Origin of the sequence: Rhizobium sp. T1470, from assembly GCF_042140505.1 — a bacterium.
GTDB lineage: Bacteria > Pseudomonadota > Alphaproteobacteria > Rhizobiales > Rhizobiaceae > Rhizobium > Rhizobium favelukesii.
On sequence record NZ_CP148091.1, the window covers coordinates 1,516,350 to 1,570,797 of the forward strand.

Genomic DNA, 54,448 nt, shown 5'->3' on the forward strand with positions numbered 1-54,448 from the left:
TGGCCGCTCGGTGATCGACATGACGCCGGAAACGATGGGAGCGCTTGCCAAGGCCCACTCGAACATTGTGGGCGTCAAGGATGCAACCGGCAAGATCGAGCGCGTGTCCGAGCAGCGCCTGACTTGCGGCAAGGAGTTCAGGCAGCTGTCTGGCGAGGATGCGACCGCGCTCGGCTTCAATGCCCATGGTGGTGTCGGCTGCGTCTCGGTGACGGCCAACGTGGCGCCGCGGCTTTGCGCGGAGTTCCAGGCTGCGACACTTGCCGGTGACTACGCGAAAGCGTTGGAATATCAGGATCGCCTGATGCCGCTGCACAAGGCAATCTTCCTGGAGCCCGGTCTCTGCGGGGCAAAGTATGGCCTGGCAAAGCTCGGGCGGATGAGCCGCAACTGCCGTTCGCCGCTGGTTTCGACACTGGAACCTGCCACGGAAACGGCAATCGATGCCGCGATGCGCCATGCCGGCTTGCTGAACTAGGACACGCCACGAGCCTGCCTTCACAGGCGGGCGATGTTCCCTTACATAGAAGGCAAGAGAAAAGGGCGCGGCAGTCGCGCCCTCAAGTATTTGGAATGTGTGTCATGGCCCCCAAAGGCAGCGAGCGCGTGGTCAAGAAGATCGTTGCGGAAAACCGCAAGGCGCGCTTCAACTATGAGATCATCGATACCTACGAAGCCGGATTGGTGCTCAAGGGCACCGAGGTCAAGTCGCTGCGCGAGGGTAAGGCCAATATCGCGGAATCCTATGCCTCTGATGAGGATGGCGAGATCTGGCTGATCAACTCCTACTTGCCCGAATATCTGCAGGCAAACCGCTTCAACCATGAGCCGCGCCGGCGCCGCAAGCTCCTCCTCTCGGGGCGCGAGATCAATCGCCTGCGGGCGGGGATCAATCGCGAAGGGATGACCTTGGTCCCGTTGAAGATCTATTTCAACGATCGCGGTCGCGCAAAGATAGAACTGGCGCTCGCCAAGGGTAAGAAGCTGCACGACAAGCGCGAGTCGGAGAAGGAGCGCGATTGGAATAGGCAGAAAAGCCGTCTTCTCAAGGACAACGGCTAGTCAACATCCGGGCCGGCATTTCTACCGGGACGTAATGGCACTCCATTGATCGGCTTAAGCTTCCAGATCGGTGGGCGTCGCGGTTTCGGTCGGCCGCGGTGGTCGCTCCGAGGGATCCCGCCCGATTTCGCTCTTCAAGGACAGAAGGTCTATGAAATGATCGGCCTGGCGACGCAGGTCGTCGGCAATCATCGGAGGTTGCGTTGCCATCGTTGAGATGACCGAGACCTTTCGGCCCTTGCGCTGGAGTGCCTCCACAAGCGTCGTGAAGTCTCCGTCGCCGGAGAATATGACGAGATGGTCGACGGTTTCCGATTGCTCCATGGCGTCGATCGCAAGCTCGATGTCCATGTTGCCCTTGATCTTTCGGCGGCCCATCGAATCCGTGAATTCCTTCGCCGGCTTCGTCACGACCTTGTAGCCGTTGTAGTCCAGCCAATCGATCAGCGGGCGAATGGAAGAGTACTCCTGATCTTCGATCAGCGCCGTGTAGTAGTAGGCGCGCAAGAGATAGCCGCGTTTCTGAAACGCCTTCAACAGCTTGCGGTAGTCGATATCGAAACCAAGACTTTTGGACGCAGCGTAGAGATTGGCGCCATCGATAAAAAGAGCAATTTTTTCGCGTGGATCAAACATCGCGTACCAATCCAATGTGAGCAATCTTGATGCTTCCGTCAAAATCCAAGAAAACAATGGGTTATGCGGTCGCTTGGAACAATTCTTACTTTATGAACTATTCATATAAGAAAGATTTAGGGCACGATTCGCGATATTCCAAGCAACTTTTGGTGGAAATCCGCTTTCCGTTCCAAAATTCGCCGTCTTCGCCGGTTGGGGCTTCGCGCAATGAAAACTTGAATTTGTCCGGTTTTAATTGTATCGGGCGTGTTAACCCCGAGATCACGACCGTAAAGGACAGGCAATGGCCCGTGTCACCGTAGAAGACTGCATTGATAAAGTTGAGAACCGCTTCGAGCTGGTTCTGCTTGCCAGCCACCGTGCCCGGCTGATTTCCCAGGGCGCCTCGATCACCATCGATCGTGACAACGACAAGAACCCGGTTGTGGCTCTTCGCGAGATCGCCGACGAGACGCTTTCTCCGGACGATCTCAAGGAAGATTTGATCCACTCGCTGCAGAAGCACGTCGAAATCGACGAGCCCGAGCCCGATCCGGCGAGCCTCATTGCAGCTGGCGGCGTCGCTGCGGCTGATAGCGAAGAGCAAGAGGATCTTCCCGAAACGATCACCTTCGACCAGATGTCGGAAGAAGAGCTTCTGGCTGGCATCGAAGGCCTCGTGCCGCCGGAAAAGAGCGACGATTACTAATCGTCAACCTTGCGCCGTTATTGCTTCGGCATATTATTGCATATCATGTGCGCCAATCCGTGATTGGCGCGCTTTTCTTTTTTAATGGAGTGGTTTCGGGATGATGCGGCAGTACGAGCTCGTGGAGCGGGTTCAGAAATATAAGCCCGACGCCAACGAAGCCCTGCTGAACAAAGCCTATGTCTATGCGATGCAAAAGCATGGACAACAAAAGCGTGCCAGCGGCGATCCCTACATCTCGCATCCGCTGGAAGTTGCCGCGATCCTGACCGACATGCACCTCGACGAGTCGACGATCGCCGTCGCGCTGCTTCACGACACCATTGAGGACACGACGGCGACGCGCGCCGAGATCGATGAACTCTTCGGCGAGGACATCGGTCGGCTGGTTGAGGGACTGACGAAGATCAAGAAGCTCGATCTCGTCACCAAGAAGGCCAAGCAGGCCGAAAACCTGCGCAAATTGCTGCTCGCCATCTCAGACGACGTGCGTGTGCTGCTCGTCAAGCTTGCAGACCGTCTGCACAACATGCGAACGCTGGATCACATGTCACCGGAAAAGCGTGCGCGCATTTCCGAGGAGACCATGGATATTTATGCGCCGCTTGCCGGACGCATGGGCATGCAGGACATGCGCGAGGAGCTGGAAGACCTCTCCTTCCGCCACATCAACCCGGAGGCCTACGAGACCGTCACCGGGCGGCTCGAGGAGCTTTCGAAGCGCAACGAAGGTCTGGTCAAGAAGATCGAGACCGAATTGGGCGATCTGCTCGTTGCGAACGGGCTGAATAGCGCGATCGTCAAGGGACGCCAGAAGAAGCCTTACTCCGTGTTCCGCAAGATGCAGTCGAAGTCGCTGTCCTTCGAGCAGCTTTCAGACGTCTACGGCTTCCGCATCATCGTCGATGATATTCCGGCTTGCTACCGGGCTCTCGGTATCGTTCACACCCGCTGGCGCGTGGTTCCCGGGCGCTTCAAGGACTATATCTCGACGCCGAAGCAGAATGACTACCGTTCGCTGCACACGACGATCGTCGGCCCGTCCAGCCAGCGCATCGAGCTTCAGATCCGCACCAAGCGGATGCACGAGATCGCTGAGTTCGGTATCGCCGCCCACACGCTCTATAAGGATGCCGCTTCGACCTCTGACAACGATATCCTGTCGCGTGAGTCCAACGCCTATTCATGGCTGCGACACACGATCGAGGCGCTTGCCGAAGGAGACAGCCCGGAGGAATTCCTGGAGCATACAAAGCTCGAGCTGTTCCAGGATCAGGTCTTCTGCTTCACGCCCAAGGGCAAACTGATCGCGCTTCCGCGAGGCGCGACCCCGATCGACTTTGCCTATGCGGTTCACACCAATATCGGCGACACGACAGTCGGTGCCAAGATCAACGGTCGTATCATGCCGCTCGTGACCCGGCTGGCAAATGGCGATGAGGTCGAGATCATTCGCTCCGGCGTGCAGGTGCCGCCTGCGGCCTGGGAAGAGATTGTCGTGACGGGCAAGGCGAGGGCCGCGATCCGCCGCGCCACCCGATTGGCCATCCGCAAGCAATATGCCGGCCTCGGCCATCGCATTCTGGAGCGCACCTTCGAGCGGGCCGGCAAGATCTTCTCGCGCGAAGCGATGAAGCCCGCGCTCCATCGGCTAGGGCAGAAGGATGTCGAAGACGCCATCGCCGCTGTCGGTCGTGGCGAAATGTCGTCGCTCGATGTGTTGCGCGCCGTTTATCCGGACCATCTGGAAGAACGCGTGACGGCCAAGCCGAGCGGTGACGACGGTTGGTTCAATGTTCGCAGTGCCTCCGGCATGATCTTCAAGATACCGGGCAAGGCGAAGTCGGGTGTCGACGGCGCGGCCGCAGACCTCAAAGCCGATATCGGTATGGATACGATGCCCATCCGCGGCATTTCGAGCAATGTCGATGTGCAGTTTGCGCCGACAGGCGCCGTCCCCGGTGACCGCATCGTCGGGATCATGAATACGACGGAGAAGGGCAACGGCATTACGATCTACCCGATCCAGTCGCCGACGCTGCAGCGTTTCGATGATCAGCCGGACCGATGGATCGATGTTCGCTGGGATCTCGATGAGGCCAACAAGTCGCGATTCATGGCGCGGATCATGGTCAATGCCTTGAACGAGCCCGGTACGTTGGCAAAACTCGCACAGACCGTTGCAGGTGTCGACGTCAATATCCGCGTGTTCAATACGGTGCGCGTCGCAACCGACTTCACCGAAATGACGCTTGATGTTGAGGTGTGGGACCTTCGGCAGTTGAATCAGCTGCTTGCTCAAATGAAGGATCTGGAATGCGTCGCGACGGTCCGCCGGCTCTACGAGTAGGCCGACAGAGCCGGTTGGCGAGCCATCTGCACATTTTGTGATCGTTTCGTGACGAAAATCGCACTGATATAAGGCTAGATATGCGTGCTGCGCATGGCTGCGCTTATGATAGAGCGTTGGTAATTGCTGCCGTGAGCGCCTATCTTCCAGTCATCAGGAAACGAACAGAAGATGAGGCAAAGAAATGTTTACACCGATCAAGAAGATCGCCCGCGCACTGCGCGCACCGACTGCTGAAGAACGCGAAATGGCTTACCTGAACGGCTCGTTTGACCGTATCGATCTTGAATATCGTCAGCGTCAGGTTGATCGCGGTCTGTTCCGCATTCGCTAATATCGGATCTATACTTGAAGAATAGAAGGGGCGTATTGCATATCACGCCCCTGGTGAGTGTTGCAGACTGCAGCAAGCAAATAGTGACTGAGATGGTTTGACGCTCTTGTCACGCCGGTGCGGGTTGCACTACATACGCGCCATGTTGTTCCGACGTCGAAAACCTGCTGGATTTCGTGAGAAAGTGCGTGAGGTGCTTTGGCCTCGCAAGGGATTCTTGCGGCCGCTCCGCTATTTCACGATGCGTGTTCTGCGCTTGACGGCGTCGCCGCACGCCGTCGCCATGGGCGTGGCCGCAGGGATTTTTGTGTCCTGGACGCCCTTTATCGGCGTTCATTTCGTTATGGCCTTCGTGCTCAGCTATCTCTTCTCCGGCAATATGGTCGCCGCCGCGCTTGGTTGCGCGGCTTTTGGCAATCCGCTGACCTATCCCTTTATCTGGGGGGCGACCTGGGAGATCGGTCACCTGCTGCTCGCTCGTCAGGATACGATGCAGGGGCACGCGATCGATCTTGGTGCTTTATTCCATGAGTTGCATTTCTCCGAACTCTGGCGCCCCGTTCTCGAGCCGATGCTTATCGGCTCCATCCCGCCGGCGCTTCTGACTTCCGTCATCGTCTACTTCGGAACCTTCTACGCCGTGAAGGGCTTCCAGACGCGCCGCCGCGAGCGTCTGATGGAGCGTGCCCGCATGCGGCTGCTAGACGCAGTACAGGAAACCGTATGATTATCGGCATCGGCAGCGATCTCATCGACATCAGGCGTGTCGAGAAATCCCTCGAACGCTTTGGCGAGCGCTTCACCAATCGCTGCTTCACCGAGGTCGAGCGGGCGAAGTCCGACCGGCGTGCCAACCGTGCGGCCTCCTATGCCAAACGCTTTGCGGCCAAGGAGGCCTGCTCCAAGGCCCTTGGGACAGGCATGGCGCAAGGTGTTTTCTGGAAGGATCTCGGCGTCGTGAACCTGCCGAGTGGCAAGCCGACGATGAAGCTGACGGGCGGGGCGGCCGAGATGCTGCAGTCGATGCTGCCGGCGGGCCACAGGGCTGCCATTCATTTGACGATAACCGATGATTACCCCTTGGCCCAAGCCTTCGTCATCATAGAGGCCATCCCGGAAAGTGCCTGATCAGCGACGTAGAGTCGCTTTTAATGTTGGCGCCATTGCCGCAATCGGCCGAAGCCGCTAGAGAGAAGCAAACAAGAGTTGCGCCCTTGACGGTGCATTGAAGGAATAAGACTGCGTGTCCGAAAAAGTCGAAACCAAGCCGAACGCCCTTTGGGAAAACATCAAGGTCATCGCCCAGGCGCTGATTTTGGCGATGGTTATCCGAACCGTGTTTTTTCAGCCGTTCACCATTCCCTCCGGCTCGATGATGCCGACTTTGCTTGTGGGCGACTACATCTTCGTCAACAAGTTCGCCTATGGCTATTCGAAGTACTCGCTGCCTTTCTCGCCGAACCTGTTCAGCGGCCGTATCTTCGCGAGTGAGCCGAAGCGCGGTGACATCGTTGTCTTCCGTTTCCCGCCGAATCCCGATGTCGATTACATCAAGCGGCTGGTCGGTCTTTCCGGCGACCACATTCAGGTCACGGAAGGCGTTCTCTACGTGAACGGCAAGCCGGTTCCGAAAGTGCCGGATGGCACGTTCAATTCCGACTACGCGCAGGATCCGGGCCAGGACGTGCCGGTTTTCCGCGAGACCCTGGATAGCGGCGTCAGCTACGATACACTGGACCAGTCCCCGGTTTCCCGTGGCGACAACACGCGCGAGTTCATCGTTCCCGAAGGTCACTACTTCATGATGGGCGATAATCGCGACAATTCGCTCGACAGCCGCTTCGATGTCGGCTTCGTGCCTGCGGAGAACCTGGTCGGCCGCGCCAGCGTCATCTTCTTCTCACTCGGCAACGACACCTCGTTCCGCGAGATCTGGAAGTGGCCGACGAACATGCGTTGGGATCGTCTTTTCAAGGGCGTTGAATGAGTAAGGCGCAGACGCTCTCGGCGGCGGATCGGACAAGGCTTGAAGCCCTGATCGGTCACGAGTTCGCCGAGAAAGAGCGGCTGGATCGGGCGTTGACGCATGCCAGTGCCCGCACGCAAAAAGGCGGCAACTACGAGCGGCTGGAGTTTCTTGGCGACAGGGTGCTTGGCCTCTGCGTCGCGGAACTGCTCTTCCGCACGTTCGGCGCGGCGACAGAGGGCGAACTTTCGGTGCGTCTCAATCAGCTCGTCAGCGCCGATACCTGTGCGGAAGTCGCCGATGAGCTCGGCCTGCACCTCTTCATTCGCACCGGCGCCGACGTCAAGAAGCTGACTGGCAAGCGCATGATGAATGTGCGCGCTGATGTGGTCGAAAGCCTCATCGCCGCGATCTACCTCGACGGCGGTCTGGAAGTTGCCCGCCGGTTTATCCTGAAATTCTGGGAGAAGCGGGCAGCACGCGCCGACGGCGCGAGGCGCGACGCGAAGACCGAGTTACAGGAATGGTCACATGCCAAATTCGGCATCACGCCGATCTACCGGGTTGAAGAACGCACCGGACCGGATCATGATCCGCGCTTCACGGTGACGGTGGAGGTCGCCGGTGTTCAGCCCGAAACGGGCATTGAGCGCTCAAAGCGGGCTGCCGAGCAGGTCGCAGCCACACGAATGCTGGAACGCGAAGGCATTTGGCAGAAATCCTCTGCCGGAAACTGACGGGATAAATGACGGAAGAACAAGATATGGCGGATGACGCCCCTGAAACTGCGGGCGCGACACGATCGGGCTTCGTCGCTCTGATCGGGGCGACCAACGCCGGCAAGTCGACGCTGGTCAACCGCCTGGTCGGCGCCAAGGTCTCCATCGTCAGCCATAAGGTGCAGACGACGCGCGCCATCGTGCGCGGCATCGCGATCCACGACAATGCGCAAGTCGTGTTCATGGATACGCCTGGTATTTTCAAGCCGCGTCGGCGGCTCGACCGCGCCATGGTCACATCGGCCTGGGGCGGCGCCAAGGATGCCGACCTGATCATGTTGCTGATCGACAGCGAACGCGGTCTGCGCGGTGATGCGGAAGCCATCCTTGAGGGCCTCAAGGAGGTGCATCAGCCGAAAATCCTCGTCTTGAACAAGATCGACCGCGTCAAACGCGAAGATCTGCTGGCGCTCTCGGCAGCCGCCAACGAGAAGATTGACTTCACTCATACCTTCATGATCTCGGCCGAGAATGGTTCCGGTTGCGACGACGTCATGGATTATCTGGCAAAGACGCTACCCGAGGGACCTTGGTACTATCCCGAAGATCAGATTTCCGATCTGCCGATGCGCCAGCTTGCGGCGGAGATTACCCGCGAGAAGCTGTTCCTGCGGCTGCATCAGGAGCTTCCCTATTCATCGCATGTCGAGACTGAGAAGTGGGAAGAGCGCAAGGACGGCTCGGTCCGGATCGAGCAGGTGATCTACGTCGAACGCGACAGCCAGAAGAAAATCGCGCTCGGCAAGGGCGGCGAAACCATCAAGGCGATCTCGTCGGCCTCCCGACGGGAGCTCTCCGAAATCCTCGAACAGCCGGTCCATCTTTTCCTGTTCGTGAAGGTTCGCGAAAACTGGGGCGATGACCCCGAGCGCTTCCGCGAAATGGGGCTGGATTTTCCGAAGTAGGGCCGACCCTTCTACAGCTTTGTTTCTATAGTAAAAATTGCCTCCGTGTGGAACAACCCTCGGGGTTCGGGTGTTCCTATGTGAAGCGCGCCAAATCCGGCGGCGCTCTTCCTTTGAGCACAAGGGCCTGTATGGTGACCCAGCGCCCCACTTCCTCGTTCAAAACGCCGTGCGAGCGCTGTCCGTTGCGTGCGATCGCGACGTTCAGGGAGTTCAGCAGCGAAGAGCTCGAATTCGTTTCGAAGTTCAAGAGAGGCGAGCTGGCCGTGGATGCCGGTGCCACGATCCTCGTCGAGGGCGCACATAGTGCGCACCTGTTCACCGTTCTTTCCGGCTGGGGCTTCCGCTACAAGGCACTGGAGGACGGGCGCCGGCAAATCCTGAACTATGTAATGCCCGGTGATCTAATCGGTCTTCAGGGAACGATCATGGGGGAAATGCAGCATTCCGTCGAAGCGTTGTCGCCTGTGTCTCTTTGCGTCTTCGAGCGCGACAAGCTGATGACCCTCTATAGCAAGCATGCGTCTCTGGCCTTCGACATCACCTGGATTGCTGCCCAAGAGGAACGCATCCTTGACGAACACCTGTTGAGCATTGGCCGTCGGACGGCGCTCGAACGGGCCGCCTACCTCATCGCCTTTCTATTTGAGCGCGGGAGGGTGTTGAAGCTCTTCAACGGCCATCCGTCGATTCCGATCACGCAGCAGCATGTGGCCGATACGTTGGGGCTTTCGATTGTTCATACCAACAAGACATTGAAAAAACTCGCCAATCGTAACCTCATCCGCTGGCAGGAGCGTGCCTGCGAGGTGCTCGATGGCGAAGGCCTGATGGCTGCTGCTGGCTGGGAGGGGCTCGGAGAGAAAGTCCGTCCCTTCATATGATACGCGTCGCCGGTATGTCTTTTCTAAATGCGCATCACGCGAAGGGGACCTAAGATCCTCCGTGCCACCTTTCTTCCTGCTTTGCTTTTTATCGACGCGAAACGAAAAAGCGGCTATGCAAGCTAAGCGGTAAATGGTTGTCGGCCAATGAGCCATGGGGCGTCAGAGGTAGAAATCCGGGAAATGCAATGCCGAGCGTCTTCGATGACACTCAGCGAGGGGCGTATTGGGTATGAAGGCAAACCGTGTTCTGGTCCTTGAGGACAGTTTGATCATCGCGATGGAAGCCGAGGATATCCTTCGCCAGGTAGGCGTGGAAACGATTGGTATTGTCAGCAGCCTCGACCAGGCAATGGAGGCGACCAAGACCGAAACCTTCGATTTCGCGTTGCTGGACGTCAACCTCGGCGAAGTCATGAGCTTCGATTTCGCCCGTCATTTGGCCAACATCAACATCCCGTTTGGGTTTGTGAGCGGCTATTCGGACACGAAGGATTTTCCCGAAGATCTCCAGAATGTGCCCCTGCTCGTCAAACCGTTTGGCGAATCGGCGATGCGCGACTTCCTTCAGAAGCTCTTCCCAGCCAGCGTCTAATGCCTTTTCATGACAGAGCACCGGTGTTGCGGTAGGATCGAATCGAAGGTTCAAGGTTCGCTTCCGATGCAGTGGCACGACCGGGCAATCATCTTGGGCGTCAAGCGCCACGGCGAGACGAGCGTTATCGCCGAGGTGATGACGCGTGAGCGCGGGCGCCATCTGGGTATGGTCCGTGCCGGCCGGTCGCGGGCAATGCAACCTGTCCTTCAGCCCGGCAATGAGGTCGAGGTCACATGGCGCGCGCGCCTTGATGAGCACCTTGGAGAGTTTCGCATCGAGCCGCTGACGTTGCGGGCCGCGCGCCTGATGGAAACGGCGACTGCCGTCTATGGTGTACAGGCCATGGGCGCGCTGCTGCGGTTTTTGCCGGAACGAGATCCGCACCCGCATCTCTTCGAAGCGCTTGAGGTCATCCTCGACAATCTCCACAATCCGGCCGATGCTGGTGAGCTTTTTGTCCGGTTCGAACTCGCAGTTCTGAACGACCTTGGTTTCGGCCTCGATCTGACCGAATGTGCCGCTACGGGCGCGCGTTCCGACCTTGCCTATGTGTCGCCGAAGTCGGGCAGGGCAGTCAGCCGGACTGCGGGGGCTCCATGGGCGGACAAGATGCTGCTCCTGCCGTCATTCCTGAGCAGCGAGGAAAACCGCGCAGCCGATATCGACAGCCTCAACGCTGCGTTCCGCTTAACGGCATTCTTTCTCCATCGCCATGTCTATGAGCCGCGCGGAGTGCAGGCGGCGGCTGCACGCGAGGGCTTCGTTCAGGCGGCGCTGAAAGCGCTGAAGGCAGCCGCCACGCAGGACGAACTGCCGGCCTGATCGACCGTTTTTCATTGGTGAAAAATATCATGCAGAGCAGGTGCTTTACGCGCCTCACGCGCCTGCCTATTTCGATCGCATGCAGCCCAGCGATCGGAGGAGTAGACGATGCTGACCAAGCCCAATGTGACGACCACGATAAACCACTGGAACAATTACGAAATACCCAGATTGGGTATGGGCTGCTGGGCGATCGGCGGGCCGTTCTATGCCGGCGATACGCCGCTCGGCTGGGGTGAGGTCGATGACGTGTCCGTCGCCGCCATTCATCGCGCAATCGAGCTCGGTATCCGTTTCTTTGATACAGCTTCAAACTATGGGGCGGGGCATTCAGAGGAAATCCTCGGGCGCGCGATCGGCAACCGCAGTGATATTGTCATCGCGACCAAGTTCGGTTTTGCCACCGACCCCGAGACAAAGCAGGCGACCGGGGCCTTCGCCGATCCAGTCTTCATTCGTCGCTCGGCCGAAACATCGCTCCGTCGGTTGAAGCGGGATCGCCTCGATCTGCTCCAGTTTCATCTGAACGATTTTCCGCTGGAGCAGTCAGACGCGGTCTTCGAAACGCTGGAGAAACTGCGCAGCGAGGGCAAGATCGACGCCTTCGGCTGGAGCACCGACTTTCCGGATCGTGCTGCACGACATGCCGAGCGTCGTGGTTTCGTTTCCATCCAGCACACGATGAACGTCTTCGAGCCGGTGCCGGATATGATCTCGGTGATCGAACGGCATGGACTGATCTCGATTAACCGCGGGCCGCTCGCGATGGGGTTGCTCAGCGGAAAATTCCGCGCCGACACGAAGGTCGGCGACAAGGATGTTCGCGGCGCGAGCCTCGATTGGATGGTCGGGGCGCATCGCGCCTGAGTTCGCGGCCCGACTGGAGGCGATTCGCGAGCTGTTGAGGTCCGACGGTCGAACTCTCACGCAAGGGGCTCTGGCGTGGCTCTGGGCGCGCTCGCCTCGAACCTTGCCGATCCCGGGCTTCCGCACCGTCGCCCAGGTTGAAGAAAACGCCGGCGCGCTGGCCAAAGGACCGCTATCGCCAGCGGTCATGACGGAAATAGACGAGACGCTTGCCAAGGTTCGGGCCTAATTTAGTCGCGGTTCCGGATCTTGAAAGCCCAGCCCGCGGGCCTCTCTTCGATGACTTTGACCGGGTCGCCGACCGTTATCCGGCCGACTCCACGAGGCGTGACATTCCAGCCAAAGAGCGGGCCGGGTACGCGCCGGTCCGCCGACATCCGAATGCGGCCCATGGCTGGCATCGGGTTGGGAACGTCGCGCGATCCGGTCGATTGGTCCTGCGTCGTCATGATGCAGCGCGCGCAGGGTTTGACAAGATCGAAACGAATGCCTCCGATTTCGATCGCTGCCCAACGATCTTCCTGCCAAGCTTCATCGGTATCGAGGACGATGTTGGGCCGGAACCGCTCCATGCCGACACCATCTTCGCCGTGCCTTTCGAGGTCGGCATTCAGTGCCCGTAGGGAGGCGGTCGTCGTCACCAGGATCTGGTAGCCATCGGTAAATGTAACCGGTGTGCCTTCGCCGGCCCATTCTGCGCTGGCGGAGCGCCTGGCATCCCCATCGAAAAACACCAGTCTTACGTCTCGCCCCAGCCAAGCGGAAAGTTGGTTATTCGCCACGTCATCGGCAACCGCAGCATCGACGATGGACTTCCAGATCGAAACGTCCATTCGCCTTGCGGCAATCGGGATCTGCGCAATCATCTGCTTGTCACCACCCATGGTGAGATGGAGCTGAGACGGCCCGGCCTGCACGGCAATGCGCGCAAGCTCGGGCAATTCGCGCTGTGTGATAAAGTGTCCGTCCCGATCGGTGATCATCGCACGCCGGTCGCCCGGCAGCCCGAATGCATCGATCTCGGAGGACGGCAGGGCAATACCTCGAGCACTCTTGAGCGGATAGATGAAAAGATCGGTGATACGCATCAAGTGCTCCTAGATTTCGTCCATGAATGCCGCGAGGAAGTCTCGCAGCCGTTCGTCGCGTGCGGCCGCAAGCGCCCGCCCTGCTTTCGTCTGAAAGCCATCCGCCAGTTTGAACAGCTTGGTCTGGAAGTGGTCGATGACATATCGTTTGTCGTCAAGCTCTCGATAGCTGCCAGCCGGATCGAACGGGTCGTAGAGCGCTGACGACATCCGCCCACCGATATAGAAGCAACGCCCGGCGCCGACCATGCCTATCGCGTCCAGCCGGTCGGCATCCTGCAGTATCTTGGCTTCCAGGGTCTCCGGCGCGACGTTGACGGAGAAGCTGTGCGCGACGATCGCGTGCGCGACTGATGCGATATCATTGCCGTCCCAGCCAAGCTCGGCGAGAATAGCCGATGCCTTTTCTGCCGCCAGTGCAGAGGCCCTCGATCGTATGGGGGAGTTCTTTTCCACGGCGACGCAGTCATGCAGAAGGACGGCAGCCGCAAGGATCCTTGCATCGCCACCCTCCAGAGCCTGGATTCGCATCGCGTTCTTGAAGACACGCAAGACATGCGCAAGGTCATGCGAGCCGTCGTCGCCTTCAGACGAATGCGGCACGAGCTCGGTCGCAAGATTTTCAAATGGAGCAAAGGCCTTCGCCTGGAACATGGGATCACCGCATTAGAAGGGGGTGTCCTTCCATAAACGCAGGAACCACGAGTCGCAACGAAGTGCGTGTCAGCTCGCCCTGGTGCTGGTGTGTTCCGGGTGGCTGCGACAACAGGTCGGGCACGTCGACGACAGGCCGCGGCGGACTGATGTGATAGCCCTGGATCTCATCGCAGGCTTCACGCTGCAGCAGCGCCAACTGCTCGGCCGTTTCCACACCTTCCACAGTTACGCGCATGCCGAGCGCATCGCCGAGAAGGATGATGGCGCGCATGATCGCAAAGGCTTCCCTGTCTTCGACGATACCGTTGACGAACGACTTGTCGATCTTGATCTTGTCGAACGGGAACCGCCGGAGATAGCTCAGCGATGAGTAGCCGGTGCCGAAATCGTCCATGGCGATGCGAATGCCGCTTTGTTTGAGCACGTGCAGGATGGGCAGGGCCTCATCGAGGTTTTCCATCAGCACTCTTTCGGTGATCTCGATTTCCAAACGGCAGGCCGCAAGCCGTGCTTCCGCCAGTGCTGCGGCGACATCGGCCGGCAGATCGCTGTTCGTGAATTGAATGGCTGAAACGTTGACTGCGACCTTGATATCTTCCGGCCAGTGCACCGCATCGCGGCAGGCGCGGCGCAGCACCCAGCGCCCGATGTCGACGACGAGCCCGACCTCTTCCGCAAGAGGGATGAATTCCAGCGGCGGCACCCGACCACGCGTCGGGTGGTTCCATCGCACGAGCGCCTCGAAACCGCAGATCCGCTGCTGGCCGAGATCATAGAGCGGTTGATAATGAAGCTCGAACTCCTCGCGTTCCACCGCTTTGCGCAAATCCGCTTCGAGCGCATGCCGCGCTTCGATTTCAGCTTCCATCTCGGCGGTGAAGAAACGCTCGCCGTTGCCGCCGCTGCTCTTGGCGTGCGACAGCGCGACGCCGGCATGTTTCAGCAGGACATCCGTCTCCGTTCCGTCTTGCGGACTGATGGCGATACCCATCGACACGCTGAGCTCGACGGCTTTGTCGCCGCGAAAGAACGGCTCGGAAAGTTCCCGCCGGATCTGGTCGACAAGAGCCGTGACATTCCAAGGCTGCTGCCGCCCGGATTGGAGAACCGCAAATTCGTCCGAGCCAAGGCGTGCCAGCACATTGCCAGCGCCGGCCGACATGCGGATGCGCTCGGCCACCTGCCGCAGGATCTTGTCCCCGGCCGAGACGCCGAGCGTGTTGTTGATCGATTTGAAGCGATCAAGATTGAGGTGCACGAGGGCGATGTGTTCGTCCGGCTTGCGGCCGGCCAGCGCGGCGTCGATGCTCTCCCTGAGGCGGATGCGGTTCGGCAGGCCTGTCAGCGGATCGTGATGAGCGAGATAGGCAATACGCTCGGCCGCTTTTCGGTCTTCGGTGATGTCGGCGTGGATGGAAATATTGCTCCCATCGGGCAGGACGGTGATAACGCTCTGGATCGTGCGGCCGTCTTCCATCACCCATTCGCGGTGACGGATGTGTCCGCCCTCCGAGGCGGCGTCACGCAAACGGGAAACCTTTTTCTCACCGCGCTCGTTGCCGCGGATCTTTGCGATCAGCGATCCCAACGAAGCGCTGGGAGAGGCCTCCTCGCTGCTGAACCCGAAGAGTTGCCGGAAGCGGATGTTGCAGACCATCAACCGCTGCTGTGAGTCGAAGACACTCAGGCCCTGAGGCAGGTTGTCGAGAACGTTCCCGAAGAGGCGCTTCTGCTCCGCAAGATCTTCCTTTGAGGCGACGAGGTTGCCCTTCAGCTCGCCGTTTTCCTTGACGAGCAGCCGAGAACGATCCTCGGCAGCGGGCTTCTTTCCTGCCTGCAGCCGATATGTCTCGACGACAAGAGCCATCAGACGCTCGGCGTTGGCAGACCCGTCCTCATTGATAGCGGTTGTGCACTGTTGCCGAAAAAGGGCTTCAGCGTCCATTTGCGGCAATCTCCACGTCGGGAGAGAAAGGAAGATATGCGGAGCCCAGTGAACCGCCTGCTAACCTGCAATTGCGACGCGGCGCGTCAAACATGAAAGGACTTTCTGAAACAATCGAAAAAACTATCGTCAATACAATCTTAAACTCAACCGGCAGGTGCCGCCGCGGCAAAGATAATCCGTTGGTCGCATTAAAATTCTATTGCGACGCAAACGAATATATCGTTGGGAGGATATTTGGCTGCTTCAGCCGAAATGCGCGCAAATGCAGGCGATCTGGGCCCGGACCACACGTCGCTGATGCGCCGAGATCACACTTTGTCAATCATGGTTAATGGCATGTTAACAGCTTATTGACGCAGTGCGCAAATCAGTTTAACGACCGATTAGTCTTTGATTTTCCCCATTTCGTATTGCGTACAAACATCACCGAAACGGCGGTGAATGGAGGTTTGTATGAGCCAAGTTTCATCGGCTGGTGATACGTCTTACGCGTATCTCGCGACGCTGTCGCGGCTGGACACAAATGGCGACGGCCTGCTGAGCAGGGGCGAGCGGGCGGCTGACGATAGGCCGGGCATTTTAAAGCAGTTGGGCGAAGAAGATACGATCCAGGAATTTGCGCCCAAGCTGTCTGATGGCGTGCTTACATTCATGATGGGCACGCGCGAGAGCGGAAGCGTCAACTTCTATCAGCAGCATAACGCTTCTAACGATCTGTATAAGAGCACCTACGGTCAGTACGATCTCGATCCCGTCGCCTGATCGCGCCGTGCGCCAAATTCGCAAGGCCGGCCCAGGGGCCGTCTTTTCTTTGCTGCCATTTCAGGAACAGGTTCACGCCTCGCACGTTGAAAGCAGCGATGCAAGAGAAGGAAGCTCCAATGAAAACAGTCCTCTCGATTGCCGCTCTGGCGTTCATTGCGGTCTCTTCGGCCACGTTGGCTCAGGACAAGCAAACGGCCACCGCGGACTTCGTCGGCGGTGACGGAAAGGCAAGCGGTCGAGCCACTCTGACGGCTGCAGCGAACGGCGGTGTACTGATCGAGGTCGAAGTCGCTGGATTGCCTGCGAACAAATGGGTCGCATTCCATGTCCACGAGACCGGCAATTGCGACGCGGCCGTGCATCACGAGTCGGCTGGAAAACACTTCAATCCGACCAATGCTGAACATGGTCTGTTGTCTGCAAAGGGACCCCACGCCGGTGATATGCCTAATCAGTATGTTGACCAGGATGGCGTTCTGCGGGCGCAAATCTTTGACAGCATGGTCACCCTCGACGGCAAGACCGATGGCATCCGCGGTCGAGCGCTGATCGTTCACGCCAATTCCGATGATTATCGCAGCCAACCTGCAGGGGATGCAGGCAAGCGCCTGGCGTGCGGCGTCATCAAGTAGCGTCGCTGCAACGTCAGCGATAGTAGTATCGCTCGGCGTACCACTCGCTTGATGCCATGGGCTTATCCGTCGCGACCCATTGCCCGGCACTGCTCGCTTCGAGCAGATCGGCGGTGGCGTGGTCCTCCAGCCCGACAAATATGATATTGGTGTTTTCGCGCAGCAGGGGATCGATGCCGAAGCCGATGCGGCCGTCTTCTCCCGAGTACAGCAGGTTCATCCTGACATAGAAGAACTCAGCCTGGTATTCAGCGCCTTCTTCGCTGAAGGCTTGCGCGACGTCGATGACAGACTTCTGCGGCCCATCATAGACGGTGATAGCCTCGTTCAGGCCGAATGTTGCCCCATAAAGCGTGATCGAGCGCGTCGGAACCGAGCTGGTGGCGCCGGTGGTCACGTCCATCTGCTGGCCGAAGAAGCTGGTTTTGACACCATCCAGATCTCCCCGGAAGAAATAGGAAAATCGGTCACGCGTGAGATAGATCGCTTGCCACCGAAACCGCGCATATTCGTCGGACGCGCTTGTCAGGCTCTTGAGTGTCGCCAAACAGCTCACAAACGTATCGCGATAGTTCTGCAGCGACATCGATCAACCTCCTCTAGAGGTTAACCGGTATCGACTGAAAACGTTCCGGCGGTCGGCTCTTCCACGTTCAGCGTAAACGGCGCGTTTCCGTCCGCATCGGCGCCTCTGCCGATAACGCGAACCGCATCGACCAGCCGTCCCCTGCGGCCGAGCATGTCGTCACCGATTTGAACGAGGCGCGCATTGGGTGTCGCATAGGGGGAGGCAGCGCGCAGCCGGCGGACGAGCCCCATGTCCTCTTGCTCCGGCGACACGGAAAGAGCCGCAATCAAGGCGGCGGCGGGCGACCGTGACACGCCCATCCAGCAGTGGATGAGAAGAGGCGCGCCCCGATCCCAATCGCGCGTAAAATCGATGATCTCCTGCACATGGGTTTCATCAGGCGCGACAAGGTTGCCGGTTCCCCTGAAGGCGATGTCATTCATATTCAGGAGAAGGTGCCGGTGCGCCTGGATCACGGCAGGCCGGTGAAAGGCTTGCTCCTTCGCCATCAGGCTGATCATCTCGCGCGCGCCATGCCTGACCGCCATCTCGGCGATCCGGGAAAGGGGCGCAACAACGATCCTGGTCATGCTTTGCCGCCTCGAATGGCCTCGATTGCCTCGAAGCGCGCGCAAAAGAGGCGTTGCGCCTCGACAGCAGGCAGCGGGGTCATTAGCAGCATGTCTTTGCTGATCCCACGTGGCTGGCCGAAGAACTTCTGCGCCTCCGCCGAGGTAAAGCCGGCAAGCTGCGTCGCCTCGAAATAAGCGGCGATGGTGTCGGCGTTCTTTATCCTGTCCTTGAGCTCGCGTGTTGGGTGAGGTGGCAGGCCGAAGCGAAGATGGATAGCAGCCTCCAGCCGCTTTTCGACGGCCTTGTATCCGCCGCCGACGACCGACTTGAATGGTGAAATCATGTCGCCGATCACATATTCCGGCGCATCGTGCAGCAGCGCCATCAGGCATTGTTCGGCGGTCGCTTCGTTGAGGCGGCGGAAAATGTCCTCAACGACAAGGCAATGCTGGGCGACGGAAAAGGCGTGATCCCCCGAGGTCTGTCCGTTCCAGCGGGCGACGCGCGCAAGTCCATGTGCGATATCGCTCACCTCGACGTCGACGGGAGAGGGGTCGAGGAGATCGAGCCGGCGGCCTGAAAGCATGCGTTGCCACGCGCGCGGCGCCTTTGCGGTCACGCGCTTGCCTCGTCCGCCGTCGACGGGAATGTCAGCCCCGTCCAGGCAGGCAATTCCAGGGTAACGGATGTGTCGCCTGCCAGCAGCGGCGTGTGTGATGCCATGGCTTCACCGGCACGGTCGATGCGAACGATCGCAAGCCCGCCTTTTCCCACGACCGAGCCGAGTGCGCCGACCGGCTTGCCCGCGGCCGTTATCTCCGTCCCCGATGACGGGAGTGCCACCTCGGCCTTCACCGTAACGACGCGGCGGCGCGCTGTTCCACGATGCTGCATGCGTGAGACGACCTCCTGGCCGACATAGCAGCCCTTCTTGAAGGAGAGGCTGCCGTTGAAATCCATCAGGACATCGTGCGGGAAGGCATCCTGCAGGGCATAATCCTGTCCGGACACGGCGATGCCGTTTGCAATGCGCAACGCATCGTAAGCCTCGAGATCGTCGGTGCCGTGCTGACCCGGTTGCCGGACAAGAGTGATGCCGGCCTTGGTAAAACGGCTGTCAGCAAGCCCATTGTTTGTATTTTCCCAGGAAACCGTCATGCCTTCGCCGGCAGGCGACAGGTCGATGGCAGCCCGGAGCTTATACATCGTCAGGCGCTTGAGCAGGGCATCCCGCTGATGATGATCCGTCTCGATGACGAACCGGTCGCCGTCCCGCCAGATCATGAAGTCGAAGAGGATTTTGCCCTGAGGGGTCAAGAGCGCGCCTGGCCGCGCTTCGTCGGCCGAAAGTGCGGCGATGTCTGTGGTGATCAGGTTCTGCAGGAAGGATTGAGCCTCTGAGCCGCTGACCCGGATGAGCGAGCGGTTCTTCAGAAATACGGCTGGCATGGCGGCACCTGTCGCGTTCGTTATCGCTCAGAAGTATGTCTTCGTTTAAGGGTTCGCAAGCCTCAGTCGCCGGCGGTGAAGTACTTCCACTTGCCGTCGGGGGTGATGCCCAGCCGATAGAAATTATAGCCGCCGAATTCCTGCATGTCGGACAGGTCACCTGCTGTAACGATGCGTAGCAATTCGACCCGCTCGGGGGGTGTCAGCGCCTTGAGATCCTTCTCGGCGAAGTAGGGCCAGACGTACATCTCGTCAGGCGTGCCTTGGCCAACATGAACGAACCCGGTGGAAATGATGTCGAGCATGATCGCCAGGATCTCATCGCCCTCGGGATCGCCCGAAAGGTCCTTGAGTGCGCTGATTGGATCGTCGGTCGGCTCGCCGACTGTTACCTGGGTCTGGCCGGAGCCTGTGCCGAGCAGAGGCCGCAGCCGCTCGAGATCGCCCGAAGCGGCAGCTTCGACGATCTGCTCGCGCATCTTGCGAACGGGCTCGGGGACCTTGCTGATATCGTAGATGACTTCGACAGGCTTCGTGCTGTCCTGGGCGCCGGGTGTCTTGTCGTTGCCCTGGCCGGCCTGCGAGTTGACCAGCGGGTCGGGCATCGGAACACCGGGCGCGGTTGGCGATGCTGCAGGCTTTTCGCTGCCTTGCCCCGGAGCGCTTTGTTCAGCTTGGCCCGGGGTCTTCTGCAGCTCGGAAAGTGCCAGGGCCGAGGTCCCGGTCAAAAAGCTGCTGGCGCTAAGGCCGATTGCAAGCAAAAGCGGCGCGATCGCGGGCCGCGAAGCATTGTCCCTAGCGGTATGCATGAAGCTCTCTGTGATCGTTATTGCAAGGTGCGGTTCGGAGAAAACTCGCCGGCAAGCATACGCTCGCGCAAAGAATCCAGCAGCGCTTCGGCACTGTTTTCGCCATGGAGGCGAATGGTTTCACGTAGCGCATGGATGATTGCTGTATCGGCGATGATCTCGGGTTCGATTCCGTCTGCCATGCCGTCGGCCCAGGCTTCGTTATGGTACTCCAAGGCCGCCTGAGTCTTCTCATGAACGATCATGTCGTCGATGTCATTGAGGCTTGGTTCCATTGTCATTTCCTCAAACTGCATGCCTTACTGCCTAGTTAACAACCTTATCAGCCTTTTCCCAAAACGACACGGCCGGGTGTGAAAAGAGGTTAATTAACCGTTAATTTCCGAACCGTGACGTAATTTCTGTGGCAAGTGTTGCACCTTCGGCACGGTATCGCTCTTCTGCCACGATGGCTGCCGACGTGCAATCCGTATAAACCGACGCGAAGGCGCGGTAGCCGCGATTGAAGGCCGCGGTCAACTGTTCCTTACGCTGTGGTTCGTCTTTGGCTTCTGAATCAAGCAATTGCTGCATGCGCCCTCGCCATTCGCCGCTGTTTTCCGCTTTGCACAGAGTCCTCAGGTAGTGAACTGAGCCCAGCACTTCGGCAAGCCGCGAGAGCTTGTCGTCATAGGGCACGATGACCGCTTTTGGCGCATTCTCCTCCGGCAGTGTTGGCGTCGGGCCCTGTGCCCATGCGGGGTCGGGTAGGGCGGCGCTTGCGCACAATGCAAGAGACAGGAGCGCGCATCGAACGGGAATCATGCTCATAGTTGATACGCTGACAGTGACGGGAACAAGGCGCATGCAGGAATTTCCACTTGCTTATTCACTGCCGGACGCCAGGCGTTCGGCGCATTCAAGCACGCTTTGAGGGGCGGGCAGTCGGCGGATCTCTTCGACGCTGAACCAGCCGAGGTCGGCTGCGTCGTCGGCGGCGATGGCGACAGTCTCGTCGTCCGCCTCGACTTGAAACACCGAAAGGAAGAAATGGCTCACGACAGTGCCGTCGGCGGAATGTGTCTTCAGATCGTATGTTGCGAAGAGCCGAGGGCCGCGGGCCTTTATGCCGGTCTCCTCCTCGAATTCCCGCAGCGCGGTTTCCGCGGGCGTCTCGCCGGGTTCGGCCCGTCCTCCCGGAAAGGCATACATGTCGGCCGACGGCGGATTGCGCCGGAGCACGAGGAGGAACCGGTCGCCGCGCTGCAGGATGGCGGAGGATGCCGCCTTCGGAGTGCAAGTCATAGACGGATCCGCGTCGATTGGTGGTGGCTGTGCTTGGCGCAACCGACGTTGCGCCGGATATTGAGTTCGGCGATTCGAAGGAGCCGTGACTTATATCATCTATGTCGCTGCAGCTGTTTTCGAGATTGCCGGTTGCTTTTTTATTCTGGGCATGGCTGAAAGATGGCAAAGCCTGAATGGTGGCTCGCGCCAGGCATGGTGTCTCTGGCGCTGTTCGCCTGGCTTCTCAGGCTTGTGCCGAGCGAGGCCGCCGGCCGCACATTTGCCGCCTATGGCGCATCTACATCGTCGCCTCGGGACATCGGCGGCGCGCTCTTTGGCCGCGGTGGGCACTCCAATCATACTGGTCGCCCCGCGTGGCTGAGTGAGCCTTGACCATAGCGGGTCTGAGTGCAAAGACATCCCCATGTGTGGACGTTATGCGCTGACGATTTCCCCCGAAGAACTCAAGGAAATCTTGGGGATCATGGATCTCGAGGATTTTCCCGCGCGTCTCAACGTTGCCCCGACCCAGCCCATTCTGGTCGTCGTCTGCGATGAAACAAGGGAGAAAGGCAGCAACCTTCCCGAGCGGCGCGCGGTGCTCGTACGCTGGGGCTTTACGCCCGGCTGGGTAAAGGATCCGAAGCAATTTCCGCTCCTGATCAATGCCCGCGCCGAAACGGCGATTGGCAAGGCATCGTTTCGCGCCGCCATGCGCCATCGGCGCGTGCTCGTGCCCGCTTCCGGATTCTATGAATGGCATCGCCCCAGCAAGGAGAGCGGCGAGAGGTCCCAGGCCTATTGGATCAAGCCGCGCGGCGGCGGTGTTGTCGCGTTCGCGGGCCTGATGGAAACGTGGTCCTCCGCCGATGGTTCGGAGGTCGATACCGGCGCGATCCTGACGACCGCGGCAAACGCTGGCATCGCACCGATCCACGACCGCATGCCCGTCGTTATCAAGCCGGAGAACTTTTCGCGCTGGCTGGATTGCAAGACACAGGAGCCGCGCGACGTGGCCGATCTGATGAAACCGGTGGAAGAGGATTTCTTCGAGGCAATCCCAGTTTCCGACAAGGTCAACAAGGTGACCAACATGGGGGCCGATCTGCAGGAAAGAGTGGCCGTCGAAAAGCCGCCGTCGCCTGAAAAGAAAAAGCCGGACGATGGCCAGCTGAGCTTCTTCTAGTCCGCTACTCCCACTGCATCATTTCCGGAAAATCGCATGATCTCCTTCTCGGCCGCGCTTGCAGGCTTCTTTCTCGGCGCCTCGCTCATCATCGCAATCGGTGCACAGAACGCGTTCATTCTGCGTCAGGGCTTGCTGCGGTCGCACGTCTTTATCCTGTGCCTGATCTGCGCTCTATCGGATGCCGTGCTGATTACCGCCGGCGTTGCCGGGCTTGGAACGCTCGTCGCCCAGTCGCCGACGCTCATCTCGGTCGTGACGCTGGGGGGCGCGATCTTCCTCGGCACATATGCCGTGATGGCATTTCGCCGGGCCCTCCATCCGGGCGCCATGCAGGCGGGTTCTCCACAAGCGCTGGGCCTGAAAGCCGCCGTGGCGACCTGCCTGGCCTTCACCTTCTTGAACCCGCATGTCTATCTGGACACGGTTGTTCTGCTCCGCAGCCTATAGCGGCCCGGACCGCTTGGCCTACGGCCTCGGCGCGGCGACCGCATCATTCGTCTGGTTCTTTGGATTGGGTTACGGCGCTCGCCTGCTGCAGCCAGTCTTCGCAAAACCCGCCGCCTGGCGGGTTCTCGATATCATCATCGGCGTTGTCATGGGACTGCTGGCGATCAGCCTGGTCGTCGGCTTTTTGGCAGGTTCTTAGGCAGGCTTCTTGATCAGAGTCGGCTTGCTCTTGAGCATCAGGGCCGCCGCAAGGACGGCCTTCAGGCCGAGCGGGCGGTAGTTAGCGCTGAGGTCGGACTTGGCCGGCTGTTCGACGCTTGTCTTCTTCGGGGTCACAATACTCTCCTTACGTGCTGTCCCTAGACTCTTATATTTATTGCTCTTTTGCCTGTAATAGCGACAAAATAGAGGCGCCGCATATCAGGAATTATGTATCTAATGCATAATTCGCGAGGCTTGAGTCAGGCATTCTTCCGCAACAAGAGTCGTAAAATGTCAGATGTGTCGGCCGATATCGTCTTCGCCGACGCCGGGTTCCTCGATCGTCAGCGTGCCGTACTTGCGCTTCCATTTGCGGGCGCCGAAGGGCAACGTGAGGAGGTAGAGAACCGCGGTCACGACCATGACTTCCCAGGTGAAACTCGATAGCAGCGCAACGTAGAGAACGACGCCGAGCATCACCGGCAGCACCAGATCACGCCGCAGTCTGCTGCCTTCGGACTTTCCGGACCAGACCGGAAGACGGCTGATGAGGAGGAACGCGATCAGAACCGTATAGGCCGAGGAGAGATAGGCGAAGGTGCGATCCGTCGTCAGGCCGAGAAAGCCGAGATAGACAGGCAGCAGCACCAGCATCGCGCCGGCTGGCGCGGGCACGCCGACGAAATACTCCGACTGCCACGTTGCCTTGTTCTCGCGCTCGGCCATGACGTTGAAGCGGGCTAGGCGAAGACCCGCCGCAATCGAATAGATCAGGGCGGCGATCCAGCCGATCGAGCGGGCCTGATCCAGTGCAAAGACGTAGACGACGAGTGCCGGCGCGACGCCGAAATTCACGATGTCCGCCAGCGAATCCATTTGCGCGCCGAACTTCGACGTCGCCTTCATCAGGCGGGCAACACGGCCGTCGATCCCGTCGAGGAATGCAGCCAGAAGCACCATGCCGACCGCCAGCTCGTACCGGTTCTCGAACGCGAGGCGAATGCCGGTGAGGCCGGCACAGATCGCCAGAATCGTGATGAGGTTGGGTATGATGAGGCGAAGCGGAATCTCGCGAAGCCGCGGTCCGCGGCCCGAATCATCAGGAGGGCCGTTGGGCTCGAAGGGCGGGAAGGGCGTTTCCATGTCGCTCTCCAGTACTGTTAGCTTCGGCGGCTGACGACCGGACCCTTGGCCGCGCCGAATTCGGCCAGCACGGTTTCTCCGGCAATGGCCGTCTGGCCGAGTGTCACCCGTGGCGCTGCGCTTGCCGGCAAAAACACGTCAAGGCGTGAGCCGAAACGAATGAGGCCAAAGCGCTCGCCAGCATCCAGCGGCTCGTTCGGGTTTGCCCAGCACAGGATACGTCGTGCAACAAGGCCGGCGATCTGAACGACGCCGATCTGGCCGTGCTTTGTTTCGATAACAAGGCCGTTGCGCTCGTTGTCCTCGCTTGCCTTATCGAGTTCGGCATTCACGAAGCTGCCCGACCGGTAGTTGACGCTGACGATCCGTCCGCGCACCGGGGAGCGGTTCACGTGGCAGTTGAAGACATTCATGAACACCGAGATACGCAGCAGCGGCTCGCTGCCAAGGCTCAGTTCGGCGGGCGGCACGACCATCTGGACCGATGACACCTTGCCATCGGCCGGGGAGATGACGAGATCGTCGTCCTGAGGCGTCATTCTCTCGGGATCGCGGAAGAAATAAGCGCACCAGAGCGTCAGGATCAGTCCGATCCAGAACAGCGGCTTGAAGATCCAACCGAGGACCAGCGAGGCGACGAAGAAGGCGGCGATGAAGGGATACCCTTCCTTGTGCACCGGAACGATCGTGTTGCGTACCGTATTGAACAAGCTCATTTATACCGCGCTCCTAAAGCATGTCTCCCGAAGGCGGGAACCGGCTTCGGGCCAAAGACATGCGTGAAAACAAAGAACTAAAGCGCGACAAGCGAATCTCAAAGATCGCGCCGTGCTTGGCGTTCTTTTCTCATCGCTGGTTACAGCGAAACCGCCGCCGGGGCAATGCTGCGGCTCCTTGACCCACATCTATGACGGGCCCCTGAACAGCAAAGCAGCCCGATTGCCGTCCATTCAGGTTAGCTCGCGGGCGCAAGCCTGTTCACGACGCCCATGTCGTCGCTCTCGCGCACCTGCTTCAGATGCTCTTCGGCCTGCGTTGCCTCGCGCTGGCGGTTCCACATCGAAGCATAAAGGCCATTCTTCTGGAGAAGCGCGGCATGGGTGCCGCGCTCTGCAATCTCACCGCTCTTCAGAACGATGATCTCGTGCGCGCCGATGACGGTGGACAGGCGGTGGGCAATGACCAGCGTCGTGCGGTTCTTGGATACGACATCGAGCGCGGTCTGGATGTCCCGCTCGGTGGTTGTGTCGAGGGCCGACGTCGCCTCGTCGAGGATCAGAATCGGTGGCGCCTTCAGGATCGTCCGCGCGATCGCAACGCGTTGTTTCTCGCCGCCCGAGAGCTTCAAGCCGCGCTCGCCGACCTTAGTCTCAAAGCCCTGTGGCAGCAGATCGATAAAGTGGGCGATCTGCGCGATCTCGGCCGCGGTTTTTACCTCGGCTTCGCTGGCGGAAGGGCGCCCATAGCGGATGTTGTAGGCGACCGTATCGTTGAAAAGGACGGTGTCTTGCGGAACCATCCCGATTACCGATCGCAAGCTTTTCTGGGTCACCGTCCTGATATCCTGACCGTCGACCGAGACCGAGCCGCTCTGAATGTCATAGAAACGGTAGAGCAGACGCGACAATGTCGATTTTCCAGCGCCCGACGGCCCGACGACGGCAACGGTCTTGCCGGCAGGCACCTCGAAGGAAATGCCTTTGAGGATCGGACGGGCAGGGTCATAGGAAAAATGCACGTCCTTGAACGAGATGGCGCCTTGCTTGATGTTCAGAGGTGCGGCATCGGGCGCATCCATCACTTCAGCCTTGACTTCGAGGAGATCGAACATCTGCTCGATATCGGTCAAGCCCTGGCGGATTTCACGGTAGACGAAGCCGATGAAGTTTAGCGGGACGGAAAGCTGCAGCAGCATGGCGTTGACGAAGACGAAGTCGCCGACCGTCTGCTCGCCGCGTTGGACCGCAAGGGCCGACAGGATCAACATCACCGTCGTGCCTAGCCCGAAGATCACCCCTTGGCCGAAGTTGAGCCAGCCGAGCGAGGTCCAGACATCGGTGGCCGCCTTCTCGTAGCGTTCCATCGACCTGTCGAAGCGCCGGGCCTCCATCTCCTCGTTGCCGAAGTACTTGACGGTCTCGAAGTTGAGGAGGGAGTCGATCGCCTTGGTGTTGGCGTCGGTATCGCTGTCGTTCATCGTGCGGCGGATGGCGATGCGCCAGTCGCTGGCGCGGATCGTGAACCAGATATAGGCCCAGACCGTGAACGCGGTGACGGCGAGATAGGAGAAGCCGTAGCCCCACCAGAAGATGATGGCGGTCAGCAGGAACTCGATCAGCGTCGGGACGGAGTTGAGGATCGTGAACCGCACGATGGTCTCGATCCCCTTCGTGCCGCGCTCGATCACACGCGAAAGCCCACCGGTCTTTCGTTCGAGGTGGAAGCGCAGCGACAGTTCGTGCATGTGCACGAAGGTCTTGTAGGCCAACTGCCGCACGGCATGCTGCCCGACACTGGCAAAGAGCGCGTCGCGCAACTGGTTCAGACCGAGTTGGAGCAGGCGGGTGAGATTGTAGGCGACGACCAATGCCGTTGCACCAACAAGCAGGTCCGGCACCTTGCCGGCCAGATCCATCCTCCCGTTCAGCGCATCCGTCGACCACTTGAAGAAATAGGGGACGAGCAGCAGCACGAACTTGGAAACGAGCAGGTAAACTGAGGCCCAGACGACGCGCATCTTGAGATCCGGGCGACCGGTCGGCCACATATAGGGCCAGAGATTGAACAGCGTCCGCAGAAGATTGGAATCCGAGACTGTTTTGTCGTTTGCCATGCGAATCTCCCGCCGAAAGGCGCTGATGGCGCTGCGTTGCCGACAAATTGGGAGCGGCGGAAATACCGAAAAGGCCTCGCCGGACATGATCGTCGTCACCGCCAGATAGGGGCTGGCGGGAGCAATACAACAAATGGACACTGCAGGAAAAGAGCGGCCGGGCATGATATGCGTCCGGCCGCTCTATTCAGAATATGATTGCCTAGAGATGCTCGCCCGAAAGCCGCTTGCGGTGAAGCTCTTCCGCGTTTGGCAAGGCGTCCTTGGGAAGGCCGAAGATCTGGCCCGGCAAGATCCGATCCGGGTTTGTGATCTTGTCCTCGTTGGCGACGTAGATTGTCGTATAGCGCACGCCCGCGCCGTAGATGCGCCGCGATATCTGCCAGAGCGTGTCGCCACGGCGGATGATGACCGTCTCGTTACTTGGAGCGAGCGGAGCCTGCTCGATCGTTGTCGGTCCGCCTTGGGCTCCTGCGACCTGGTTGGTTGCAGGTGCGTCCGGCGTGGCCGGCGCGCCCGCAGGGCCGGTCAACTGGGCGATGTCGCCGCCGAGCTTGCCCAGTGCCGTGCCGACCGATTCCGCATCCTTCGGCAGAGCCTGCAGTGTCTGCAGGGCGCCGGCGGCGGCCTGGGCCGCCGTCGAAGCCTGTTGTTTGAAGTCGGCTGTCGCATCGGCTGCCGCGCGGAATTCCATGATGGCACGCAGGGCGAACTCGTTGGCGGAGCGGGCTGCGGCGAGCTGTTCTGCTCCCGGCAATTTGCCGTCGGCGAAGAGCCCGCTGAGCAGAGAGAAGGCCTTGGCGGCATCGTTCTTCAGCTTTCCGAGCGCGCCTTCATCCAGTGGCACCAACCCTGCCGTGTTTCCGGTCTGGGGATTGGCCCCTTGCGCGGCAACCGTCACCTGATTTCCTTCCGGACGGTTGAAATTCACCGAGGCGCGCACGGCGACCTTGCCGGCGTCGTCGAGAACGTCGACGCGAATCTTGTGATCGCCGACGGAAAGCGGCATCACGCCATCGATCACGAAATGGCCATCGGGACCGGCTTTCGCCTTGCCGATCAGCTTGTCATCCGCATAGGCGACGACGTTTGCCGAAGGCTTCGCCGCGCCTGCGACAAAGATCTTGTCGCCTTCGATCTCGACGGCGCTGACCATAACGTCGGCAGCCGTAGCTGTGCCTGGCTGCGTGCCAGAGGCTGCGGGCACGTTCGCCACATCCGTCGAGCCCGGCGTGACTTGGGCTGCAGGCTGATCAGACGGAGCGATGCCGCCATTGGAGGCAACCTGGGCGTCCGGCTTGGGCGCCGTGATGATGCGACTTGCGGTGCCGGATTTGGAAACCATAGCCAGCAGTTCGGAGCTCTTGCCATCTTTGGGAACGGATACGGTCGCGACTTCTTCCGATGTCGAGGTCTTGCCATCCTTGCCGGTGGCGCGCAGGACGAGCTGGTGATTACCGGCGGCAAGCGGGTTTTCGAGCACGGCAGCAAAGTCGCCGGTCGGACCGACGTCGGTCGTGGTCACGACCTTATCGCCGTCCATGATTTCAAGCCTGCTGTTCGGCTCGGCCGAGCCGGCAATGACGGTGGACCCGTCCGGTTCGACGCGTAGCACATCGAATGTCGGGAGCTTGCTGGCGCTGTCTGCCGGGGCAACCGCGGACGGCTCGCTTGCGGGCGCGCCGGCTTCCCTGGAGCCTGTCAGCGCCGCTTCAGCCATCGCAATCGCCGCTGTCGCATCGGCAGTGGTTTCCGGCAGAGCCTTGATGATGGTCAGTGCCTTCGCTGCGCCATCCTTGGCTTTGGAGGCGGCGGCGGCCGTGACCGGGTTCGTGCCATCAGGGATCGCAAGGTCTGCAAGTGCCTGCAGCGAGGTCGTCGCCTTCGACTTGGCCGCTTCGAAAACTTCTTGGGTCGGGCCCTTGCCGTCGGCAAAGAGCGCCTTAAGTTGCGAAATGGATTGGCCTGCCTCCGAAGCAAGGCGCCCGACTGTCTGGGTCGTCGCGGCATCGTCCGGGGCTGCGGGGCGCGATGTCTTCGCGGATTCGGTGACCGTCTTCTTCACTTCGGAGCCGGCCTGGTTGATTGCGTCACCAACTTTCGCGGCGTCTCCGCCGATGCGGGGCATGACGAAAAAGACCATCAACAGAATTGCGACTACAAGCACTGCAAGGGCCAGCAAGCCGGCACGGTTTCTCATCATCACGTCTCCCCAGGCGGCAATCTTGCCGGACTTCCTAAAATTGCTAGCGATTCCCGCTGCTTTGCACAAGCAGTCAAAGTAGCCAGGCAAATGTAGGACGCAGGTTTTCCGTCATTTTTCTTGACTGGAGCCATAGAGAATAGTTGTTTGCCCTTATGACAGATCAATCTCATTCCATTCGCTCCATCTGTGTTTACTGTGGCTCGCGACCGGGCAGCGATCCTCGCCACATGGCGGCCGGTCGTGCGCTGGGTAAGGAAATCGCCGAATATGGCCTGCGCCTCATCTATGGTGGAGGCACCAAGGGCATCATGGGGGCTGTGGCGAGCGGCGTGCTTTCGAACGGTGGTCAGGTAACCGGCATCATCCCCGAGTTCCTGATCGACATGGAGGCTACGCGCCATTCCCTCGGCCAGCTCAATGAACTGATTGTAACGCCTGATATGCATACGCGCAAACATGCGATGTTCGAGCGCTCCGACGCCTTCGTAGCGCTGCCGGGCGGCATCGGTACGCTGGAGGAAATCGTCGAGATCATGACCTGGGCGCAGCTCGGCCGTCACGAGAAGCCGATGGTGTTTGCCAACGTCGGCGGCTTTTGGGATCCGATGATGGAGCTCATGCGCCACATGACAGACGAGGGTTTCGTCCATACGGCCCATCGCGTTCAGCCGCTCGTCATAGACGACATATCCGAAATCATCCCCGGCATCATGGCACAGGCGGCCGAGATCGCATCCCTGGACCGCGAGGGTGAGGATGAGGTGATCTCGAAGATGTAACGCGTTCCAAGATCAGGATGACTTTAGGCCCGATGGGCCTGAAATCTAAATGCTGCCCCGGCTCCTGCTCTAGCGCTCGCGGCTCCCCTTGAGCGTCGCCCAGCTGTAGAGGAACAAGCCCGCCCAGATCAGCGGGAAGGCGATCATGCGCGCCGTGCCGAGCGGCTCGTGGAACACGAAGATCGCGATGAGGAAGATCATCGTCGGCGCGATGTACTGCATGATGCCGATGGTCGAAAGCCTGAGCAGCTTGGCGCCATTGGCATAGATCATCAGCGGTACGGCGGTGACGATGCCGCAGCCGAGCAACAGGGCGGTATCGGCCCAGCCGGTGCGATAGAAGTGTCCTTCGCCGCTGCCGAGCTCCAGATAGAGAACGTAGAACAGGGCCGGGACGCTGAGGATCAGCACCTCCAGGAAGAAACCCTGGTTCGGACCGAGCGGCAGCGTCTTGCGAAACAGCGCATAAAGACCCCAGGAAATCGTCAGCGTCAGCGACACCCACGGCAAGCCGCCGCTATCAAGCGCCAGCACGACGACCGCGAGGCCAGCCAACGCAATCGCTGCGATTTGCACAGGTTGCAGTCGCTCTTTCAATACCACGGCGCCGAGGAAGATGCTGAACAGCGGATTGATGAAATAGCCGAGCGCCGCGTCGATCGCGTGGCCGCTGCCGATCGCCCAGACATAGGTGCCCCAATTGACAGTGATCAGGGCAGCGGTGAGTGCGGCCATGGCCAGCATCCGCGGTGATCTCAAGGCTGTGTGGATATCTTGCGTGCGGCCGAGGACGACGAGCACCAGCCCTGCCAAGGGCAAGGACCAGAGGATGCGATGAGCGATGACCTCCGCCGGCGAAATATGAGCGACGGCCTTCATGTAGATCGGCAAGAAGCCCCACAGAAGATACGCCGTCAGCGCAAAGGCGAAGCCACGTGGACTGTCTTCGTTCTTGACGATCGGAGCGCTTGCATTGGCGGACATCGAGTGTTTCCATATTTGTTCTTGTTATGGATCCGCTTAACGCAACGGACGTGAATAGGCCAATTCATTTCGGTGAATGGATGCCGGCCATCGCGACGGTGAAGACCATGGACGAAGAGGCTCTTGCGAACTGCCGAAGGGCGTTTGCCGCGCAGGTGCTTTCGAAGGAGGGCGTGCAAAGCGACGACGCGCTGTTGCGCGCCTTCGCGACGGTGCCGCGTGAGCGGTTCCTGGGGCCGCCGCCGTGGAAGATGGCGAGTTGGTGCGGCTATGTCGATGTTCCCTCGGGGGATCCCTCTGTCGTCTACCAGGATGCCCTGTTTGCGCTTCAGCATGAGCGGCATGTCAACAACGGTAGCCCGAGCTTGCATGCCAGGGGCATCCATAAGCTGGCGCTGCGCCGTGGGGAAACGGTCTGCCATATCGGCGCCGGCAGTGGCTACTACACGGCGATCATGTCTCTGCTGGTTGGCGGCGATGGCCACGTCACTGCCGTCGAATTCAATGAGGAGCTGGCGAGGCGCGCAGAGGATAATCTGCGGGCCTATCCGAACGTTCGTGTCGTCCGTGGCAACGGGGTCGAATGGCCGCGCGAGCTGACCGATGCCGTCTATGTGAATTTTGCCGTCCATTTTCCGGCCGAACCCTGGGTGGAGCGGTTGAGTGTCGGCGGTCGACTGATCATGCCGCTGGGCGTCCCTGACGTCGATGCGGCAGGCCCGACCGGGCTTGCTTCCTACGCTGGCTTCTTCCTGTTTTGCCGCGAAGAACATGGCTACGCAGCCGAGTATCTTGCCCCGGTCTCGTTTGTCTGGGCGGAGGCCGTGGCGGGTGGGTTCGACAGCTACAGGCGGCTCGAAGCCGCCTTCAGCAGAGGCGGTATGCAGCATGTCCGCGCCCTGCGCTGGAAGACCGCACGGCAGGGCAAGGAGTGGTATTCGGAGGCGGATTGGGGCCTCGTATTCGGTATGTGAAGCCTATTCGGCGGCGATCTTGCCGGCCAGTTGCCGGTTCTTCATCAGCTTGTAGATCACCGAGTCCATCAGTGCCTGGAACGATGCGTCGATGATGTTCTCGGACACGCCGACCGTCCACCAGCGAACCCCGTCGCTATCGGTGGATTCGATGAGAACGCGAGTAATGGCCTCGGTGCCGCCATTGAGGATACGGACCTTGAAGTCGGCCAGAACCAGATCATCGATCTCGTGCTGATATTTGCCGAAGTCCTTGCGCAGCGCAAGGTCGAGCGCGTTGACCGGACCGTCGCCTTCCGCGACGGACATGATCGTCTGCCCGTCGATGACGATCTTCACGACGGCTTCCGAGACGATTTTCACGCGGCCATGGGAATCGAAGCGGCGCTCGACCATGATGCGGAAGCCCTCGACAGAGAAGAATTCCGGGATCGTGCCGAGGGTCCGCCGAGCAAGCAGCTCGAAGCTGGCATCGGCGCCCTCATAGGCATAGCCCGACGCTTCACGCTCCTTGACCAGCGCGATCAAGCGGTCGAGCTTCGGGTCGTCCTTGCCGACCTCGATGCCGCGGCGCTTTAGCGCGTTGATGAAGTTCGCCTTGCCACCCTGGTCTGAGACCATGACCTTGCGGAAATTACCGACGCTTTCAGGCGTCACATGCTCGTAAGTGCGCGGATCCTTGAGCAAAGCCGAAGCATGAATGCCAGCCTTTGTCGCAAAGGCAGACGTGCCGACATAAGGCATCTGATGATCGGGCGAGCGGTTCAACAGCTCGTCGAAAGCGTGCGAGAGTCGTGTGAGATTCAACAATCGCTCGGTGTCGATCGAGGTTTCGAACCGGGATGAATATGTTTCCTTCAGCGCCAGCGTCGGGATGAGGGTCACGAGGTTGGCATTGCCGCAGCGCTCGCCGATGCCGTTCAGCGTGCCCTGGATCTGTCGCACACCCGCTTCCACGGCGGCAAGCGAATTGGCGACCGCCTGACCGGTGTCGTTGTGCGCGTGGATGCCAAGCCAGTGACCGGGAACGCCCGCCGCAATAACCGCGTTGACGATATTGCGGATTTCTGGCGGTTGCGTGCCGCCATTGGTGTCGCAGAGCACGACCCAGCGTGCGCCGGATTCATAGGCAGTCTTGGCGCAGGCGATAGCATAGGCGGGGTTTGCCTTATAACCGTCGAAGAAATGTTCGCAGTCGACCAATGCCTCCTTGCCCGCGGCGACGGCGGCCTTGACGCTCTCAGCGATGCTTTCGAGGTTTTCCTCGTTGGTGCAGCCAAGCGCCACCTTCACGTGATAGTCCCAGCTCTTGGCGACAAAACAGATCGCGTCGCTCTCGGCCTGCAGGAGGCTCGCCAGGCCCGGGTCGTTGGAGGCTGAAATACCGGCTCGCTTCGTCATTCCGAAGGCGACGAAGCGAGCTTGCGTCGTGCGCTTCTCGCTGAAGAAGGCAGTATCCGTCGGATTGGCGCCAGGATAGCCGCCTTCCACGTAGTCAAGGCCGAACTCATCAAGCATGCTTGCGATCGCAATCTTGTCCTCGACGGAGAAGTCGATGCCGGGCGTCTGCTGCCCGTCGCGGAGCGTCGTGTCGAAGAGGTAGATCTTTTCGCGTGTCATGATGGTGGTCCTGTCGGCCTTGTGGCTCGCTATTGCTTTCCGGCGAACTTGTCCGTAGCGCGGATCAGCTTGTCGAGGATGCCTGGTTCCGAATAGGCGTGTCCGGCGCCTTCGATCAGATGGAACTCTGCCCTTGGCCATGCCTTATGCAATAGCCAGGCATACTTTGCCGGGCAGGGCATGTCGTAGCGGCCGTGCACGATGACGCCTGGAATGTCCTTCAGCTTATAAGCATCGCGCAGCAACTGTCCTTCGTCCAACCAGCCCGCATTGACGAAGAAGTGGTTCTCGATGCGCGCGAAAGCATAGGCGAAGTCGGCCTCTTCGAACTTGCCGTTGGTCGACTTTTCCGGCAGCAGCGTGATCGTCTCGCCTTCCCAGATGCTCCAGGCTTTGGCAGCCTCTAGGGCAACGGCCCGGTCCGCGCCGGTAAGGCGGCGATTGTAAGCATGCATCATTTCATGGCGCTCTTCCGACGGGATCGGTGCAATGAAGCGCTCCCATTTGTCGGGGAACATTTCCGACACGCCGAACTGATAATACCAGTCGAGCTCGGCCTTGGTGAGCGTATAGATGCCGCGCACGATCAGCTCGGAAACACGCTCCGGATGCTTCTCGGCATAAGCGAGCGCCAGCGTCGAGCCCCACGAGCCACCGAAGACTTGCCACTTCTCGACGCCTGCCATCTCACGCAGCCGCTCGATGTCGGCGACAAGGTGCCAGGTCGTGTTGGCATTGAGATCGGCGTGCGGCGTGGACTTGCCGCAACCACGCTGGTCGAACAGCAATACGTCGTACAGCGCAGGGTCGAAGAGGCGGCGGTGGCTCGGCGAAAAGCCGCCGCCGGGCCCGCCGTGCAGGAAGATCGCCGGCTTTGCACCCGGCGTGCCCGAACGCTCCCAATAGATCTTATGGCCGTCGCCGACGCCGAGGTGGCCGGAGGCATAGGGTTCGATCTCGGGGTAGAGGGTACGGAGCACTTCAGTCATATTTTGACGCCTTCGGCTGGCCAGATTGCAGTATCGTGATCGGGATGCTGGAAGGAAATGATTGCCTCCTGCTGCGCGTAGTAATCCGGGTCCTTGTGAATGGGCTGGTCGAAGATCGTCTCGACCCAGGGGATGCGGGCGTCGTAGTTGACCTGAATTTGCGGCGACAGATCGCTGCGGTCGTCGAATGTTCCGATCGCCAGCTCGAGGCCGCCCGGGTGGCGGTAGGTCATCGGCGTGCCGCAATTTTTGCAGAAGCCGCGCTCGATATTGACGGAGGACTGGAAATAGCTGGGCGCGCCGCGCGTCCACGCCATGCCTTCGTCAGGCGCCGTGACCAGGGCGGAGAAGAACCCGCCGAACTGCTTCTGGCACATACGGCAATGGCAGATCGAGGGACGGCCAAGCTTGCCGCTGATGCGGAATCTAACTGCGCCGCATTGACAGCCGCCGGTTCGAATGGGTTCGCTCATTGTGACGCTCCGGTTGGCCAATGGGCCGTGTCGTGATCGGGATGCTGGTGATTGCTCGCGGCAATGGCTTTGTCGCGATCGGGCGTTTCGGGTTCCGGCTCGACGGGCAGGGCATCGAGCTCGTGAAACCAGCTAATCCTGCGTCCGGTGTTCGATTGCATCACCGGCTTGACGCTATCGGGATCGTCCAACGAGCCGAGCGCGATGTTGATGAAGTCGGCATCCGGAACATCGTAGAAAAGCGGCGTCCCGCAGTCCGCGCAAAAGCCGCGCCGTACGATACCGGAAGAGTGGAACCATTTGGGCTCGCCGCGCGTCAGTGCGAAATCTGTTCGCTTCGCCGCAGCCAGCGGCATGAAGTAGTTTCCGGAGCCGAGTTCGCCGACGGCCCGGTAGCGAACCGCGCCGCACTGGCAACCTCCGCTCAGAGCCGCTGCGGGTGTCATGGATGTCTCTCCTCAGGCCACGTCGTCGTGTCATGGTCCGGATGCTGGTAGGATACGATGTCGAGCACGAAGGGAGCAGCCTCGGCATCGTCTTCCGTCTCTCGGGCGGGCAACTCATGCAGATGGTCGACGAAGCCGATCTTGCCTTCCGTGCCGAACTGGATGACTGGCGCAAGGGCGGACGGATCATCGAAGGCGCCTGCCGCGACCGCCATGCCATCCGGCGCCTCGTAAGTCAGCGGCGTGCCGCAATCGGCGCAGAAGCCGCGCTCGACCATGTTGGACGAACGAAAGCGCTTGCGCTCGCCGCGCGTCCATTCGAACTCGGCGCCACGCACGGAGACCAGCGGTGCGTAATAGGCACCGAACGCCTTCTGACACATGCGGCAATGACAGATGGACGTCTCCTTCAACGTGCCGCGAACGCGAAAACGGATCGCCCCGCACTGGCACCCACCGGTATAGGTGTTCATCTCTTCACCTCCCACTTAGTCACCCGTTCGCCGGTGGCCGGATCCTTGCCGTCCTTCAGCTGGATGCCTTCGGCAAGCAGGGTGTCGCGTATTGTGTCGGCCTCGGGGAAGTTCTTCGCCTTGAGCAATTCGAGCCGCGCCTTCACGCGTCGGTCGATTTCGATGGCGACCGCTTCGTCGATTTCTGCCTTCTCAGGCAGGACACCGAGCAGGATCGCGCTGGCGGCAAATGTTGGGTGATCGCCGGACTGGGCAAGCGCATGCAACGCTTGAACGGCCGCCACCGTGTTGAGGTCGTCGGCCAAAGCGCTGAGGACAGCGGCGTCGGGCTGCGCGCCCGCTGCGTCCGCTGCCGGCCACTTGGCGAGCACCCGTTCGGCCTCCTCCAGCCGCTTGACCGAAAAGTCGATCGGCTCGCGGTAGTGGGTCATCAGCATGGCAAGACGCAGGACTTCGCCGGGCCACTGCCGGCCGCCGAACTTCTCCGTGTGTAGCAACTCGTAGATAGTGACGAAATTGCCTTCCGACTTCGACATCTTGCGGCCCTCGACCTGCAGGAAGCCGTTGTGCATCCAGACGTTTGCCATGACCTTGGTGCCATGGGCGCAACGCGACTGGGCGATCTCGTTCTCATGGTGGGGGAAGATCAGGTCGAGACCGCCGCCGTGAATGTCGAAGACCTCGCCCAGATAGCGTTCGCTCATGGCCGAGCATTCGATATGCCAGCCCGGGCGACCGCGCCCCCAAGGGCTTTCCCAGCCGGGTTCGTTGTCGCTCGAAAGCTTCCAGAGGACGAAGTCGCCCGGGTTTTTCTTGTGCGCTTCGACCGCGACGCGTGCGCCTGCCTGCTGTTCCTCGAGGTTGCGCCTGGAAAGCGCGCCGTAATCTGTCATGGATTTCGTATTGAACAGCACTTCGCCCTCCGCCTGATAGGCGTGGCTCTTGGCAATCAGCTTCTCAATGATCGCGATCATCTGGGCAATGTTGTCGGTCGCCCGCGGCTGGATCGTCGGATCAAGGCAGCCGAGGGCCTTGGCGTCTTCGAGATATTGCGTCTCAGTTCTTTCGGTGACCAAGCGGATCGCCTCGTTCAGCGGCAAGCCGGGGTGGTCGCGCAGAGCCCGCGCATTGATCTTGTCATCGACGTCGGTGATGTTGCGCGCATAGGTGACATGTTCGGCGCCATAGACATGGTTCAGCAGCCGAAACAGCACGTCGAAGATGATGGCGGGACGCGCGTTGCCGATATGGGCGTAGTCATAAACAGTCGGGCCGCAAACATACATGCGCACGTTCTGCGAATCGATCGGCGCGAAGGCTGCCTTGTCGCGCGTCAGCGTGTTGTAAAGCTTCAGTTCCGGCTTCTTAGTGTCTGGCGCGCCGGCCATATCTACTCTCCCAAATGCAATGATCCGAAAAATTCTACCACCGGCGGGCCGGGGCGTTTCTCATCTTGGACTTTTCAGGAGACGAAAACGGCCAGGCCAGCGAGCGCGCTAGCGAATAATCTTCCGGCAGATAATGCAGACAACCGTTTTCATGGCGGGTTTTATGGCGCGGGAACCGGGTTTGGTCAAGGGGGTGAGAAGCGGCCCGGCCGACGCCCGAAGCGTAAGCCCGGGGCCTGGCGTGCCTCCCGCATCGCAGGGCAACAAAATTCTGTTACAACCGGCCAAAGAAAGCGAAAGAGCCCTGGTGTGAAAAGCCTCTGTCGAACAATCCTCGGACTGGTGATTCTGGCTGTCGCGGTCGCATCGTATCTGGCATACGATCGTGCGATGGCACCGTTCACTCCTCCGACGCTTGCGGACTATCCCATACAGGGCATCGACATCAGCCACCATCAGGGCGCCGTAGATTGGCGAGCCTTGGCACGGCAGCCGAACGTTCGCTTCGCGATCATGAAGGCGACCGAGGGCGGGGATCACCGCGACACGCGCTTTGCCGAAAACTGGAAGGCTGCGAAAGATGCCGGCATCGTGCCCGGCGCCTATCACTTCTTCACATTCTGCCGCCCCGGCCGTGAACAGGCCCGTAATCTAATGGCGACTGTGCCTGTCGAAGCGGACGCGTTGCCGATCGCGATCGACCTCGAATTCACCGGCAACTGTGGCAAGGTGCCGACGCTCGATGAATGCGGAAATCAACGGATTCCTGGACGAACTGAACGGCGCTTATCCCGGCTGGCCGATCTTCTATCTGAACCAGCAATTCTTCAATCAATATCTGAAGGGAAACGAGGCACGGTTCCCCGATCACTATCTATGGCTGCGCAGCATCGGGCAGGAGCCACGGCAGAACGACTGCCGCGACTGGTCAATCTGGCAGTTCGCCGATAACGGCACGCTGAACGGCATTCAGGGACCAGTGGACCTCAACGCACTATGTCCCTCGGAAACAGGCTTCGCTCACCTGTTGCCGGCCGCTCCGTCGAGTTGATTGTTGCCTTACTCCGGCAGGCGGTAGTCGACGAGCTTGTTTTCGCGAACGATGAAGAGCTTGCCGGTCTCGGTCACGTCAGGGCCGACCAGCGGCAGGATCGCCTTGGCGACCTCGGAGGGATGCGGCAACGTGTCTGGATTTTCGCCCGGAACGGCCTGCGCGCGCATGGCGGTGCGGGTGGCGCCAGGATCGACACTGGTGATGCGAAGCGGCGTGCGCTGCGTTTCTCCGGCCCAGGTACGGGCAAGCGCTTCGACGGCAGCCTTGGACGCGGAGTAGGGACCCCAGAAAGGACGGCACTTGTGCGCAGCGCCGGATGAGAGAATGGCGGCGCGGCCGGCCTCCGAGCGCGAAAGCAGCGGATCGACCGAACGGATCAGTCGCCACGTCGCCGTGACGTTGATGTTCATCACCTTCTCGAAGGTCTTTGCCTCGATATGCCCGATCGGCGAAATCACGCCGAGTACGCCCGCATTGGCGACCAGGATGTCGAGTTTGCCCCAGCGCTCGAAGATCGAGGCGCCGAGCGCATCGATCGCGTTCATGTCGGCCAGGTCGAAGGGGACAAGGGTGGCCGAGCCGCCAACGGACTTGATCGCATCGTCGAGATCCTCGAGGCCGCCGACCGTGCGAGCACAGGCAATCACATGGGCGCCGGCTTTTGCCAGTTCAAGTGCCGTGAAATAACCGATGCCGCGGGATGCGCCGGTGACGAGCGCGATCTTGCCTTCAAGGTTGATAGTCATTGTGCCCCGGTCCTGCGTCGCTGAAAAATCAAGGGGCGCAATAAGCGCCCCCTCATCAAATGTCAAAGCCAATGGCTGTCAGCCATTGGTCGCGAGCAGGGAAACCTTGCGGCCCATCGTTTCGCCGTCCTTGTCGAGAAGGCGAGTCGGATAGTCGCCGGTGAAGTAGTGGTCGGTGAACTGCGGGCGGGCGTTGTTACGGTCCTCGCCGCCGACGGCGCGATAAAGGCCGTTGATCGACAAGAACTGCAGGGAGTCGGCGCCGATATATTTGCACATGGCCTCGAGACTGTCGTACTGGTTGGCCAGCAGCTTCTCGCGGTCCGGCGTGTCGATGCCGTAGAAGTCAGGATAATAGATCATCGGGCTGGCGACGCGCAAATGCACTTCCTTGGCGCCGGCATCGCGGATCATCTGCACGATCTTCAGCGAGGTGGTGCCGCGCACGACCGAATCGTCGACGAGCACGACGCGCTTGCCCTCGATCATCGCCCGGTTGGCGGAGTGCTTCAGTTTGACGCCGAAGGCGCGGATCTGCTGCGTCGGTTCGATGAAGGTGCGACCGACATAATGGTTGCGGATGATGCCGTATTCGAAGGGAATGCCGCTTTCCTGAGCGTAGCCGAGCGCTGCCGGTGTGCCGCCGTCCGGTACGGGAACGACGACATCAGCCGCAACAGGCGCTTCCTTGGCAAGGTTGACGCCCATGTTCTTGCGCGCGACATAGACGCTGCGACCGCCGACGACAGAGTCCGGACGAGCGAAATAGACATATTCGAACAGGCAGAGGCGCTCCGGCTGGCCGTTGCCGGCCTTGCGGGCGTCGATCGAGATCGAGCCGTCCGGCTGGATTTCGCAGATGATGACTTCGCCGTTCTCGACGTCGCGGACGAACTTGGCGCCGATGATGTCAAGCGCGCAGGTCTCCGAGCAGAAGATCGGCTTGCCGTCGAGCTCACCCATGACGAGCGGACGGATGCCGGTGGGATCGCGCGCTGCAATCAGCTTCGTGCGCGTCATGGCGAGCATCGAATAGCCGCCTTCCATCTGGCGGATCGCGTCGATGAAGCGGTCAGCCGTGGAGCTGTAGCGTGAGCGGGCGATGAGGTGGAGAACGACTTCCGTATCGGAGGTCGACTGACAGATGGCGCCACCGGCGATCAGCTGGCGGCGAAGGGTGAGCCCGTTCGTGAAGTTGCCGTTGTGGGCGATGGCGATGCCGCCGACTTCGAGTTCCGCAAAGAGCGGCTGCACGTTGCGGAGCGCCACTTCGCCGGTCGTTGAATAGCGATTGTGGCCGATCGAGATGTTGCCGGGCAGGCGGGCGAGGGTGGTCGGGTTCGTGTAATGATCGCCGACGAGGCCCATATGCCGTTCGGAGTGGAAGCGCAAACCATCGAAGGAGACGATACCGGCCGCTTCCTGCCCGCGATGCTGAAGGGCGTGAAGGCCGAGCGCCGTCAACGTTGACGCATCGTCATGGCCAAGAATGCCGAAGACGCCGCATTCTTCGTGGAGCGTATCTCCATCGAATTCATCATTGAGCGTCAAGGAATGAGACTGGTTCATCGATGCGGGCCTTTGCTCTCACAAGAATGGATCGGCTTTTCCATAGCATGACGCCGTTATCATGCGTTTTAAACGGCTGAGGCCCGGCGGAGCGGATGCCCGGCCGGACCTTTATTCACGTTTCGCTCAAATGGCAATTGCCAGGTGGCGGGTCAAGCTGTTGAACACTGCGTCAATTCGACGGCTGTTGTGCACCATTCGCAGGGGCGGGCGCTGCATCTTCGGCTGGCGCCTGATCGGATGCCGGCGCATTGCCACTCTCAGTATTGCCGCCCTGCGGCTGAATTTTGTCCATCACGCTCGCCCGCACCATCTGCGCGAACTCGGCCGGCAGTACGGACTGCAACTTGACGACCATCGAGTCCAGGAACGGTTTCGACTTGGCGTTGTTCACCCAGGCCGGGCGGTGATCCGCGTCCACGAGCCAGTTCCAGAAAGCGACGGCGACGACGAGAAGAAGTATGCCCCTAGCCGCGCCGAAGAGAAAGCCCAAAGTGCGGTCCAGCGCGCCGATCCGGCTGTCGATGATGAAGTCAGCGATCTTCATGGTAATGAAGGAAATCACGATCAGCGCGATCAGGAACACGACCGCGGCCGAACCGACGATCGCGATGCGGTCGTCATCCGTGTACTTCCTCGCGTAGGGAACGAGGTAGGGATAGAAATAGTATGCGGCGGCTGCAGAGCCGCCCCAGCTTGCGATCGAAAGAACTTCGCGGGAGAAGCCGCGCACCATTGCAAGTACGGCGGAGAAAAGAACGACGCCGATGACAATACCGTCGAAAATCGTAATGGGCATATAAATTCAACTCCAGGACCGCCGTTTATCTACGGCTTGGTCGCGCCTCATTGCGTGCTTCCTATAACATCACCGATGCTGGCGATGAAAGGATCAAACCTCTTCTTCCACACGTCGCAGTGCGCCTTTCGACCCGGCAATACGTGCAACCAGGTCCGGCAGGCTTTCAATCTCACTCCAGCGACCGCCGGAACCCTTCGGCAGGTCAGCTGACGCCGAGGGAAGCAGCGCGGCAGAAAAGCCCAGCTTCTCGGCTTCTTTGAGGCGCTGGGACGTATGTGAAACCGGCCGGACGGCGCCCGACAGGCTGACTTCGCCGAAATAGACACAATTGGCCGGGAGGGCAATACCGGCGAGCGAGGAAACCAGGGCCGAGGCGACGGCGAGATCGGCGGCCGGCTCGGAGATGCGGTAGCCGCCTGCGATGTTGAGATAGACGTCGTGCTGGCCTAGTCGCACGCCGCAGTGGGCCTCGAGTACGGCAAGGATCATCGACAGACGCGCCGAATCCCAGCCGACGACGGCGCGGCGGGGGGTGCCGAGCGACGTCGGGGCAACGAGCGCCTGCACTTCCACAAGGATTGGACGCGTGCCCTCCATGCCGGCAAAGACGGCTGCTCCCGGCGATTTCTCGTTGCGCTCGCCAAGGAAGAGTTCAGAGGGATTGGCGACCTCGCGCAGTCCCTTGTCTGACATTTCGAAGACGCCGATCTCGTCCGTCGGTCCAAAGCGGTTCTTGACCGTGCGAAGGATACGGTAGTGATGGCCGCGATCGCCTTCGAAGTAGAGAACGGCATCAACCATGTGCTCGACGACACGGGGGCCTGCGATCTGCCCGTCCTTGGTGACGTGGCCGACGAGAACCATCGCCGCGCCGGTCTGCTTGGCGAAGCGGATCATCGACTGAACGCCGGTGCGCACCTGCGTCACCGTTCCAGGCGCGGATTCAGCCAGTTCGCTCCAAAGCGTCTGGATGGAGTCGATGATCACAAGATCGGGCCGCTTGCCTTCCGCAACCGTCGCCAGAATGTCCTCGACATTGGTTTCGGCAGCCAGCAGGACATCGGTGTCGGCCGCCTGCAGGCGCTGCGCCCGCAACCGTACCTGGGCTACCGCCTCTTCACCCGAAACATAGATGATCCGATGGCCGCGACGGGAAAGCGCTGCCGCCCCCTGCATCAGCAGCGTCGACTTGCCGATACCAGGATCGCCACCGATCAGCACGGCCGAACCGCGCACGAAGCCGCCGCCGAGCGCCCGGTCGAGTTCCGAGATGCCGGTGTTGATGCGCGGCGCTTCTTCAATCTCGCCAGAGAGTGCCGTCAATGCCACCGGGCGGCCTTTCTTCGGCGTCTTGGTCGGCCCACCGCCGATGCCGCCCATCGGGTCTTCTTCGACGATTGTATTCCACTCGCCGCAGTTATCACACTTGCCCGCCCAGCGGTTATGGACCGCACCGCAGCTCTGGCAGATGAATTGTGTCCTGGCCTTCGCCATCAATCATGCTTTCGGTTGGATGGCCGCCAGCGCGTCGCATCGAATCACTTTGATTGCTCAAATAATCATTCGCGGCACCGATCAAAACTAATGATTTCCCTATCAGGGGCTCTGGTGGCACTTGTTCTCCACTGTCTTGGAGGCCACGACGATGCTGGACTATTCCCTCGTGCACTGGATCGCGTTTTTGACCGCGGCAGTCCTGCTCAACCTGTCACCGGGTCCCGACATGGCCTTCATTCTCGGCCACACCCTCAAAAGCGGGACAAGGACCGGCTTTGCCGCACTCTTCGGCATCTGGACCGGCGCCAGCCTGCATGTGGCCATGGCGGCATTCGGTCTCTCCGCGATCCTCGCCGCCTCTGCGCTGGCCTTTTCGATCGTGAAATGGGTCGGTGCAATCTACCTCATCTGGCTCGGCATTCAGGCCCTGCGCTCGAAAGGCGATGGCGGTCTGGTCAATGCGGCGAAGGACGTCCTGCCCTGGAGCCGCGTCTACAGACAGGGCATCCTGGTTTCGCTTCTGAACCCGAAAGTCGCGATCTTCTTCCTCGCCTTCCTGCCGCAATTCGTGGTCGACGCCGCCGGACCGACCTGGCTGCAGCTGGCGGTCCATGGCGTGCTCATCATCGCCGTTGCCGCCTTCATCGAGCCGCCGCTTATTCTGGCGGGAGGCCGCCTTGCCGATCTCATCAAGCGCAAGAGAAGCATCGGCCTCTGGCTCGACCGCGGTCTTGGCGCGCTGCTGCTGGCGCTCGGCGTGCGACTGGCCCTGACGACGCGCTGAGGTCCTTAGTCTTCCTCATGCAGGTAGCGCCGCTCGTGGCGTAGGCCGATGCTGGTCAGGATCTCATAGCCGATCGTGCCGGCCGAGCGCGCGACGTCGTCGACGAGCACGTTCTTCCCGAACAGTTCCACGTAATCGCCTGCACGCACTGCGTTTTCGGGAAGATCCGTAACGTCGAAAATGGTCAGGTCCATGCTGATGCGCCCCGCAACCGGGACCTTCCGCCCGGCCACGAAGCCCTGTCCTCCCCGCGGCACGGTCTGACGCAGCGGCACGCCAGCGCTCGACTGGCTGCGCAGGTACCCGTCGGCATAGCCGGCCGACACGATGGCGAGCCTGCTGTCGCGGGTCAGTCGCGTGGCGCGGCCATAGCCGACGGATTCGCCCTCTTTCACCGTGCGAACCTGAATGATCCGCGCCTCGGCGCTCACCACCGGCCGCATCGGGTTCACCATGTCGTTGACGGATTCGCCGCCGTAGAGCGCAATACCGGGACGCGTGAGATCAAAGTGATAGTCGCTGCCGAGGAAGATGCCAGCCGACGCTGCAAGGCTTGAATCGATACCTTCATAGGCGGCGCTAACCTGTCGAAATGATTCAAGCTGTTGCCGGTTCATCTCCGACGAATGGTCGTCGCTGCAGGCCAGATGACTCATGACGAGCACCGGCGCAAAACTTGCCGGGCGCGAAACGTCGTCGGCAAGCGCGATCGCCTCGTCCATGGAAAGGCCCAGCCTGTTGAAGCCCGTATCGACATTGAGCGCGCAGGGGTAATCGCCGTATTCGGCAAGAACCGCCATCCAGAAGGCGAGTTGCTCTTCCGACGAGATCACCGGCACGAGGTCGTTTTCGAAGAGCCGCCGCTCAGTGCCGGGCCAGATGCCGGAGAGGACGAAAATGCGTGCGTCCGGCGCGTAGGGCCGCAGCGTCACGCCTTCATCGACGGTGGCCACGAAGAAATCACGTGCGCCGGCCATGTAGAGCGCTTCGCCGGAGTCTTCGATGCCGGTGCCATAGGCGTCCGCCTTCACGACCGCGGCGGCCCGCGCCTTTGCCGAGCGTCGCGCCATGTCCTTCCAGTTTTCCGTCAACGCCGTCAGATCGACGGTCAGGCGCAGGCCGGCGGAATCGAATGGATCTTCGTCTTCGAAACTATCAATAAAATCAGTCATGGTACTTCATAAAAGTGGGAGGGTGCTTGTCGCATGGCAGTCTAGAGATCAATACGGCAAAGTGAAAGCAAGCCAAGGAGATATCGATCTTGCGATCACTTTTGTTCAAGACGCAGGCGCGCGCCTGAAGTAGTTTGGTTCGATGGAGAATGTATCGCAAAAAGAGGCGGCCGACGCGATTCCGCAACATGGAATGCCTGAGCGCAAGCTTCCTGACGCATGAGTATGCGCCTCATGCCCACGACACCTTCTCGATTGGCGCGATCGAAAGCGGCACGCAGATCGCAACGATGAAGGGCGTCCGGGAGGAGACCGGCGCAGGCGATCTCTATCTCATCGACCCAGGCGTCGTGCATGACGGCGTTCCGGGCGGCGAGGGGTATCGCTATCGAATGATCTATCCCGATGCCAAACTCTTCGTCGACATCCTCGAAGACGTGACCGGCAGGGCTTTCAACGGCACGCCGTCCTTCCCGAAGGAGCTTCTCAACGATCCCGAGATGGCGGCTGCCTTCCATTCCGCTCATCGCGTGCTGGAGAGCGGTGCGGGAGCACTGGAATCGGAGGAGGCGATGTTTCGCGTGCTCGCGGCGATCTTCCAGCGTTACGGCAGCACGATCGTCGTGCCGGTGGATACGAAGGAGCGTAGCGCGGTTGGCCGCGCTCGCGATTATCTGACCGATAATTTCGACAGCGACATCGGGCTTGATGAATTGGCTGAAGTCGCGGCTTTGAGCCGCGCGCATCTCATCCGGGCGTTCCGGCGCGAGTATCACATCACCCCGCATGCCTTTCTGACCGACAAGCGGGTGCGCGAGGCGCGCAAGCTATTGCGGGCAGGGCAGGCGCCTGCCGACGTGGCGATCCAGTGTGGCTTCGCCGACCAGGCGCATTTCACCCGCCACTTCAAAGCGCGTACCGGCGTCACGCCGGGACAGTATCGCGCGGGGTGATCACTTTCGTTCAAGACGGTCGCCGTGCAGCGGTTTAACACCCTCCGAGCTTTAGCAGTTCTGGAGGATTCAATGCCTACGCAAAGGCGACCGATCGGCGATTTTCTTGCCGGAGCGAGAGCAATCCTGCCTGTCGTCGTCGCCGTCATTCCGATCGGTCTCGTCTTCGGCGCAGTGTCGGCCACGAAAGGCCTGTCTCCTCTTGAGGCGACCCTGATGAGTGCACTGGTCTTTGCCGGTGGCTCGCAATTCGTTGCCATGGATCTCTGGACGCACCCGGCAAGCTGGGCGGGCATCGGCTTTGCCGCGCTGCTCGTCAATATCCGCCACGTCCTGATGAGCGCGTCCCTCGGCACGAAGATGCAATCGTTCTCGGGCGTGCGGAAATATGCGGCCATGCTGTTCCTGGCCGATGAGATATGGGCGATCGCCGAATTCCGAGCAGGCGTGGCGCGGCTGACGCCTTCGTGGTTTGCCGGCATCGCCATGCCGTTCTATGTGGCTTGGGTCGGCGCCACGCTGATGGGCGCCTCGCTCGGCGCCTTCTTCGGCGATCCGGCTGCCCTCGGGCTCGACTTCGCCTTTCCGGCGGTTTTCGTGGTGCTGGTGATGGGATTCTGGAAGGGGCGCGAGACGGGATCGGTGCTGGCTGCGAGCGCTCTGGCGGCCGTTCTCGTTCACCAGTTCGTGCCTGGCGTCTGGTACATCGCCGCCGGCGCGCTCGCCGGACTTGCCGCGGCGCTGTGGACGGGCAAGGCGAAGGCGGTCACGGCATGACCCTGGAGATAAACACGCTTCTTGCGATCCTCGCCATGGCTGCTGCAACGGTGCTGACACGGATGAGCGGCCTGCTTCTCATTCGCCATGTCGAGATGACCGAGCAGACCCGAACGGCCATCGAGGCTATCCCGCCGGCGGTCCTAATGGCGGTGATCGCACCCACTGCCTTTGCGACAGGCTGGGCCGAAACGGCTGCCTGCCTCGTGACGGCGCTCGCAGCGCGCCGCCTGCCGATGCTTGCAAGTGTTGCCGTCGGCGTGGCAACCGTTGCCGTCCTGCGAGCTGCCGGCCTGTAGATCGAATGGCGCACTGACGAGAAAGAACTCGTCAGTGCTCTTCGTATTGGATGAAGGAGGGATCGGCGAGATCCGCAAAGCGCGTGAACTCAGACTGGAAGGCAAGCTTCACCGTGCCGGTCGGTCCGTGGCGCTGCTTGGCAATGATGACGTCGGCGGTGCCCTTTACCTTGTCGAACAGGGCTTCCCATTCCGGGTACTTCGGATCGGCGATATCGCGCGGTTCACTGTTCTTGACGTAATATTCCTCGCGGAACACGAACAGCACCACGTCGGCGTCCTGCTCGATCGAGCCCGATTCACGAAGGTCGGAAAGCTGTGGGCGCTTGTCGTCGCGGCTTTCCACCTGACGCGACAGCTGGGAAAGCGCGATGATCGGAACGTTCAGTTCCTTGCCGAGCGCCTTCAGGCCGGTGGTGATCTGGGTGATTTCCTGCACGCGGTTTTCGCCAGACTTGCCCGAGCCTGTCATCAGCTGAATATAGTCCACCACCAGGCAATCGAGGCCGCGCTGGCGCTTCAATCGGCGGGCGCGAGCAGAAAGCTGGGCGATCGAGATACCACCTGTCTGGTCGATATAGAGCGGCACCTTCTGCATCATCATCGAGCAGGCGACGAGCTTTTCGAAGTCGGCATCGTTGATGTCGCCGCGGCGGATCTTCGAGGACGAGACTTCCGTCTGTTCGGAGATGATACGCGTGGCGAGCTGTTCGGACGACATTTCGAGCGAGTAGAAGCCGACGACGCCGCCGTTCTTCGCCTTCATGCTGCCGTCCGCCTGCACTTCGCCCTCATAGGCGGCGGCGATGTTGTAGGCGATGTTGGTTGCAAGCGAGGTCTTGCCCATGCCGGGACGTCCGGCAAGTACGATCAAGTCGGAGCGCTGCAGGCCGCCCATCTTCGAGTCGAGCGAGTGGATGCCGGTGGAAATGCCGGAAAGGCCACCGTCGCGTTCCTTGGCCACGGCCGCCATGTCGATCGCCAGCGCGACCGCGTCGTTGAACGCCTGGAAACCGCCGTCGTAGCGACCGTTTTCGGCGAGTTCGAACAGACGGCGCTCAGTGTCCTCGATCTGTGTCTGCGGCGGCATGTCCAGCGGTGCATCATAAGCGATGTTGACGACGTCTTCACCGATTGTGATGAGTGCGCGGCGGAGCGCCAGATCATAGATCGCCCGACCGTAGTCTTCGGCGTTGATGATGGTCACGGCTTCGCGGGCGAGCCGAGCGAGGTATTCGGAGACCGTCATGTCGCCGACCTTTTCCTCAGCCTTGAGGAAGGTCTTGATCGTCACCGGATTGGCGATCTTGCCCATACGGATGATGTCGCCCGCGACTTCGAAGATCTTGCGGTGCAGCGGTTCGTAGAGATGGATCGGCTTCAGGAAGTCCGACACCCGGTAGTAGGCGTCGTTGTTCATCAGGATCGCGCCGAGAAGCGCCTGTTCGGCTTCGATATTGTTGGGGGCTTCCCGATAGTGCTGCTCCGCTGGAGCAACGGCGGCAATCTTTCGAGCGACGTCGTTCATCTTGATCCGTTCTGTCTTCTTCAGCTTCGGGTGTGGCGCGCGCAAGCGACAAAATCAAGCGCGGAAGCGAGAAGGCTTGTGTGCCGCCGTCGATACAGAAGGCCTTTGCCCGTTGTTCGACTTCTCCACAGCCGTACTTGCGGTCAGTGCAAAAATACCGAAAGTGTCACCTGCAGAACACGGCCAGAAACGACTCACTTCCATTGTGTCTTGCGTGGTAGTCTAAGCCCGTCGGGGGAGACTTGCATCCAAACAGAGGCTGACGGCTCTTGAAAAAGACCGGAAAACAATATAGGTAGTAAAGATATAATTAGCATGCTAACGAAATAGGACTGAAATATATGGGAAATCCCGTTCTCGGGCGCGAGCTTATCGAAGACCTTGCCGCTTTCAATCGCAAGCTCAGAGCCGTCTTCGACAAGATAGTGCGGGAGCGCAACATGACGTTGCCGCGCGCCCGTGTCTTCTTCACGCTCAACAAAAAGGACGGAATCAACCAGCGTGAACTTGCCGAACGGCTGGAGCTGGAGACGCCAACGCTCGTCAGAATTCTAGATGCGATGGAAGGGCAAGGTTTCGTCCAGCGGCGTGTGGCCGGCTCCGATCGTCGCGCCAAGGAAATCTATATCACCGACACCGGCAAGGTCGTGGCCGGCGAGATTGATGACATCGCCGTGAAAGTGCGCGCACAGGTCATCGCCGGTATTCCCGAAAATGATCTGAAGACTACTTTGGAAGTGATCCGGGCCATGCAAGCCAACCTGCAGGGCATTCGCGGAATTTGAGGTCCTGCCGATGAGCCTCGCCGAGACCGCCAACGACAATGTGGCGCCACGGCCCGCCGAAGAGGCGAAGCCGGACACGCAACAGACGCCGTCGCCGCCACCGGCGGCGGGCGTGCCGATGCCGGTCTGGAAAATGCCGCTCTACATGGCGGCGTCGGTCCTGCTTTTTCTGACCCAGGGCCTCGGCATGAACCTGCTGACCGCCAACATCTATCAGCTGCAGGGCTCGTTTTCCGCGACCACCACTGAAGTCTCCTGGCTCTCGGCGGCCTATATGGCACCTTATGCCAGCATGTCGATTGCCCTCTTCAAGATCCGTACACAATACGGTCTTCGCCGTTTCGCTGAACTCGGCATTATCTGTTTCGTCGTTGCGGCGGTGCTCAATCTCCTTGTCACGGACCTGCATTCCGCGATCGTCGTGCGCACCCTGAGCGGCATGGCCGCCGCGCCGCTCTCGACGCTCGGCTTTCTATACATGCTGGAGCCTTTCCCTCAGGAAAAAAAGCTCTCGCTCGGGATTAGCCTCGCCCTGATGTGCACGCTGTTTGCGTCGCCCGTCGCGCGCATCGTCTCGCCATCGCTGCTTCAGTTCGGCGGGTACGAGGCGCTCTACATGTTCGAGATGGGGCTCGCCCTGATCGTTTTTCCGATCATCTATTTGCTGCCGCTCACGGCACCGCCTCGGGCCAATGTCATCCAGCTGCATGACATTCTGAGCTATCTATTGCTCGCTGTCGGCTTCGGCTGCCTGGCTGTCGTGCTGACGCTCGGCCGACTTTATTGGTGGTTCGAGGCGCCCTGGATCGGCGTTCTGTTGGCCATATCGGTCGGCTCCATCGCTTTGATGCTGGTGATCGAATTGCCGCGCAGCAGTCCCCTGATCGATTTCCGCTGGCTGTTTTCGGGGGCCAATATGCGCATGGCGGGCGTCCTGCTGCTCTTCCGTTTCGTTTCTTCCGAGCAATCGTCCTCCGCCGCCAGCTTCTACCAGCAGTTGGGATTGTTGAACGACCAGACCGTAACGCTCTATGCGGTCATCCTCCTTGCTTCCCTGGCTGGCGGGCTTTTCTGTGCATTTCTGATGACGACGCGTTACGTTGAGACCGCCCACGTATTTGCACTCGCTCTCATCGCAGGCGGCGCCTTTCTGGACAGCCAGTCGACGAGCCTGACCAGACCGCCTCAGATGTATCTGAGCCAGGCGATGGTCGCCACCGGTGCAGCGATGTTCCTGCCGCCGGTCATGGCGAAGGGCTTCAAGGCCGCGATCTCCCGCGGCATGCCGTATATCGTCAACTTCCTTGTGATCTTCGTCTTCACTCAGAGCATTGGCTCGCTGTTTGCCTCGGCGATGCTCGGAACGTTCGTGACCATCCGGGAGAAGTTCCACTCGAACGTGCTCGTCGAGCACATCCTGCTGCAGGATCCGATCGTGGCGCAGCGCATCTCACAGCTGAGCGCGGCATACGGCAAGGTGCTTGGCGACAAGATGCTGCTCAACGCTGAAGGTCTGGTGCTGCTCGCCCAGCAGGTCAGCCGCGAGGCCTATATTCTCGCATACAACGACACCTTCCTCGTCATCGGCTACTCCTCTGTCTTTGGCCTGATCGTCATTCTTCTCCATCAAGCGTGGCGCCGGCTGGCCCGGGCCAGGACAAGCCAGCCCGATGCAACCCCCGCTCCATCGTGATCTCAGGGTCCCAACATGTTGAAGCTCCTTCGGTCCCCCTCGACCGTCATCGCAGTGCTCGCCGGCATCGCCGGCGTCTTCCTCGTTCTCTATGCATGGCGCCTGCCGCCGTTCGTCACGTCAGTAGAGACGACCGACAATGCTTATGTTCGAGGCTATGTCACGATCATGAGCCCGCAGGTGAGCGGCTATGTCGTCGATGTTCCCGTGAAGGACTATCAGCAGGTCAAACAGGGCGATACGCTTGCCCAGATCGACGACCGCATCTACGCCCAGAGGCTTGCCCAGGCGCGTGCGGCGCTCGACGGGCAGAAGGCGTCGCTGGAGAATTCGCGCCAGTCGGAACTCTCGGCAAAGGCGAGCATCGCCTCCAGCCAGGCGCAGATCGATAGCGCGAATGCATCGCTGACGCGTGCGCAGCAGGCCTGGGATCGCGTCAGCAATCTCAGCAACCGCGGCATTGCATCGCAAAGTGAGACAGAAGCCGCGCAGGCGACACTTGACCAGGCCAAGGCTGCGCTGAACCAGGCAAAGGCCGCGCTGGAAGTTTCCGAGCAAAACCTTGCAACGATCATCGTCAATCGCTCGCTGCTGGAAGCCAATGTTTCAAGCGCGGAAGCCGCGGTGCACCTCGCGGAAATAGACCTGCAGAACACCAAGATCGTCGCGCCGCGCGACGGTCATCTCGGCGAAGTCGGCGTACGCGTCGGGCAGTATGCGACGGCGGGAACACAGCTCATGGCTGTTGTGCCGGAGGATGTTTGGGTCGTCGCGAATTTCAAGGAGACACAGCTCTATGGCATGCAGGTCGGGCAGCCGGTGACCATCACGGTCGATGCGCTTGGCAAGCAGCGCCTGAAGGGATTCATCGAGCGCTTCTCGCCCGCCGCCGGGTCGGAATTCGCGGTCATCAAGGCGGACAATGCGACGGGCAATTTCGTGAAGATCGCGCAGCGTGTCGGTGTGCGCATCGGCTTCGATGCCGACCAGCCGGCGGTAAAGGATCTGGGCCCCGGGCTCTCGGTCGTCGTCGACGTCGACAAGAACGCTCCGCCGCAGCAGAACACAGCCGCCAAATAAGCAGAAAGCCCGGCACCGGCCGGGCTTTCCTAGATTTCCAGAGAGGATCTCTCCGAAAATTAAGCTTCGTCGCCTTCGAGGTCAGCTTCCGGATCGAAGAAGTCTTCCGGACGAAGAGCGTCTTCGTCAACGCCGTAGATGGCGTCAACGGAGGTGAGGGTTTCACCCTTGGACTGACGGCCAGCTTCCTCAGCCGAACGAGCAACGTTGAGCTCGACGTGGATTTCGACTTCAGCGTGGAGCTGCAGCTCAACCTTGTGCAGGCCGATCGACTTTATCGGGGTGTTCAGATGAACCTGGTTGCGGCCGATGTTGAAGCCTTCTGCAGCGAGAATTTCAACGACGTCGCGAGCAGCGACCGAGCCGTACATCTGGCCGGTTTCGCCAGCCGAGCGGACGACGATGAACGACTTGCCGTCGAGGGCGTCAGCAACCTTCTGTGCTTCCGACTTGCGCTCGAGGTTACGAGCTTCGAGCGTTGAACGCTCGGATTCGAAACGCTTCTTGTTGGCTTCGTTGGCGCGAAGCGCCTTGCCGAGCGGCAGGAGGTAGTTGCGGGCGAAGCCGTCGCGAACCTTTACGGTTTCGCCCATCTGGCCGAGCCTGGAGATGCGTTCAAGAAGAATGACTTCCATGTTCGTGTTCCTTTCGTGTCTCTAGATTTTCGTGTCTGTCTGTTTGGGGGCATCGACATCCTTGTGCGGGGTCAGTGCGATGGCCTTGCGGGTATCGCTCAAGCCCACCACGAGGATGAAAAAGGCTGGCACCATCAGGATGAGCGATGCCAGGTAGCAGAGGATGAGCGCCGGCAGGCGCCAATCCCTGCCGCGCGTGCGGAAGTGCAGCGCGGCGAAGCCGGAAAGCAGGAAGCCGGCGCCGAAGGTGCCGACGACGGTTGCTCCGATCATGGCCGGCATGCCACCGAAGAAGGTGGCGGCAAGACCGACGAGAAAAACGAAGATCGAATTGCGGTTCATGCGCAGCGCCGAGGGGATATCCTCGCGTGGACGCAGGCCGCGGCCGGATGCGCTGACGATCCGGGTCGCGATGTAATAGGCGGCAAACAGCATCACCACCCACATGCCGCCCTGAATGGCGGGCAGCATGAGCAGAACGAGGGATTTGGTCTGCGCCGTTACCGCCGGATCGGGCGAAAACTCGGGCTGCTGCTGTGCAAGCGAGCCGAACATCACGTCCACGAGCCGATCGATGAGATCTGGGCCGTAGCCGATCATCAGTCCGACGACGATGACGGCGATCGTCACCAGGCCGCAGAGGTGCAGCAGAATGTCCGAAAGCGGATACCAGGCTATCAGATGATCGGGACCGCCGAGTTCGGAGGCCGGGCGGGCAAGGTTTGCAAGGTGGCTGAGCCAGCCGGCCGGCAGCAGCGTGACCAGCGTCATCATCAGCGCGAAGGACGGCGAGATGGCGATCGCGCCAACTGTAGCCGCGGTGACGATGGCAGAGATGGCCGCCATGTTGCCCCAGCCGAGGCCGACAAGAAGAATGGGAAGTGCGGATGCAGCATAGGGAACGGCACTGAACGACGGCTGCATGCTGGCGCCAAGCACCAGAAGTGCGGCGGTCAATCCGGCGAGCGCGCCGATGCCTAGCGTTTTTGCGTTCAGTTGCTTCACGGTCGCTGTCCTGCTTCATCGAGCAGTTAGAGGGACTTTCCTGAATCGGTTTCAGAAAGGCCTCAACATGGGTTTTAAGAGTTCCGATTCGCGCCCATCGCGAAAGGGAGAAGGGAAGGCATCGCTGCCTTCCCTCGATTTGGTCTCGTCAGCTAACTAAGCGACGACATACGGCAGCAGGCCGAGGAAACGAGCGCGCTTGATCGCCTGAGCGAGTTCGCGCTGCTTCTTCTGCGAAACAGCCGTGATACGGGAAGGAACGATCTTGCCGCGCT

58 protein-coding genes and 4 pseudogenes (2 of these 62 only partly in view) are annotated in these 54,448 nt (G+C 60.3%); 29 read left to right on the forward strand and 33 right to left on the reverse strand.

All coding sequences use genetic code 11. The features are described from left to right. Positions 1-478 carry the 3' portion of a 4-hydroxy-tetrahydrodipicolinate synthase gene (gene dapA / locus WGT02_RS07580; protein WP_208248477.1) on the forward strand. Its footprint begins 407 nt before the window's first position, so the window shows 478 of its 885 coding nt (coding positions 408-885); its start codon lies beyond the left edge, outside the window; the stop codon is at positions 476-478. Positions 479-582: 104 nt separating this feature from the next. Continuing rightward, on the forward strand, positions 583-1,062 hold the full coding sequence (gene smpB / locus WGT02_RS07585) for an SsrA-binding protein SmpB (RefSeq protein ID WP_024313697.1): 480 nt from the start codon (positions 583-585) through the stop codon (positions 1,060-1,062). Positions 1,063-1,116: 54 nt separating this feature from the next. On the opposite strand, the gene WGT02_RS07590 is transcribed toward smpB, so the two are convergent. After that, positions 1,117-1,698, reverse strand: a complete 582-nt coding sequence (locus WGT02_RS07590; protein WP_024313696.1) for an NYN domain-containing protein — start codon at positions 1,696-1,698, stop codon at positions 1,117-1,119. Between the two features lie 286 nt (positions 1,699-1,984). Here WGT02_RS07590 and rpoZ point away from each other — a divergent pair, with 286 nt between their 5' ends. The 12 genes and pseudogenes from rpoZ to WGT02_RS07650 all read left to right on the forward strand — a co-directional run bounded on the left by rpoZ (position 1,985) and on the right by WGT02_RS07650 (position 12,123). Continuing rightward, positions 1,985-2,389, forward strand: a complete 405-nt coding sequence (gene rpoZ / locus WGT02_RS07595; RefSeq protein ID WP_016553376.1) for a DNA-directed RNA polymerase subunit omega — start codon at positions 1,985-1,987, stop codon at positions 2,387-2,389. Between the two features lie 100 nt (positions 2,390-2,489). Next, complete coding sequence (locus WGT02_RS07600; RefSeq protein WP_024313695.1) at positions 2,490-4,739, forward strand: bifunctional (p)ppGpp synthetase/guanosine-3',5'-bis(diphosphate) 3'-pyrophosphohydrolase; 2,250 nt, start codon at positions 2,490-2,492, stop codon at positions 4,737-4,739. A gap of 184 nt (positions 4,740-4,923) precedes the next feature. Then, positions 4,924-5,073 carry a DUF3563 family protein gene (locus WGT02_RS07605; RefSeq protein WP_065814341.1) on the forward strand — a complete coding sequence of 50 codons (150 nt, stop codon included), beginning with the start codon at positions 4,924-4,926 and terminating at the stop codon, positions 5,071-5,073. A gap of 142 nt (positions 5,074-5,215) precedes the next feature. Continuing rightward, positions 5,216-5,800, forward strand: a complete 585-nt coding sequence (locus tag WGT02_RS07610; protein ID WP_024313694.1) for a DUF2062 domain-containing protein — start codon at positions 5,216-5,218, stop codon at positions 5,798-5,800. Then, complete coding sequence (acpS, locus tag WGT02_RS07615; RefSeq protein WP_024313693.1) at positions 5,797-6,201, forward strand: holo-ACP synthase; 405 nt, start codon at positions 5,797-5,799, stop codon at positions 6,199-6,201. The genes WGT02_RS07610 and acpS overlap by 4 nt, the downstream gene beginning before the upstream one ends. Positions 6,202-6,316: 115 nt before the next feature. Further along, positions 6,317-7,060, forward strand: coding sequence for a signal peptidase I (gene lepB / locus WGT02_RS07620; protein ID WP_208248475.1), 744 nt, complete (start codon positions 6,317-6,319; stop codon positions 7,058-7,060). Further along, positions 7,057-7,776, forward strand: coding sequence for a ribonuclease III (rnc, locus tag WGT02_RS07625; RefSeq protein ID WP_024313691.1), 720 nt, complete (start codon positions 7,057-7,059; stop codon positions 7,774-7,776). The genes lepB and rnc overlap by 4 nt, the downstream gene beginning before the upstream one ends. An 8-nt stretch (positions 7,777-7,784) precedes the next feature. Then, positions 7,785-8,723: a GTPase Era gene (gene era / locus WGT02_RS07630; protein ID WP_208248470.1), complete on the forward strand. Its 939-nt coding sequence runs from the start codon at positions 7,785-7,787 to the stop codon at positions 8,721-8,723. A 131-nt stretch (positions 8,724-8,854) separates the two neighbouring features. Next, positions 8,855-9,607: a Crp/Fnr family transcriptional regulator gene (locus tag WGT02_RS07635; RefSeq protein ID WP_024313689.1), complete on the forward strand. Its 753-nt coding sequence runs from the start codon at positions 8,855-8,857 to the stop codon at positions 9,605-9,607. 232 nt (positions 9,608-9,839) lie between these two features. Beyond that, the gene (locus WGT02_RS07640; protein WP_024313688.1) at positions 9,840-10,202 is read left to right on the forward strand and encodes a response regulator; all 363 of its coding nucleotides are present in this window, start codon (positions 9,840-9,842) and stop codon (positions 10,200-10,202) included. Positions 10,203-10,268: 66 nt separating this feature from the next. Then, complete coding sequence (recO, locus tag WGT02_RS07645) at positions 10,269-11,027, forward strand: DNA repair protein RecO (RefSeq protein WP_024313687.1); 759 nt, start codon at positions 10,269-10,271, stop codon at positions 11,025-11,027. A gap of 108 nt (positions 11,028-11,135) precedes the next feature. Then, positions 11,136-12,123, forward strand: a pseudogene (locus tag WGT02_RS07650) (aldo/keto reductase). 1 nt (position 12,124) lies between these two features. Here WGT02_RS07650 and WGT02_RS07655 read toward each other — a convergent pair. Genes WGT02_RS07655 through WGT02_RS07665 form a run of 3 tightly spaced genes read right to left on the reverse strand, consistent with a single transcriptional unit; the run spans position 12,125 to position 15,584 of the window. Continuing rightward, on the reverse strand, positions 12,125-12,982 hold the full coding sequence (locus WGT02_RS07655; protein WP_208248467.1) for an MOSC domain-containing protein: 858 nt from the start codon (positions 12,980-12,982) through the stop codon (positions 12,125-12,127). Positions 12,983-12,991: 9 nt separating this feature from the next. Then, positions 12,992-13,636 (reverse strand): HD domain-containing protein, encoded by a 645-nt coding sequence (locus WGT02_RS07660; protein ID WP_208248463.1) that lies wholly within the window; start codon positions 13,634-13,636, stop codon positions 12,992-12,994. Between the two features lie 4 nt (positions 13,637-13,640). Continuing rightward, positions 13,641-15,584: a bifunctional diguanylate cyclase/phosphodiesterase gene (locus tag WGT02_RS07665; RefSeq protein ID WP_208248460.1), complete on the reverse strand. Its 1,944-nt coding sequence runs from the start codon at positions 15,582-15,584 to the stop codon at positions 13,641-13,643. 456 nt (positions 15,585-16,040) lie between these two features. Between WGT02_RS07665 and WGT02_RS07670 the strand changes: the two genes are divergently transcribed. Both WGT02_RS07670 and WGT02_RS07675 read left to right on the forward strand, forming a co-directional pair. Next, the gene (locus WGT02_RS07670; protein WP_208248457.1) at positions 16,041-16,349 is read left to right on the forward strand and encodes a hypothetical protein; all 309 of its coding nucleotides are present in this window, start codon (positions 16,041-16,043) and stop codon (positions 16,347-16,349) included. 119 nt (positions 16,350-16,468) lie between these two features. Further along, positions 16,469-16,984, forward strand: coding sequence for a superoxide dismutase family protein (locus tag WGT02_RS07675; RefSeq protein ID WP_024316430.1), 516 nt, complete (start codon positions 16,469-16,471; stop codon positions 16,982-16,984). Between the two features lie 13 nt (positions 16,985-16,997). On the opposite strand, the gene WGT02_RS07680 is transcribed toward WGT02_RS07675, so the two are convergent. From WGT02_RS07680 to WGT02_RS07715, 8 genes are all read right to left on the reverse strand, one after another. Continuing rightward, positions 16,998-17,570 carry a hypothetical protein gene (locus WGT02_RS07680; protein WP_024316431.1) on the reverse strand — a complete coding sequence of 191 codons (573 nt, stop codon included), beginning with the start codon at positions 17,568-17,570 and terminating at the stop codon, positions 16,998-17,000. A 20-nt stretch (positions 17,571-17,590) separates the two neighbouring features. Then, a complete protein-coding gene (locus tag WGT02_RS07685) occupies positions 17,591-18,142 on the reverse strand; it encodes a tyrosine phosphatase family protein (protein ID WP_024316432.1) in 552 nt (183 codons plus the stop codon). Next, positions 18,139-18,711, reverse strand: coding sequence for a YfbR-like 5'-deoxynucleotidase (locus WGT02_RS07690; protein WP_176703593.1), 573 nt, complete (start codon positions 18,709-18,711; stop codon positions 18,139-18,141). The genes WGT02_RS07685 and WGT02_RS07690 overlap by 4 nt, the downstream gene beginning before the upstream one ends. Before the next feature lie 29 nt (positions 18,712-18,740). Then, positions 18,741-19,574 carry a folate-binding protein YgfZ gene (locus tag WGT02_RS07695; RefSeq protein WP_024316434.1) on the reverse strand — a complete coding sequence of 278 codons (834 nt, stop codon included), beginning with the start codon at positions 19,572-19,574 and terminating at the stop codon, positions 18,741-18,743. Between the two features lie 62 nt (positions 19,575-19,636). Continuing rightward, the gene (locus tag WGT02_RS07700; protein WP_024316435.1) at positions 19,637-20,383 is read right to left on the reverse strand and encodes a hypothetical protein; all 747 of its coding nucleotides are present in this window, start codon (positions 20,381-20,383) and stop codon (positions 19,637-19,639) included. A 17-nt stretch (positions 20,384-20,400) separates the two neighbouring features. Beyond that, on the reverse strand, positions 20,401-20,658 hold the full coding sequence (locus WGT02_RS07705) for a hypothetical protein (protein WP_018857413.1): 258 nt from the start codon (positions 20,656-20,658) through the stop codon (positions 20,401-20,403). A gap of 100 nt (positions 20,659-20,758) precedes the next feature. Next, complete coding sequence (locus tag WGT02_RS07710; protein WP_037069200.1) at positions 20,759-21,229, reverse strand: TIGR02301 family protein; 471 nt, start codon at positions 21,227-21,229, stop codon at positions 20,759-20,761. 18 nt (positions 21,230-21,247) lie between these two features. After that, a complete protein-coding gene (locus WGT02_RS07715; protein WP_024316437.1) occupies positions 21,248-21,667 on the reverse strand; it encodes an NUDIX hydrolase in 420 nt (139 codons plus the stop codon). A gap of 85 nt (positions 21,668-21,752) precedes the next feature. Between WGT02_RS07715 and WGT02_RS07720 the strand changes: the two are divergent. From WGT02_RS07720 to WGT02_RS07730, 3 genes and pseudogenes are all read left to right on the forward strand, one after another. Beyond that, positions 21,753-22,031 (forward strand): annotated as a pseudogene (locus WGT02_RS07720) (YnfA family protein). A gap of 42 nt (positions 22,032-22,073) precedes the next feature. Then, positions 22,074-22,835, forward strand: a complete 762-nt coding sequence (locus WGT02_RS07725) for an SOS response-associated peptidase (RefSeq protein WP_208248454.1) — start codon at positions 22,074-22,076, stop codon at positions 22,833-22,835. A gap of 36 nt (positions 22,836-22,871) precedes the next feature. Then, positions 22,872-23,484 (forward strand): annotated as a pseudogene (locus tag WGT02_RS07730) (LysE/ArgO family amino acid transporter). Here the strand turns inward: WGT02_RS07730 and WGT02_RS07735 are convergent. From WGT02_RS07735 to WGT02_RS07755, 5 genes are all read right to left on the reverse strand, one after another. Continuing rightward, a complete protein-coding gene (locus WGT02_RS07735; protein ID WP_167371545.1) occupies positions 23,481-23,621 on the reverse strand; it encodes a hypothetical protein in 141 nt (46 codons plus the stop codon). The pseudogene WGT02_RS07730 and the gene WGT02_RS07735 overlap by 4 nt on opposite strands. A 159-nt stretch (positions 23,622-23,780) precedes the next feature. Continuing rightward, entirely contained in the window at positions 23,781-24,629 is an 849-nt protein-coding gene (gene pssA, locus WGT02_RS07740; RefSeq protein WP_024316439.1) for a CDP-diacylglycerol--serine O-phosphatidyltransferase, read from the reverse strand. 17 nt (positions 24,630-24,646) lie between these two features. Next, a complete protein-coding gene (locus tag WGT02_RS07745; protein WP_024316440.1) occupies positions 24,647-25,345 on the reverse strand; it encodes a phosphatidylserine decarboxylase in 699 nt (232 codons plus the stop codon). 239 nt (positions 25,346-25,584) lie between these two features. Continuing rightward, on the reverse strand, positions 25,585-27,462 hold the full coding sequence (locus tag WGT02_RS07750; protein ID WP_208248450.1) for an ABC transporter ATP-binding protein/permease: 1,878 nt from the start codon (positions 27,460-27,462) through the stop codon (positions 25,585-25,587). 202 nt (positions 27,463-27,664) lie between these two features. Continuing rightward, the gene (locus tag WGT02_RS07755; protein WP_208248448.1) at positions 27,665-29,665 is read right to left on the reverse strand and encodes a LysM peptidoglycan-binding domain-containing protein; all 2,001 of its coding nucleotides are present in this window, start codon (positions 29,663-29,665) and stop codon (positions 27,665-27,667) included. A 155-nt stretch (positions 29,666-29,820) separates the two neighbouring features. Between WGT02_RS07755 and WGT02_RS07760 the strand changes: the two genes are divergently transcribed. Continuing rightward, the gene (locus WGT02_RS07760) at positions 29,821-30,447 is read left to right on the forward strand and encodes a TIGR00730 family Rossman fold protein (protein WP_024316443.1); all 627 of its coding nucleotides are present in this window, start codon (positions 29,821-29,823) and stop codon (positions 30,445-30,447) included. 69 nt (positions 30,448-30,516) lie between these two features. On the opposite strand, the gene rarD is transcribed toward WGT02_RS07760, so the two are convergent. Then, positions 30,517-31,431 carry an EamA family transporter RarD gene (gene rarD, locus WGT02_RS07765; RefSeq protein ID WP_024316444.1) on the reverse strand — a complete coding sequence of 305 codons (915 nt, stop codon included), beginning with the start codon at positions 31,429-31,431 and terminating at the stop codon, positions 30,517-30,519. Positions 31,432-31,481: 50 nt separating this feature from the next. On the opposite strand from rarD, the gene WGT02_RS07770 reads away from it, so the two are divergent. After that, positions 31,482-32,405, forward strand: coding sequence for a protein-L-isoaspartate O-methyltransferase (locus WGT02_RS07770; RefSeq protein WP_375679314.1), 924 nt, complete (start codon positions 31,482-31,484; stop codon positions 32,403-32,405). Between the two features lie 3 nt (positions 32,406-32,408). Here WGT02_RS07770 and cimA read toward each other — a convergent pair whose 3' ends face one another. Genes cimA through cysS form a run of 6 tightly spaced genes read right to left on the reverse strand, consistent with a single transcriptional unit; the run spans position 32,409 to position 37,794 of the window. Further along, positions 32,409-34,025, reverse strand: a complete 1,617-nt coding sequence (gene cimA / locus WGT02_RS07775; protein WP_208248445.1) for a citramalate synthase — start codon at positions 34,023-34,025, stop codon at positions 32,409-32,411. Between the two features lie 29 nt (positions 34,026-34,054). Continuing rightward, complete coding sequence (gene pip / locus WGT02_RS07780; protein WP_208248441.1) at positions 34,055-35,014, reverse strand: prolyl aminopeptidase; 960 nt, start codon at positions 35,012-35,014, stop codon at positions 34,055-34,057. Then, positions 35,011-35,487 carry a GFA family protein gene (locus WGT02_RS07785; RefSeq protein WP_024316447.1) on the reverse strand — a complete coding sequence of 159 codons (477 nt, stop codon included), beginning with the start codon at positions 35,485-35,487 and terminating at the stop codon, positions 35,011-35,013. Before WGT02_RS07785 ends, pip begins: the two co-directional genes overlap by 4 nt. Next, positions 35,484-35,933 carry a GFA family protein gene (locus WGT02_RS07790; RefSeq protein ID WP_208248438.1) on the reverse strand — a complete coding sequence of 150 codons (450 nt, stop codon included), beginning with the start codon at positions 35,931-35,933 and terminating at the stop codon, positions 35,484-35,486. Before WGT02_RS07790 ends, WGT02_RS07785 begins: the two co-directional genes overlap by 4 nt. Next, positions 35,930-36,406, reverse strand: coding sequence for a GFA family protein (locus tag WGT02_RS07795; RefSeq protein WP_208248436.1), 477 nt, complete (start codon positions 36,404-36,406; stop codon positions 35,930-35,932). The genes WGT02_RS07790 and WGT02_RS07795 overlap by 4 nt, the downstream gene beginning before the upstream one ends. Then, entirely contained in the window at positions 36,403-37,794 is a 1,392-nt protein-coding gene (gene cysS, locus WGT02_RS07800; RefSeq protein WP_208248433.1) for a cysteine--tRNA ligase, read from the reverse strand. Before cysS ends, WGT02_RS07795 begins: the two co-directional genes overlap by 4 nt. Positions 37,795-38,103: 309 nt before the next feature. Here cysS and WGT02_RS07805 point away from each other — a divergent pair. Next, positions 38,104-38,845: pseudogene (locus tag WGT02_RS07805) on the forward strand (GH25 family lysozyme). Positions 38,846-38,853: 8 nt separating this feature from the next. Here the strand turns inward: WGT02_RS07805 and WGT02_RS07810 are convergent. From WGT02_RS07810 to radA, 4 genes are all read right to left on the reverse strand, one after another. Next, on the reverse strand, positions 38,854-39,594 hold the full coding sequence (locus tag WGT02_RS07810; RefSeq protein ID WP_024316452.1) for an SDR family NAD(P)-dependent oxidoreductase: 741 nt from the start codon (positions 39,592-39,594) through the stop codon (positions 38,854-38,856). 78 nt (positions 39,595-39,672) lie between these two features. Continuing rightward, positions 39,673-41,163: an amidophosphoribosyltransferase gene (gene purF, locus WGT02_RS07815; protein ID WP_024316453.1), complete on the reverse strand. Its 1,491-nt coding sequence runs from the start codon at positions 41,161-41,163 to the stop codon at positions 39,673-39,675. A gap of 172 nt (positions 41,164-41,335) precedes the next feature. Further along, the gene (locus WGT02_RS07820) at positions 41,336-41,962 is read right to left on the reverse strand and encodes a CvpA family protein (protein ID WP_024316454.1); all 627 of its coding nucleotides are present in this window, start codon (positions 41,960-41,962) and stop codon (positions 41,336-41,338) included. A gap of 93 nt (positions 41,963-42,055) precedes the next feature. Next, a complete protein-coding gene (gene radA / locus WGT02_RS07825; protein ID WP_024316455.1) occupies positions 42,056-43,459 on the reverse strand; it encodes a DNA repair protein RadA in 1,404 nt (467 codons plus the stop codon). Between the two features lie 151 nt (positions 43,460-43,610). Here radA and WGT02_RS07830 point away from each other — a divergent pair, with 151 nt between their 5' ends. Beyond that, a complete protein-coding gene (locus tag WGT02_RS07830; protein WP_208248430.1) occupies positions 43,611-44,246 on the forward strand; it encodes a LysE family translocator in 636 nt (211 codons plus the stop codon). Positions 44,247-44,251: 5 nt separating this feature from the next. Here the strand turns inward: WGT02_RS07830 and alr are convergent, their stop codons facing one another. Beyond that, complete coding sequence (gene alr / locus WGT02_RS07835) at positions 44,252-45,418, reverse strand: alanine racemase (protein ID WP_024316457.1); 1,167 nt, start codon at positions 45,416-45,418, stop codon at positions 44,252-44,254. A gap of 149 nt (positions 45,419-45,567) precedes the next feature. Between alr and WGT02_RS07840 the strand changes: the two genes are divergently transcribed. From WGT02_RS07840 to WGT02_RS07850, 3 genes are all read left to right on the forward strand, one after another. Beyond that, positions 45,568-46,371, forward strand: a complete 804-nt coding sequence (locus WGT02_RS07840; protein WP_208248427.1) for an AraC family transcriptional regulator — start codon at positions 45,568-45,570, stop codon at positions 46,369-46,371. 72 nt (positions 46,372-46,443) lie between these two features. Beyond that, the gene (locus WGT02_RS07845) at positions 46,444-47,148 is read left to right on the forward strand and encodes an AzlC family ABC transporter permease (protein ID WP_208248424.1); all 705 of its coding nucleotides are present in this window, start codon (positions 46,444-46,446) and stop codon (positions 47,146-47,148) included. Beyond that, the gene (locus WGT02_RS07850) at positions 47,145-47,447 is read left to right on the forward strand and encodes an AzlD family protein (protein WP_024316460.1); all 303 of its coding nucleotides are present in this window, start codon (positions 47,145-47,147) and stop codon (positions 47,445-47,447) included. Before WGT02_RS07845 ends, WGT02_RS07850 begins: the two co-directional genes overlap by 4 nt. 31 nt (positions 47,448-47,478) lie before the next feature. Here the strand turns inward: WGT02_RS07850 and WGT02_RS07855 are convergent, their stop codons facing one another. Then, positions 47,479-48,975: a replicative DNA helicase gene (locus tag WGT02_RS07855; RefSeq protein WP_024316461.1), complete on the reverse strand. Its 1,497-nt coding sequence runs from the start codon at positions 48,973-48,975 to the stop codon at positions 47,479-47,481. 341 nt (positions 48,976-49,316) lie between these two features. On the opposite strand from WGT02_RS07855, the gene WGT02_RS07860 reads away from it, so the two are divergent. Genes WGT02_RS07860 through WGT02_RS07870 form a run of 3 tightly spaced genes read left to right on the forward strand, consistent with a single transcriptional unit; the run spans position 49,317 to position 52,533 of the window. After that, on the forward strand, positions 49,317-49,760 hold the full coding sequence (locus WGT02_RS07860) for a MarR family winged helix-turn-helix transcriptional regulator (protein ID WP_024316462.1): 444 nt from the start codon (positions 49,317-49,319) through the stop codon (positions 49,758-49,760). Between the two features lie 10 nt (positions 49,761-49,770). Continuing rightward, complete coding sequence (locus tag WGT02_RS07865) at positions 49,771-51,453, forward strand: MFS transporter (protein ID WP_208248420.1); 1,683 nt, start codon at positions 49,771-49,773, stop codon at positions 51,451-51,453. A 15-nt stretch (positions 51,454-51,468) separates the two neighbouring features. After that, positions 51,469-52,533, forward strand: a complete 1,065-nt coding sequence (locus WGT02_RS07870) for an HlyD family secretion protein (RefSeq protein WP_024316464.1) — start codon at positions 51,469-51,471, stop codon at positions 52,531-52,533. Between the two features lie 59 nt (positions 52,534-52,592). On the opposite strand, the gene rplI is transcribed toward WGT02_RS07870, so the two are convergent. From rplI to rpsR, 3 genes are all read right to left on the reverse strand, one after another. Continuing rightward, positions 52,593-53,168, reverse strand: coding sequence for a 50S ribosomal protein L9 (gene rplI / locus WGT02_RS07875; protein WP_024316465.1), 576 nt, complete (start codon positions 53,166-53,168; stop codon positions 52,593-52,595). 21 nt (positions 53,169-53,189) lie between these two features. Further along, positions 53,190-54,173 (reverse strand): DUF2232 domain-containing protein, encoded by a 984-nt coding sequence (locus tag WGT02_RS07880; protein ID WP_208248417.1) that lies wholly within the window; start codon positions 54,171-54,173, stop codon positions 53,190-53,192. Between the two features lie 156 nt (positions 54,174-54,329). Further along, on the reverse strand, positions 54,330-54,448 hold the 3' end of the coding sequence (gene rpsR, locus WGT02_RS07885) for a 30S ribosomal protein S18 (RefSeq protein ID WP_004680498.1). The gene runs 130 nt beyond the window's last position; only the last 119 of its 249 coding nucleotides appear in the window; the start codon falls outside the window, past its right edge — the gene reads right to left on this strand; it ends in the stop codon at positions 54,330-54,332.

What these genes read in the sequence shown, in the direction of transcription:
- alr (WP_024316457.1), bottom strand. Translation starts at nt 45,418, where the DNA reads ATGACTGATTTTATTGATAGTTTCGAAGACGAAGATCCATTCGATTCC.
- purF (WP_024316453.1), bottom strand. Translation starts at nt 41,163, where the DNA reads ATGAACCAGTCTCATTCCTTGACGCTCAATGATGAATTCGATGGAGAT.
- WGT02_RS07590 (WP_024313696.1), bottom strand. Translation starts at nt 1,698, where the DNA reads ATGTTTGATCCACGCGAAAAAATTGCTCTTTTTATCGATGGCGCCAAT.
- WGT02_RS07795 (WP_208248436.1), bottom strand. Translation starts at nt 36,406, where the DNA reads ATGAACACCTATACCGGTGGGTGCCAGTGCGGGGCGATCCGTTTTCGC.
- WGT02_RS07830 (WP_208248430.1), top strand. Translation starts at nt 43,611, where the DNA reads ATGCTGGACTATTCCCTCGTGCACTGGATCGCGTTTTTGACCGCGGCA.
- WGT02_RS07680 (WP_024316431.1), bottom strand. Translation starts at nt 17,570, where the DNA reads ATGTCGCTGCAGAACTATCGCGATACGTTTGTGAGCTGTTTGGCGACA.
- recO (WP_024313687.1), top strand. Translation starts at nt 10,269, where the DNA reads ATGCAGTGGCACGACCGGGCAATCATCTTGGGCGTCAAGCGCCACGGC.
- WGT02_RS07655 (WP_208248467.1), bottom strand. Translation starts at nt 12,982, where the DNA reads ATGCGTATCACCGATCTTTTCATCTATCCGCTCAAGAGTGCTCGAGGT.
- WGT02_RS07840 (WP_208248427.1), top strand. Translation starts at nt 45,568, where the DNA reads ATGTATCGCAAAAAGAGGCGGCCGACGCGATTCCGCAACATGGAATGC.
- smpB (WP_024313697.1), top strand. Translation starts at nt 583, where the DNA reads ATGGCCCCCAAAGGCAGCGAGCGCGTGGTCAAGAAGATCGTTGCGGAA.
- pip (WP_208248441.1), bottom strand. Translation starts at nt 35,014, where the DNA reads ATGACTGAAGTGCTCCGTACCCTCTACCCCGAGATCGAACCCTATGCC.
- WGT02_RS07865 (WP_208248420.1), top strand. Translation starts at nt 49,771, where the DNA reads ATGAGCCTCGCCGAGACCGCCAACGACAATGTGGCGCCACGGCCCGCC.
- rplI (WP_024316465.1), bottom strand. Translation starts at nt 53,168, where the DNA reads ATGGAAGTCATTCTTCTTGAACGCATCTCCAGGCTCGGCCAGATGGGC.
- rpoZ (WP_016553376.1), top strand. Translation starts at nt 1,985, where the DNA reads ATGGCCCGTGTCACCGTAGAAGACTGCATTGATAAAGTTGAGAACCGC.
- era (WP_208248470.1), top strand. Translation starts at nt 7,785, where the DNA reads ATGACGGAAGAACAAGATATGGCGGATGACGCCCCTGAAACTGCGGGC.
- WGT02_RS07855 (WP_024316461.1), bottom strand. Translation starts at nt 48,975, where the DNA reads ATGAACGACGTCGCTCGAAAGATTGCCGCCGTTGCTCCAGCGGAGCAG.
- WGT02_RS07675 (WP_024316430.1), top strand. Translation starts at nt 16,469, where the DNA reads ATGAAAACAGTCCTCTCGATTGCCGCTCTGGCGTTCATTGCGGTCTCT.
- WGT02_RS07695 (WP_024316434.1), bottom strand. Translation starts at nt 19,574, where the DNA reads ATGCCAGCCGTATTTCTGAAGAACCGCTCGCTCATCCGGGTCAGCGGC.
- WGT02_RS07690 (WP_176703593.1), bottom strand. Translation starts at nt 18,711, where the DNA reads ATGCTTTCAGGCCGCCGGCTCGATCTCCTCGACCCCTCTCCCGTCGAC.
- rnc (WP_024313691.1), top strand. Translation starts at nt 7,057, where the DNA reads ATGAGTAAGGCGCAGACGCTCTCGGCGGCGGATCGGACAAGGCTTGAA.
- radA (WP_024316455.1), bottom strand. Translation starts at nt 43,459, where the DNA reads ATGGCGAAGGCCAGGACACAATTCATCTGCCAGAGCTGCGGTGCGGTC.
- WGT02_RS07710 (WP_037069200.1), bottom strand. Translation starts at nt 21,229, where the DNA reads ATGCGCCTTGTTCCCGTCACTGTCAGCGTATCAACTATGAGCATGATT.
- WGT02_RS07725 (WP_208248454.1), top strand. Translation starts at nt 22,074, where the DNA reads ATGTGTGGACGTTATGCGCTGACGATTTCCCCCGAAGAACTCAAGGAA.
- WGT02_RS07785 (WP_024316447.1), bottom strand. Translation starts at nt 35,487, where the DNA reads ATGAGCGAACCCATTCGAACCGGCGGCTGTCAATGCGGCGCAGTTAGA.
- WGT02_RS07665 (WP_208248460.1), bottom strand. Translation starts at nt 15,584, where the DNA reads ATGGACGCTGAAGCCCTTTTTCGGCAACAGTGCACAACCGCTATCAAT.
- WGT02_RS07640 (WP_024313688.1), top strand. Translation starts at nt 9,840, where the DNA reads ATGAAGGCAAACCGTGTTCTGGTCCTTGAGGACAGTTTGATCATCGCG.
- acpS (WP_024313693.1), top strand. Translation starts at nt 5,797, where the DNA reads ATGATTATCGGCATCGGCAGCGATCTCATCGACATCAGGCGTGTCGAG.
- WGT02_RS07715 (WP_024316437.1), bottom strand. Translation starts at nt 21,667, where the DNA reads ATGACTTGCACTCCGAAGGCGGCATCCTCCGCCATCCTGCAGCGCGGC.
- WGT02_RS07755 (WP_208248448.1), bottom strand. Translation starts at nt 29,665, where the DNA reads ATGATGAGAAACCGTGCCGGCTTGCTGGCCCTTGCAGTGCTTGTAGTC.
- WGT02_RS07670 (WP_208248457.1), top strand. Translation starts at nt 16,041, where the DNA reads ATGAGCCAAGTTTCATCGGCTGGTGATACGTCTTACGCGTATCTCGCG.
- WGT02_RS07705 (WP_018857413.1), bottom strand. Translation starts at nt 20,658, where the DNA reads ATGGAACCAAGCCTCAATGACATCGACGACATGATCGTTCATGAGAAG.
- WGT02_RS07660 (WP_208248463.1), bottom strand. Translation starts at nt 13,636, where the DNA reads ATGTTCCAGGCGAAGGCCTTTGCTCCATTTGAAAATCTTGCGACCGAG.
- WGT02_RS07610 (WP_024313694.1), top strand. Translation starts at nt 5,216, where the DNA reads ATGTTGTTCCGACGTCGAAAACCTGCTGGATTTCGTGAGAAAGTGCGT.
- WGT02_RS07600 (WP_024313695.1), top strand. Translation starts at nt 2,490, where the DNA reads ATGATGCGGCAGTACGAGCTCGTGGAGCGGGTTCAGAAATATAAGCCC.
- WGT02_RS07685 (WP_024316432.1), bottom strand. Translation starts at nt 18,142, where the DNA reads ATGACCAGGATCGTTGTTGCGCCCCTTTCCCGGATCGCCGAGATGGCG.
- WGT02_RS07745 (WP_024316440.1), bottom strand. Translation starts at nt 25,345, where the DNA reads ATGAGCTTGTTCAATACGGTACGCAACACGATCGTTCCGGTGCACAAG.
- WGT02_RS07605 (WP_065814341.1), top strand. Translation starts at nt 4,924, where the DNA reads ATGTTTACACCGATCAAGAAGATCGCCCGCGCACTGCGCGCACCGACT.
- WGT02_RS07750 (WP_208248450.1), bottom strand. Translation starts at nt 27,462, where the DNA reads ATGGCAAACGACAAAACAGTCTCGGATTCCAATCTTCTGCGGACGCTG.
- WGT02_RS07845 (WP_208248424.1), top strand. Translation starts at nt 46,444, where the DNA reads ATGCCTACGCAAAGGCGACCGATCGGCGATTTTCTTGCCGGAGCGAGA.
- cimA (WP_208248445.1), bottom strand. Translation starts at nt 34,025, where the DNA reads ATGACACGCGAAAAGATCTACCTCTTCGACACGACGCTCCGCGACGGG.
- WGT02_RS07700 (WP_024316435.1), bottom strand. Translation starts at nt 20,383, where the DNA reads ATGCATACCGCTAGGGACAATGCTTCGCGGCCCGCGATCGCGCCGCTT.
- WGT02_RS07820 (WP_024316454.1), bottom strand. Translation starts at nt 41,962, where the DNA reads ATGCCCATTACGATTTTCGACGGTATTGTCATCGGCGTCGTTCTTTTC.
- WGT02_RS07860 (WP_024316462.1), top strand. Translation starts at nt 49,317, where the DNA reads ATGGGAAATCCCGTTCTCGGGCGCGAGCTTATCGAAGACCTTGCCGCT.
- WGT02_RS07850 (WP_024316460.1), top strand. Translation starts at nt 47,145, where the DNA reads ATGACCCTGGAGATAAACACGCTTCTTGCGATCCTCGCCATGGCTGCT.
- cysS (WP_208248433.1), bottom strand. Translation starts at nt 37,794, where the DNA reads ATGGCCGGCGCGCCAGACACTAAGAAGCCGGAACTGAAGCTTTACAAC.
- WGT02_RS07790 (WP_208248438.1), bottom strand. Translation starts at nt 35,933, where the DNA reads ATGACACCCGCAGCGGCTCTGAGCGGAGGTTGCCAGTGCGGCGCGGTT.
- rarD (WP_024316444.1), bottom strand. Translation starts at nt 31,431, where the DNA reads ATGTCCGCCAATGCAAGCGCTCCGATCGTCAAGAACGAAGACAGTCCA.
- pssA (WP_024316439.1), bottom strand. Translation starts at nt 24,629, where the DNA reads ATGGAAACGCCCTTCCCGCCCTTCGAGCCCAACGGCCCTCCTGATGAT.
- WGT02_RS07870 (WP_024316464.1), top strand. Translation starts at nt 51,469, where the DNA reads ATGTTGAAGCTCCTTCGGTCCCCCTCGACCGTCATCGCAGTGCTCGCC.
- WGT02_RS07760 (WP_024316443.1), top strand. Translation starts at nt 29,821, where the DNA reads ATGACAGATCAATCTCATTCCATTCGCTCCATCTGTGTTTACTGTGGC.
- WGT02_RS07635 (WP_024313689.1), top strand. Translation starts at nt 8,855, where the DNA reads ATGGTGACCCAGCGCCCCACTTCCTCGTTCAAAACGCCGTGCGAGCGC.
- WGT02_RS07810 (WP_024316452.1), bottom strand. Translation starts at nt 39,594, where the DNA reads ATGACTATCAACCTTGAAGGCAAGATCGCGCTCGTCACCGGCGCATCC.